Consider the following 57,054-nt stretch of genomic DNA (forward strand, 5'->3'; position numbering starts at 1 on the left):
AAATCGACCACTCATTTTTGAGTGGCCGTTTTTTTATTCATGCACATACACCGTTTCACTGGGGGTCAGCGTCACGGTAAAATCCATATCGCTGTAATTGGAGAGCGTGACCTCGGTGTCCTCGGTCAGGGTGATGTGGCGGAGCGTATCGACATAGTCGGGGTCGCCGTAGAGCCATGCGCTGCAGTACATCGTGCGGGTGTTCTCCATCGGCAGGACAAAGGAAAAATATCCGGTGCCCGCCGTGCAGGTCACATCGTAGACACCCGGCTCAATGTCCTCCCCGACCAGAAGATACAGGCTCTCATCGCTGCCGCTGAGGGTGTATGCCGCATCGCCGACCACCGGATTGGGGGCGGTCTCAGCGGGCAGCGCATCGACCTGGGCGTTGCTGCTGTGGAAGTACAGTGTGCCATTGCCGCTCAGAAACAGCACAGTACCTGACGGCAGCGGCACATCGTCCCGCTCACTGTCGCTGGCGTCATAGCCGTTTGTGGACAGATCCTCGTAGATTTCAACACCGTGCTCATCGCTGACGATGTGCAGGTCAATGGATGTATTGCTCTCGGCACACTGGATGGTGTAGGTGCCCTCGGGCAGATCCTGCCCTACGGTGTACAGGCCCGCAGTCAGGTCGCCGTCCCAGTCCGCACCTGCGGCGGGTACAGTGCCGCGCAGATCGTCATAGGCGTTGCTGTAGGCCTCTATTGCCTGTTCCTCGGGCTCGGGGATAGGGGCGGATGTGCTGCGCTGCAGCAAGAGATAGAGGGCGGGCAGCAGCAGGAATAGCGCCGCCGTGATAAGACTCCATGCGGCAGTGGCTGTACGCTTGGCGGTGCGTATCCCGGCACGGCGGACGGTGCGCACAACGGCGCGCGGTGCCTCGTGCCGGTCGGAGCCGCTTTCATGGACGTGGGCGGTGCGCTCCTCCTCGGCGTAGCCCTCCACATCGGGGCGGCCGCCCTGGGGACGCACGCGGTGCAGGACATCCTCGCCGTTGACGCGGTGATAGTGGGCGCTCTCGCCGCGCAGGGTGTAGGTGTGCTCGGGAGGAATGGGCAAGCCACATTCCTCACACCGGCCATTGACAACCCGCCCGCCGCATAAGCTGCATTTTTGCATGATGGACACCTCCTTATTTACACCATTATACAGGATATTACAACAAAAGAACAGTGGTTGGTGAAAATAAAGTGTGCCTTCCTCTGCAGGGGAAGGCAACGGCCTTACGAATTTTCTGCCCGTCTTGCGGCGGTCTTTTTGTGGAGCTGCTCAGACAGAACTGCCATCAGCACCAGCATGAGAAGCAGGAAAAACGGGTAGAGCTGCATGGTGATATTCTGCGCCAGCACGCCGAACAGCGGCGAAAGCAGCGTGGTGCCGGTGTAGGCCGCAGCCATCTGCACCCCGGTCATGGCCATGCTCAGACTTTTGCCGAAGTTGGCGGGTGTCTCGTGGATGATGCTGGGGTAAATCGGCGCGCAGCCAAGCCCAATGGTGACAAGGCCCACCAGCAGCAGTGCATTGCCCGGAAGAAGCACCAGCGCAATGCCCACGGCAATGAGTGCCTGCCCCAGGCGGATCATCTGGTGGTCGTTGAACTTCATCGTCAGGAAACCGCTTAAAAATCGCCCGATGGTGATGCCTGCATAGAACAGGCTGGCCCAGCTGGCGGCGGTTACGGCGTCCAGACCGCGTACCAGCGTGCAGTAGCTGGCAGCCCACATGCCGGTGACCGTCTCAACGCCGGAATAACAGGCAAAGCAGCAGAGCACCTCCGGCACGCCGGGAACCTTCAGCAGCTGCGGCAGGGTACGGTGTTCGGGGGTGAAATCCTCGCCCGCGGCCTCCGCAGGGGTTTTCCACAGCGGCAGACTGAACACGATGACGGCCGTCAGCACGATTTGCAGAATCGAGATGATGCGGTAGCCACTCTGCCAGCTGCCGCCTGCCAGTGCCCAACCCATAATGACCGGGCCGCCCGCGGCGCCCAGACCCCACATACAATGCAGCCAGCTCATGTGGCGGCTTTCGTAGTGCAAGGCTACGTAGTTGTTCAGCGCGGCGTCCACACTGCCGGCGCCCAGACCATAGGGAATGGCCCAGACGCAGAGCTGCCAGAACTGGGAACAGGTGGAGAAGCCGAACAGCGCCACCGCGGTTGTGGCAACACTGAGCGCGGTGACCTTGCCGGTGCCAAGGCGGCCGTTGAGCCAGTCACTGGCCAGGCTGGACACGATGGTCCCGGCAGAGATAATCATGGACACGCCCCCGGCCCAGGACACCCCTGCGCCAAGCGGGGCATACATGGACGGCCAGGCCGCACCCAGCAGTGCATCCGGCAGGCCCAGACTGATGAACGCCAGATAGATAACTGGCAAAAGCATAGATACCATAAGAAATCCCTCTTGACTTTCTGTAGCGATGATACTATGATTATATCATCAAATGTGGCGAAATTGTGCGATAAAATCCCCAAAATGCCGGTACAATTTCGCCAAAAACAGGAGGGAAAGCAGGACATGGCACTTTCGACGTGCAGAACGGTTACGGACGATTCCGCAAGAGAACTGCTGAAGCACGGAACCCCGGCCTTCCCCATCGCCTGCTACCACGATGATTTGCAGGCAGAGCCTGTGCCGTGGCACTGGCATGAGGAACTGGAGGTCCTGCTGGTCAGCGAGGGCACGATACTGGCCACCGCAGCCGGGGAAAAGTACCGGCTGACCGTGGGCGAGGGATTGTTTATCAACGCGGGGGTGCTGCATGGGGACTGGCCGCTGAACGCCGGGCCCTGCCGCCTGCACAGCATGGTGTTTCACCCGCGGCTGGTGGGCGGCAGCCCGGACAGCGTTTTCTGGCAGAAATATCTGCAGCCGCTGCTGACAGACCCCAGCCGCCCCTGTGCCGTGTTGCGCCCACAGGTGGATTGGCAGCGTGAAACGATGGAAAATATGGAGCGTGCGTTCCGCGCCGTCGTGAACGAGGTGCCGGGGTATGAGTTCAAAACCCGCGCAGCACTGTCGGAAATGATGTACCAGCTGGTAACCCGCGCCCCGGCGGTGCAGGCTATGCCCAAAAAGGCACTGCGCAGCGCCGACCGCATCAAGACGATGCTGCAATTCATTCAGGAGCACTATGCCGAGGATGTCTCGGTCGATCAAATTGCCGCCAGCGCCGCTATCAGCCCCAGCGAATGTCTGCGGTGCTTCCACGATATGATCGGTACAACGCCGAACCAGTACCTGCGGGAGCAGCGTGCCCAGCGGGCAGCGGAGCTGCTGTGTAGTACCGGCCTGCAAGTGGCGGAAATTGCGCTGCAGTGCGGTTTTCAGGATGCCAGCTACTTTGCCCGAGCCTTCCGGCAGGTGTACGGCTGCGGCCCTACAGAGTACCGCCGCAAAGCCCGGCGCGGGGTGTGAAGGCAAACGGCATTTTAAGATGAGGCTGGCCCTCATCAGTCACCTTCGGTGACAGCTTCCCCCGCAGGGGAAGCCAAAATGCCTTCTCCTGCGGGAGAAGGTGGCGCAAAGCGCCGGATGAGGGGCCCGACCTTCCGCAAGCACCCGCCTGCCGCGGTGCTCGCCCAGCAAAATCTGCACATAAACATAAAATTGCCACCGCAGCTTGGCTACCGCGGTGGCAATTCTGTTTACAGCTTACTGGCTGTTATTCTTGCGAGTTTTGATCTCGTCAACGACCTGAGCAATGAAGGCGTCCAGCTCCATCGTGGTGGTGTCGCCCTTGCGGTCACGCACGCTGATGTTGTTGGCCTCGACCTCCTTAGCACCCAAAACCAGCATATAGGGCACGCGGTCGACCTGCTGTGCCTGACGAATCTTGTAGCCAATCTTCTCGTTGGACTCGTCCAGCACTACGCGGACACCGGCGGCCTGCAGCTTGGCGGCGACCTCCTTGGCGTAGTCCAGCGTCTTTTCACTGACCGGCAGCACCTTGACCTGCGTGGGGGCCAGCCAGGTCGGGAAGCGGCCCTTGGTCTCCTCAATCAGGTAGGCCATGAAACGGTCCAGAGAGCCGAGGATGGCGCGGTGCAGCACGACGGGGGTCTTTTCGCTGCCGTCCTTGTCCACATAGGTCAGGTGGAACTTGGCGGGCAGGCAGAAGTCCAGCTGGCAGGTGGACAGCGTGTACTCAGCACCGACAGCAGGCTTGACGTTGACGTCCAGCTTCGGGCCATAGAAGGCAGCCTCGCCGATTTCCTCGGTGAAGTGGATGCCCAGCTCGGTCAGAACCTCGCGCAGGGCGTTCTCGGCATGGTTCCACATGGCGTCATCGTCATGGTACTTCTTCTTGTCGGCGGGGTCACGCAGGGACAGCACACAGCGGTAATCGGTGATGTTGAAGTCCTTGTAAACGTCAAAAATCAGCGCGCAGACATCGGCAACCTCGCTCTTGATCTGCTCGGGCGTGCAGAACAGGTGGGCGTCGTTCTGGCAGAAGTGACGGCCGCGCTCAATGCCCTTCAGCGTGCCGGAGGACTCATAGCGAAAGTCATGGGCAATCTCGCCGATGCGGATGGGCAGCTGACGGTAGCTGTGCGGCTGGTTGGCGTAGATCATCATGTGATGGGGGCAGTTCATCGGGCGCAGAACATAGCTCTCGCCCTCCATCTCCATCGCAGGGAACATATTCTCACGGTAGTGATCCCAGTGGCCGGAGGTCTTGTACAGGTTCACAGTGCCGATGCAGGGGGTCATAACGTGCAGATAGCCGCGCTCGCGCTCCTTGCCCTTAATATAATCCTCCAGCTGCTGCCAGACGGTGTAGCCGTTGGGCAGGAACATCGGCAGGCCGCGACCGACCAGATCATCGGTCATGAACAGGCGCATTTCCTTGCCAATCTTGCGGTGGTCGCGCTCGCGGGCCTCCTGCTGCTGCTTCTCCCAGGCGTCCAGCTCCTCCTGATTGTGGAAGGCAACGCCGTTGATGCGGGTCAGCATCTTGTTCTCTTTATCGTTCTTCCAGTAAGCGCCGGACTGCTGGGTGATCTTGAACGCCTTCAGCGCCTTGGTGTAGGTCAGGTGGGGTCCGATGCACATATCGACGTACTCGCCCTGCTGGAAGAAGCTGAACTCGGTCTCGTCAGCCAGATCGGCCATATGCTCGATCTTGTAATGCTCCTGGCGCTCCTCCATCAGCTTGACGGCCTCATCGCGGGGCAGGATGAACGGCTTGATGGGAAGATTTTCCTTACAAATCTTCTTCATCTCTTTCTCGATGGCGGCCAGATCCTCGTCGGTCAGCTTGGTATCGCCGAGGTCAACGTCATAGTAGAAGCCGTTTTCAGTGGCGGGGCCGAAGGCGAAATCAGCCTGCGGATACAGGCGCTTGATGGCCTGTGCCATGATATGGGCAGCCGTGTGGCGCAGAACGTGCAGTTCCTCTTCCTGCGGGCACTCGGCAACAGTGCCGTCTTTGTAGATGATCTTCATTGTGATACGCTCCTTTTGCTGTTGGATAAATAAAAAATGCTTCACCCCTCGCGTTCAAAAGGGATGAAGCATATAAAAGCTCCACGGTTCCACCCAGATTGCGCCTGCCTATATATCCTAATATATAAGGTAAGCACCACTCACGTAGGCTGTAACGGGCCGCGCCCGGCGGAGGTTCGCCCCCGCGCTCGGCAGTGGTAAGGAAGCAGGCACCAACAAAACCGCTTGCAGCACGTGAGGATTCACGGCGGTTCTCTCTGTTGTGGTGTACTGCACCCCGTTTGTCTGCCTCATGGCTTTGTACAGGATGAAGTTAAGTTATTTATAGCACAAGCCGGGTGGGAAGTCAAGCAGAAAATTTTTCCCCGCCAGTTTGCACAAAAAAGTGGGTTCTCCCCTGCGCGGGGCACACAAAACGCCGAAGTTGCAAAATATTCATTGACTTTACATATTTATGCAACTATACTGTATACATCAGCCAAGTGAGGGCTTGGCTGGCACGGTATTTTACATTTTATAAAGATAAGATAAGAGGGAAATCACATGAAAAAGCTCACTGCTCTGATGCTCAGCTCCGCTATGATGCTGAGCCTGGCCGCCTGCGGCGGCTCCGCTTCCACCGACACTGCCTCCAGCGAGGCCGCTTCCTCCGAGGCTGCTTCCAGCGAAGAGACCGCCACCGGCGAGGCTGCCGAGCTGACCACCGTCAACGCCGGCAAGCTGACCATGTCCACCAACGCCGCCTTCCCCCCGTATGAGATGACCACCGACAGCGGCGACTTTGAGGGCATTGACATTGATGTCGCCGCCGCTGTCGCCGAAAAGCTCGGTCTGGAGCTGCAGATTGACGATATGGACTTTGACGCTGCCCTGCTGGCCGCCCAGAACGGCAAGAGCGATATGGTTATGGCCGGTGTCACCGTCACCGACGAGCGCCTGAAGGTTATGGACTTCTCTGACACCTATGCCGAGGGCATCCAGTCCATCATCGTGCCCGAGGACTCTGACATTGCCACCGTGGATGACCTTTCCGGCAAGGCCATCGGCACCCAGCGCGGCACCACCGGCTACATCTACTGCACCGATGATTTCGGCGAGGATAACGTTATCGCCTACGACGACGGCCTGACCGCTGTGCAGGCTCTGAACAATGGTCAGGTTGACGCCGTTGTCATCGACAACGCCCCGGCCAAGGCCTTTGCGGAGGCTAACCCCGGCCTGAAGATTCTGGACACTGCCTATGCGCAGGAGGATTATGCCATCGGCGTTGCCAAGGGCAACACCGAGCTGCTGAATGCTATCAACGGCGCACTGGAGGAGCTGCAGCAGGACGGCACCCTGCAGGCCATCGTGGACAAGTACATCACCGCTGAATAACGCGTTTTGCATCAAGCAGAAGGGCACGCCGGTAACGCGGCGCGCTTTTCTTTTGTACATTGTGGTTTTCCCTGTAACTATGCTATAATAAAAAACAGGATGTAAGGCGGGGTGGCCCCACCCTGCCGCGGCGGCCTGAGGTCAGGCCGCCCTATATACATCCCGGCAGATTCAATCTATACACTATACTAAGAAAGGTTGTGTTGCGGATGGAGGCACAGTTTGAAGCGCTTTCAGAGCTGGTTAAAAGCGGCCAGAAGCTGAGCTTTGGGCAGGACTTCTTCGTCAAATTCTACCAGGCATTTCTTTATTCGGACCGCTGGCAGCAGTATATCAAGGGCGTGGGCACTACCCTGCTGGTCACGGCCATTGCGCTGGTGCTGGGCGTTGTGCTGGGCGCCATTGTGGCTATGATTCGCGTGGGCCATGCACAGCAGAAGCCCCACCACCATAACCTGGTGCTGGGTGTGTTCAACGCCATTGCCAAGGTCTATGTCACGGTTATCCGCGGCACGCCCATGATGGTGCAGCTGCTGATTATGAGCATGGTGGTCTTTGCCAGCAGCCGCAACTTCACGATGGTCGGTGCGCTGGCGCTGGGCATCAACTCCGGCGCGTATGTGTCGGAAATCATCCGCGGCGGCCTGATGGCGGTAGACCCCGGCCAGATGGAGGCCGGGCGCAGCCTGGGTCTTAACTATATGACCACGATGTTTGAAATCATCATCCCGCAGGCTATCCGCTCCATCCTGCCTGCGCTGGGCAATGAGTTCATCATGCTGCTGAAGGACTCTTCGCTGATTACGGTCATCGGCGGCAAGGAGCTGCTGTATGCGGCGCAGGGCATTATGAACCGCACCTACGAGCCTATGTTCCCCTTGCTGGGCGTTGCGGCCGTCTATCTGGTGCTGGTTATGCTGTTCAGCGCGCTGCTGGCAAAATTTGAGAGGAGGCTGGCACAAAGTGATAGACGTTAAAGGACTGAAAAAGAGCTACGGCGGTCTGCAGGTGCTCAAGGGCGTGGACCTGACCATCAACAAGGGCGACTGCGTTGTGCTGGTCGGCCCTTCCGGTTGCGGCAAGTCCACCTTTCTGCGCTGCCTGAACCATCTGGAGGAGCCGGACGGCGGGCATATCATCTTCAATGGCAAGGAAGTCACCGACCATGACATTGACCACGTGCGCCAGAAGATGGGCATGGTGTTCCAGCATTTCAACCTCTTCCCCCACCTGACAGTGAAGAAGAACATCACGCTGGCGCCGGTGCGCCTGGGCCTGATGAAGCAGGACGAGGCCGACAAGAGAGCGATGGAGCTGCTGGGACGCATCGGTCTGGCCGACAAGGCGGACACCTACCCCAATATGCTGTCCGGCGGCCAGAAACAGCGCATTGCCATTGTGCGTGCGCTGGCCATGAACCCTGATGTACTGCTGTTTGACGAGCCGACCTCCGCACTTGACCCGGAGATGGTCGGCGAGGTGCTGGAGCTGATGAAGGAGCTGGCCCGCGGCGGTATGACGATGGTCTGCGTTACCCATGAGATGGGCTTTGCCCGCGAGGTTGCCAACCGCATCATCTTTATTGATGAGGGCGTTGTCAAGGTGGACAAGCCCCCCAAGGAATTTTTTGCCAACCCCGAAAACGAGCGCCTGAAGGCATTTTTGTCCAAGGTGCTGTAATAATGCACGCCACCGGCCCACCAACAATGGGCCGGTTTTTCGTTTGCCCTCCCCTGCTTTTCCGGTCTCTTGTGCGTGAAACGTTGATTCTTTGCGCAATATGTGGTAAAATAGCACTATTATTATGGATAACTATGCAACCTTACATTTACACATAAGGAACAGGTATTGATATGGCTGAAAATTTGCAAACCACCCGCCCGGCCGATGAAGGCTGGACCACCATTATACGCCCCCACACCGGCTGGTTCGACATTGACCTGCAGGAGCTCTGGCGCTATCGTGACCTTGTCACGATGTTCGTCAAGCGCAATTTTACCGTGCTGTACAAGCAGACGATTCTGGGCCCGGCGTGGATTATCCTGAACCCGCTTATCACCACCGTTATCTTTAACGTTGTGTTCGGCGGTATGGCCAATATGCCGACCGACGGCGTGCCCGGCTTCCTGTTTTATATGGCGGGCAACACAGTGTGGACCTTCTTTGCCAACTGCGTCAACAACACGGCCAACACTTTTGTGACCAACTCGCAGGTGTTCGGCAAGGTGTACTTCCCCCGTTTGACCATGCCCATCAGTCAGGTGCTGACAAGCCTTATTAACTTCGGGATTCAGGCGGCGATGTACCTGATTTTCTGGGTGTACTTCTTTGCCACCGGCAGCGGCGTGACCTTCACGCTGTGGGTGTTGGCGGTACCCTTCGTTATGCTGGAGGTTATGCTGCTGGGCCTTGGCGTGGGCATCATCGTCTCCTCGCTGACCACGAAGTACCGCGATTTGGCCATCGCCGTGGGCTTTGGCGTGCAGCTGTGGATGTATGCCTCCCCGGTAGTCTACCCGCTGTCGATGCTGGATAACTCCCCCCGGCTGAAAATCCTTATCCAGCTCAACCCGATGACCTCCCCGATTGAGATTTTCCGTATGGCTACGCTGGGCACCGGCACGGTCACGGGCTTTGGCATCGTGTACAGTCTGGTGTTCACCCTTGCGGCGCTGGTGCTGGGCGTGGTGCTGTTCAGCCGCATTGAAAAGACCTTTATGGATACCGTGTAAGAAAGGGGCGCACACTATGTCTACAACTGAAAAACGCCCTGTCATCGAGGTTTCGGGGCTGAAAAAGCAATACAAGCTCGGCCAGATTGGCGGCGGCACGCTGACGCATGATTTGCAGAGCTGGTGGGCCCGCGTGCGCGGCAAGGAGGACCCGAACACGGTCATTGGCACCGACCAGCGGCTGTTTGGCCAGACCTTTATGGCGCTGAACGGCGTGGATCTGACCGTCTATCAGGGCGAGGCACTGGGCATCATCGGCCGCAACGGCGCGGGCAAGTCCACGCTGCTCAAGCTGCTGTCCCGCATCACTGCCCCCACCGAGGGGGAAATCCGGATTCGCGGCCGTGTGGCCTCGATGCTCGAGGTCGGCACCGGCTTTAACAACGAAATGACCGGCCGCGAGAACATCTATATGAACGGCGCAATTCTGGGTATGACCCGCGCCGAGATTGACGCAAAGTTGCCCCAGATTATCGAATTTTCCGAGTGCGGCGATTTTATCGACACCCCGGTCAAGCGCTATTCCAGCGGTATGTTTGTCAAGCTGGCCTTCGCCGTGGCGGCGCATCTTGACAGCGAAATTATGGTTATGGACGAGGTTCTGGCCGTTGGCGATATGAAATTCCAGCAGAAATGTCTGGGCAAGATGAGCGATGTGGCCAATCAGGACGGCCGCACCGTCCTCTACGTGAGCCACAATATGTCCACCATCCGCCAGCTCTGCACCCGCTGCGTGGTGCTGGACAAGGGCAAGGTCATTTTTGACGGCGACGTCGAGAAGGCCGTTGCGGTCTATATGGACACTACCGATGTGAACGTGGTGCATTACGAGCTGGCCGACGTGGCCCGTATGACCGGCAGCGCAGGCAAGCGCCTCCGGCTGGAAACGCTGGATTTTGTCGGTAAGGAGTCGAGTGTCTTTGCCGACACCGAGAAGATGCGCGTCAAAATCACGTGGCGTGTGTCGGAACCGTTTTCGGGCATCCATATGAAGATGGAACTTCGCGCACGCGATTCGACATCGGTGGGCATTACCCACCCGGTTGACCTTGGCCCCGCCGAGCCAGGCCGGCTCTATACCACGGTGTTTGAATTTGACCCAAGCCTTCTGGGTGAGGGACAATATTTCTTCTATCTGGATATTTTTGACGTTGCGATGAACCACGCGGTTTGTCTGGACAAGCCTGTGACTGAGTTTGCCTTTGAGGTGACCAACAGTGACCTGACGATGCAAGAATGGGAGACGTACTGGGGCCACACCTACTTCCCACCCGTCAGGCTTGTGCAGGAGTAAGCTATGAAACCGAATTTGTCCATCTGCCTGATGCGGTGGAGAAAATCCTGCGCGGTGACGGCCGCTGGCGCACCGCGGTACAGCAGACGTTTCAGGTTGAGCTGTAGGGCCTGACGTAAGGAGTGTTCATGAAGCAGAAAAAGTGTAAGCCACTGCTGGCCGCGCTGCTCACGCTGGTCATGCTGCTTGTGGCGGTGGTGCTGATTTGGCTGGCCGAGGTCCGCCCCAATGCGGGCAAGGGCCGCAGCGAAATCATCACCGATTTCCTGCGGGCAGAGCTTGTCTATGACGGTGAGACTGCCACGCAGGAATTTACCTACGATAAGGATATTCTGACGATAGGCCTTGAATTTTACCTGCCGGGCGAGCAGCCCAGCGGCACGCTGGATGTGGTGCTGCGGGATGCCGACACCGGCGAGGAGCTGTCCCGGTCGGAGGGCGTGATGGACTACATTGTGCCCGACCAGTACACAACGCTGGGTATGGATCCCGCTGTGACCGGGCAGGTGGGCCGCCGCTACCGGCTGGAGGTCACGCCGCATTACGCCACCGATGCCATTCTGGCCATTGGCCACAGTAACGGTGTGGCGCTCTGGCGGGAGCAGATGACGGTTGGCGACCATGTCATTGATGGCACAATGGCCATGCAGATTACCTACCAGCGCATCGGCGGCTACCTGACAAGGTTCTTCCTGATCGTCGGCGGACTGGCGGCGGTGCTGGCGGCGTTTGCCGTCTGGGCGGTGCTCTCCGGAAAAATTGCGCTGCACCGCCTTGTGTTTACGCTGGTGCTGGGCTTTGGGCTGCTGTACTGCTTCATTCTGCCGCCCTACGCGGCCCCGGATGAAAAATACCACATCAACCAGAGCTTTACAATGGCCTGCCACTGGGCCAACAGCCTCTCCCGCGATGAATGGCGGATGGGCAAGACGCCCATCACCATCAGCTTCCGCCGCGTGGGCGATGAAAACGCCGATTTACAGAACGAGAACACCACGGTCTTTACGTGGGAGACCTTTACCTCGCAGCTGTTCACCACCACCGATGAGCCCTTTGACAGCCATCAGAAGCATAACGAGCTGCAGACCGACCAGAACCCACTGCTCTACTTAGCAAGCACGGCGGGGGTATTTCTGACGTACCTTTTGCATCTTGGCTTTGCCCCGGCGTTGCTGCTGGGGCGGCTGGCCAATCTCTTGCTGTTTGCCGCACTGGCGGCACTGGCGGTTCGGGTGGCTCCTTTCGGCAAGCGCGCCTTTGCCGTGGCAGCGCTGCTGCCGATGACGCTGCACCTTGCGGCCAGCTTCAGCCGGGATGCCCCGCTGCTGGGGCTCTGCTTCGCCTTCACGGCGCTGTTGATGGATGCGGCCTTCGACCCGGAAAAGCGCAAGGCCCTCTCCCCCGCCCGGCTGGCGGCGCTGCTGCTCTGCGGTGTGCTGCTGGCCCCCGGTAAGCTGGTTTATCTGCCGTTGGCGGCGCTGCTGCTGGTGGTGCCCGGCGCACGGCTGGGGCACCACGCCAAGGCAAAGAAGTGTGCCTATCTGGCCGCCTGCCTGCTGCTGGCGCTGTCCCTGAACACCAGCCTGGTGACGGATATCCTGCACAAAGGCCAAATTGCCGAAGGTGTGACCAGCGAGGAAACGGAGACAGACGACGAAAACGCCTTGGAAAACTACGTAAAACGGTTATATTATTACGTGGAGAACAATCCGAACCCGTCGTCGGCCGAGGTGGCCTTCTGGGTGCAGGCCCTGCAGGAGGGGGATGTCAGCCCGGCCACGTTGGGCCAGAGCTTTATTTTCTCGCCTGAAAAGGCGGGCTCCTACACCGACGCACAAGCGTTCTTCACGATGGCATCTTACGCACTGCTCGGCACGGATGTGACCGCAGGCAATGCCGATGCCTATCTGCCCTATTTTGCGGAGGGCGGCGCCGAACAGGCCTACAAGCAGCTTTACAACCTGGACAGCTGTGTGGAACGCTTTGCGGCGCTGGGACTAGAGGTCGGCTCCATGGATGACCGCGGTACACTGGATCGCGCGGTGCTTGCACAGGAGGTGGAAGCCGCCCGTGCGGTGCGCAGCAGCCAGAGCACGGTGGCGGAGGCCGACAAGCTGACCTATACACCGGGCTACATCCTGCGCCACCCGGTGAATACGGCGCTACTTTTTGTGCGCAGTTCTGTTGAAAACGGTGACCACTACATCCGTTCGCTGGTCGGCGGCAGCCTGAGCTACTACACGGTGGATCTGGCGTGGGGCTGGGTTGCGGTGCTCTATCTGCTGCTGGCCTATGCCGCACTACCTGTGCAGGGTGCGGCGCTGGAGCCCTCCGGCAAGGCGCGTGTATTCTGCTGCGCGGCGGCGGTGTTCTGCTGTCTGCTGACGGTGGCAGGCTGCCTGCTGTGGACGCCCATCCGCTATGAGACACTGTATGGTCTGCAGGGGCGGTATTTCCTGCCCATCCTGCCGCTACTGCTTTTGACCTGTCTGCCCCGCCGTCTGGCTGCTGTCCAGGATGAGGACGCTGCGCAGGCCCGCCTGCTGGCCACCCTTGGCATTGTGCAGGCCGGCGTGGTGGTGAACATAATGCTGGCAATTATTGCGAAATAAAAAGGCGTATCTATGACGTTTTGCTTCTTTTCAACCCAATATCTGCCCACGCCGGGCGGGGTCGAGCGCTACACGTGGAATCTGGCGCGGCGCTGCATTGCAGCGGGGCACCGGGCCCTTGTGGTCACGGCATCCCTGCCGGGGCTGCCTGCGAGGGAAACCGACGCGGACGGCATCGAAATATTCCGTCTGCCCTCCTACCCTGTTATGGGCGGGCGCTTCCCGGTGCTCAAGCCCTTCCCGGACGATGCCGCGCTGTGGGCGCAGGACATCGACTTTGCGGTCATTCAGACCCGGATGTACGTCCAGAGCGTCTGGGCGGCCCGGCAGTGCAGGCACCGCGGCATACCGGCACTGGTCATCGACCACTCCACCGGCTATATGCTGCACGGCGGTGTGGCCGGGGCGCTGGGCAGGCTCTATGAGCACGCGGCCTGCGGCAGCATCCGCCGCTGCGGGTTCCCCTTCTACGGCGTCTCCGGCGATGTCTGCCGGTGGCTGCAAGCGTTCGGCATCCGTGCAGCGGGCCGACTTCCCAACGCGGTTGACCCCGGCGAGCTTGAACGATTGGCCCGGGCCGAGAACGCCATCGACTGGCGTGCACGGCTGAACGTGCCGCAGGGCGGCAGGCTGGTTGCCTTTGTGGGGCGGCTTATCCCGGAAAAGGGTGCGCTGCGGCTGGCACAGGCCGTGCAGACCATTCCCGGCTGTGTGCTGGCGGTGGCGGGCACCGGCCCCGAGGAGGCCGTGCTGGGCGCGCTGGGCGGGCCCATCCATGCGCTGGGCGCACTGCCCCATGACCAGATTGTCCAGCTGCTGGCGCAGGCGGATGTCTACTGTCTGCCCACCGAGTACGCCGAGGGCTTTCCCACCACCCTGCTGGAGGCCGCGGCCTGCCGCTGCCCCATTGTGACAACCCACACCGCAGGCACCGGCGAGCTGCTGCCCGACGAGGACTGCGCCGTCTTTCTGGAAAAGGCTGACGCGGACACCATCCGTGCCGGGCTGAACACGATGCTGGCCGACCCCGCGGCGGCCAGCGCCCGCGCCGCAAAGGCCCATGATACCCTTTGCGCCCAATTCACATGGGACGCCGTCTTTGCTGCCCTGATGGAGGCCGTAAAATCAGCCAAAAGGAGCTAAAATGTCAAAATTACTCATTGTAATCCCCGCCCATAACGAGGAAGCAAACATTGTTCAGGTTGTTAAGGAACTGACAACAAACTACCCGCAGTATGATTATGTGGTTGTCAATGACGGCAGCCGCGACAAAACGGCGGCTATCTGCCGCGCCCACGGCTACCGGCTGATTGACTTGCCGGTCAATCTGGGGCTGGCTGGCGCGTTCCAGACCGGGCTGCGCTTTGCGGCGGAGAACGGTTATGACTGCGCCATGCAGATGGACGCCGACGGCCAGCACAGGCCGGAATACATTGAGCCTATGCTGGAGGCGCTGGAGGAGGGCAACGATATTGTCATCGGAAGCCGCTTCCTGACCGTGAAAAAGCCCAAGACGCTGCGAATGGTGGGCAGCTACATCATCAGCTGGTCCATCCGGCTGACAACCGGCCACGCAATCTGCGACCCCACCAGCGGTATGCGGATGTTCAACCGCGCCATGGTGGAGGAATTTGCCCAGAACCTAAACTACGGCCCGGAGCCGGACACCATCAGCTACCTGATTAAAAATGGCGCTTCCGTCAAGGAGGTGCAGGTGGAAATGGGCGAGCGTATGGCGGGCCAGAGCTACCTGACCTTCTGGCGCAGCGTGCAGTATATGGTCAAGATGTCCGTCTCGATTCTGCTGATTCAGTGGTTCCGCAAGCGCGACACCGAGACCCCCTACCCCGAAAGGAGCCTGTGAAATGTTTGATCAAACGCTCATTCGCATCTGCCTGATTCTGGGCAGCTTTATCACGGCGGGGTATATCCTGCGGCGTGTCCGGCTGGCCAAGGTCCAGATCGAGGATACCATTTTCTGGCTGCTATTCAGCGCGGCGCTGCTGATTCTGGCCATCTTCCCCGGCATTGCCTACTGGGCCGCAAATCTGCTGGGTTTTATGAGCCCCATCAACTTTGTGTATGTAGTTATCATCTTTTTGCTGCTGGCCAAGCAGTTCTTTATGTCCATCAAGCTCAGCCAGCTGGACAGCAAGGTGCGCATCCTGACCGAGCAGGTAGCCCTGAACGAAGAAAAGGTGGAACGCGATAAATTGGATTTGTAATTCCTGCAAATCTATGCTATAATAGATTATTGACTAAACGGAAAGAAGGTTTCAGATATGGCATATACCCCGAAACTGACCTATAAGGGCCGCCCGCTGGTGCGCTGCGGCAACGATATCTACTATGGTTCCATGAAGGACCCGTTCGTTGTCTATCTGCAGGTGCTCTCCACCAAGAAGGAGAACGGTGTGGATGTGGCCGATAAGGTTCATATTGTGCTGCTCTCCACCGATGAGAGCAAGCCCCTGCCTGAGCGCATCGCCCGTCAGGCCAACAAGGTGGGCCTGTACAACGCGCTCTCCTTCGGTGACATTATGCTGCAGGGCGCATTGCAGAAGAAGTAAACATGGACTTTTGCCCCGGTGTACTGCGCCGGGGTATTTTTTTGTGGGGGAACTATGAAAAAACGACAACACGCCGCCGCGCTGCTGGGTACGCTGGTCTGCCTTGTGCTTGCGCTGGTATTGTATCACAGTCTGGCAGGCGGTACGCTGATGCAGGCTGGGCCGTACAACAGCTATGCCTTACAGGCGGAAAACTGGCTGGCAGGGCGCAACTACATTGCCAACGGCGAGGATTACCCGTGGCTGGAGCTGGCGATTTACAACGGGCGGTATTACCAGTCATTTCCGCCGGTGCCCGCTGTGCTGATGCTGCCGTTTGTGGCGGCCTTCGGCAGCTGGCAGGCACTGCCGGGCGGACTGATTATGCTGGAACTGGCGTTGCTGTGCGCGGCGGGGGTCTACCTGTGCTGTATGCGCAGCGGCATGTCGGCGGACGTCTGCGCCTACTTTGCAGTGTTTGTCAGCATGGGATCGAATCTTTTTTGGATGTCCACCAGCGACGGCGTGTGGTTTATGGCGCAGCTGTGCGGGCTGCTGTTCGCTGTGTGGGGGCTGTATTGGGCGCAGGGGCGCGGTGCGGTGCAGGCGGCGCTGGCCTCGCTGTGTATGGCGTTAGCTGTGGGCTGCCGCCCATTTTACGCGCTGCTGCTGGCTTGTTGGATGGCGTGGCGGGCGTATAAAACCCGCAGCGTGCGTGCCCTCCTCCCCGCCCTGCTGCCCGCTGTGGCTGTGGCTGTGTGCATGATGGTCTACAACTGGGTGCGGTTCGGCAGCGTGGTGGAGTTCGGTCACAACTATCTGCCGGAGTTCACCCGCGCCGAGCACGGTCAGTTCAGCCTGCACTACTTGCTGCCGAATCTGCGGCAGCTGCTGCGCCCTGTCACGCTGGACGCACAGGGACAGCTGCATTTTGAACAGTTTAATGGCTTTTTGTTCTTTGCGGCGAACCCGTTGTTTCTGCTGGCCATGTCGCGTGGTGTGGCCGTCAGTTTGTCCGGACATGCCGAGCCGCGCCGGGAAAATCTGCCGCTGCCTGCGGCGGGGTGGTGTATCGCAGCGGCCGGTGCCCTGCTGACGGCGCTAACCTGTATGCACCGCACCTTGGGTGGCTGGCAGTTCGGCGCGCGGTACATGGTGGATCTGTTCCCGTGGTTGCTTATCTGGTTTATGGCCCGCCCTGCATGGCGGCCCGGCGCAGGTGCAAAGACGCTGTGTGGCATGGCCGTGCTGTTTAATCTGTATGGAGCAGTATTTATGCTGGGGGCATGAGGGGCACAGGCGGGCGGCAGGTGCGAGTGCCTATGGAATGCGCCCTTATGTAATGAAAACAGCACCCGCCCCGTGGCCAAACTTTGGCCACGGGGCGGGTGCTGTTTCTGTGTGAGGGGAAATTACTGGTCCTGCTTGTCGGTTTCCTCGGCGGAATCCTCCTCGGTGCCCTCCAGCTCCACATCAAAGGTGGCGCCGCAGTGGGGGCAGACCAGATCGCCCTCAGGATCCATCAGGGTTTCCTCGTCCAGCGTGGAAATCTCACCGCAGTTGGGGCAGGTCACCTCATACAGGGTGCCGTGATCCTCCTCATCCTCGTCATCATCATCTTCGTCATCGCCGTAGATGTCGCTGACGACATCGTCCAGATCCTGATCGAGCGTTTCCAGCTCGTCATACACCTGATCAAGGGCATCGTCATGCTCGGTGACGGTGGCGGCCATCTCCTCCAGCAGATCCATCATGGCGGCAATGACCTTGCCGTTTTTGGAGTCTGCGTCAAATTCCATACCGGTCATCAGGCCGCGAATGTAGGCGGCCTTTGCGTTCAGATCCATAGCCATAGTCAAAATCCTCCCTATTATCAAAAATGCCGGGCGCGGCGGTACGGCCATGCCCGGCAAAGAGAACCAAAATCAGTTCACGCGCTCCATATACTCGCCGGTGCGGGTATCGATGCGGATCTTGTCGCCCTCGTTGATGAACAGGGGGACGCGGATCTCGGCACCGGTCTCGACGGTGGCGGGCTTCAGGGTGTTGGTGGCGGTGTTGCCCTTGACACCCGGCTCGGTAGCGGTGACTTCCAGCTCAACAAAGTTGGGGATCTCGACGCTGAAAACCTTGCCCTTGTAGCTCAGCAGCTTGCAAGTATCGTTCTCCTTGCAGAACTTGAAGTTATCGGGCACATCGTTGGCGCCGACAGGGATGTCGTCATAGGTCTCAACATCCATGAAGTGGTACAGGTCGCCATCTTCGTAGGAGTAGGTAACCTCCTTGCGCTCGATGAAAGCCTGCGGGAACTTGGCGGTGGGGTTGTAGCTGGTCTCAACGACAGAACCGGTGATGACGTTCTTGGTCTTGGTGCGCACGAAAGCAGCGCCCTTGCCGGGCTTGACGTGCTGGAACTCAACGACCTGAAGGACCTGGCCGTCCTGCTCGAAGGTGACGCCGTTACGGAATTCGCCTGCAGAAATCATATAGAAATTCCTCCATAAATAAATTATACATACCTGTTTATATTTTACAGGATGAGAAGCAATTTTTCAAGCCCTGTTCGGATTTTTTTGCGGGAAATTTGACAAATTTTGCACTTTTACAGCGCAGCATACCCTTGTGCCAGGGCAGAAGCGTCCTCCGCCTGGGTTCCGGCGGACTCACAGATGATGGTGGGGGCCAGCTTGCGTGCCTTCAGCAGCTGCAAAAGGGGCTGATGGGGCGGGCCAAATTCGGTGTCAGCAAAGGTCAGGTGGCATTTCTCGCCGCCCTTGGTGTAGGCGATGCGGGAAAAATGCGCGTGGAAGTGTACGGCCCGGTCATCGCCGAGGCGCTCGGCAAGGGTGTCCAGCAGGGCGGCGTAGTCCGCGGCGGCGGTGGCCCCGGCAAACTGCACGCCCTGACTGCGGGCGTACAGGTGCCCGAAATCAATGCAGGGGGTAATGCGCTTGTCTACCGCGCAGAGGGCCAGTACCTCGTCCAGCGTGCCGAGCTGGTTGACCTTGCCCATCGTCTCCGGGCAGAGGATGCAGTCGCCGTAACCAGCCTCGTCACAGGCCTTGACGGCGCGCTCCATCGTATCCAGAGCCTTTTCCAACGCCTCCTCCCTGCTCTGCTTGCCGCAGGAGCCGGAGTGGAAGATGACGCGCCGCCCGCCAAGCGCCTTGACGAGGGCGCAGCTCTGCAGCAGATAGTCGATGCTGTGCAGCCGCTTGTCCTCCTCCAGACTGGACATACTGATGTAGTAGGGCGCGTGAACTGAGAGTGCTATCCCCTGCGCCGCACAGGCAACGCCCAAAGCGGCAGCCTTGTCATGCGCCAGCCGCACGCCGCGCCCGCATTGGTACTCAAACGCTGTCAGGCCGAAGCCCGCCGTGTAGGCGGCGATGGCAGTGGGGTCGAACTTTTTGACTGTGTAGCTGTCGGCCAGCCCGGCTGTGCCGAAACGCGGTGCATCACTCATACAGCTTACCGCCCTTCTGATAGTATTTGTCAATCCAGTACGGCTCATACCGGCGCTTCAGCAGCACAAATTTGTTGCGGTCATGGCTGGTGCGGGGCATTACATACAGGCAGGGGCAGCCGTACAGCCCGGCAGCCATACGGTCGGCGAAAATCTGGTCACCGACCATCGCCATCTCGCTCTTTTTGCAGCCCAGACGGCGGCGGGCCACCCGCAGGCCGACTGTGAACGGTTTGCAGGCCAGCGGCACCCACGCAAGGCCAATGCGCTCGGCAAAGGGACGCACGCGCTTGGCGGTGTTGTTGGACACGATGGTCAGGCTGATGCCCGCCGCACGCATTTCGTCCAACCAGCGTTGCACAGAGGGCTCCAGCACCTGACTGTTATCGGCGGTCAGGGTGTTGTCCACGTCCAGTATCAGTGCCTTAATGCCGTGTGCGGCGAGGAAATCCGGGTGGATGCACTCGATGCTTTTAAAGATGTATTCTGGGGTTAAAATCATAGGTGTGACCCTTTTTGCGGGGCAGTGCCCGGTTAAAATAAAAGTGCAGGCCCGCGCATAACGCGAACCTGCACAGTCGTTCGTTGTAAGATACCTTACTTAAACTTGCGCTTGCGGGCAGCCTCGGACTTCTTCTTGCGCTTCACGGAAGGCTTCTCATAAGCCTCGCGCTTGCGGACCTCAGCTAACACGCCGCTGCGAGCAGTGCTGCGCTTAAAACGGCGCAGAGCGCTCTCGAGGGACTCGCCCTCTTTGACACGGATCTCCGACATCTTCTTCCCTCCCTTGACCTGAGACAGGAGTTTGCCGGTCAAATACTATTAACCAGTAAACAAGATTATACTATATAAGCCCCCAATCTGTCAACAACAATTTTCGCTAAAATGAAAATTTTTAAAATGTTCATTTTTGGCAGACTGCGCAGGAGGGGCAGTACGGCGCGGGGTGTCCATCAGCCCAGCAGGGCGTGCCCGGCCCACAGTGCGCCGTAAATCACAGGCTGGTGCAGCATATACACAAGCAGCGTGTTGCGCCCGACCGCGCACAGAGGCCGCAGCGCTGCGGGGGCTTCTCCCCGGCCGGGGTGCCAGATTCTTGCCAGAAACACCCCGCACCAGAACAGGAACAACCACGGCAGCACCGGGAAGTAATCCGCCGAGGTAAACCGCGTTAAATCCGGGAAGCCGAGCCAGAACCAGTTGGCCCGGTACAGCCCCGCAGGCAGGGCACAGAGACGCCAATTCTCAAAACCCAGATATCCATAGGGCAGCTGATTCGTCAGCGCAAACAGCGCCGCAGACGCCGCCAGGCCTACGCCTGCGGGCACGCGCTGCAGCAGCGGATAAACAAGGCAGGTCAGCAGCACGGCGGCGGCGTTCAAGTGCAGCACGCCGAACCAGATGCTCTCCGACGGCATAAACACGGCGGTTACAAAGGTCAGCAGCGCCGCGCACCCGGCCACCAGCAGACCGTTTTCGACCGGTTTGCGGGCCAGCGGAAAGCTGAACCCCGACAGCAGGATGAAGCTCCAACAGATGTACTGCTGCCACACGTGGCAGCCCGGAGCCCAGATGTTGTACCAGCTGCTCTCGTGGCCGAACACATACACCCAGTCATACATCGTGTGGTAGGCCAGCATATTCAGCAGCGCCAGCCCGCGCAGGGCATCCGGCAGCCACATACGGCCGGTTTTTGTATGCAGTACAGGCATTGTACCGTCCCCTTTGTTCAAAGTTTTGCTGCAATTATTCTAACACACCCGGGCGCGTCTTGCAATCAGAACTGTTTTGCGGTACAATAAACCAGATAGGAGCGTGACGATATGCAGAATATCCGGCTTGTGGCGCTGGATCTGGACGGTACAGTGTTCAATGACAAAAAAGAAATCACCCCCCGCACGCTGGCGGCCCTGCGCGCAGCCTGTGCACAGGGGGTGGTGGTGCTGCCCGCTACGGGGCGCACTGCCAGCGGTGTTCCGGCGGCGTTCACCTCCATCCCCGGCGTACAGTACGCGCTGACCTCCAACGGAGCCAGCGTGGTGAATCTGCATACCGGGGAGCAGCTGGTGAACCAGCCCTTTGCGACGGAGGATGCGCTGAAAATCTACGATATTCTGGAGCGCGGCGGCGGTATGATGAGCATTTTCATCGGCGGCAAAAGCTATACCACCCGCGCCAACGCCGAAAACCATATGGACGTTGTGCCGGAGAATCTGAAAGAGTATTTCCGCACTACCCGCATTGAGGTGGAGGATATGCACGCCACCCTGCGCGCCCACGCCCACGAAATTGAAAAGTACAGCATGATTTACCACACGGAGGCCGAGCGAGACGCGGCATGGCGGGAGGTGGAGCGCACCTACCCCGGTATGGAGCTGACCTCCAGCCTGCCCCGCAATATGGAAATCAACGCCCCCGGCGTGACGAAGGGCAGCGGCCTGCTGGCGCTGGCGGACTATCTGGGACTTGCGCGTGACCAGACGATGGCGGTGGGCGATTCCGGCAATGACCGCGCCATGCTGGAGGCTGCGGGGCTGGGTGTTGCCATGGGCAACGCCACCAACGAAATCCGGGAAATTGCCGATGTAATCACCGATGACAACAATCATGATGGTGTGGCTGCGGCTATCGAAAAATATGTTTTGTAAAAGCAGAGACTAAAATTATACGAGAGGTATACTTATGAAGAACGTTCTGGTAGGTCAGTCGGGCGGGCCGACTGCGGTTATCAACTCCAGTCTGGCGGGCGTCTATGAGACGGCCAAGGCCTGCGGCGCACCCCATGTCTACGGTATGCAGTACGGCATTGAGGGCGTGCTGGAGGGCAAGCTCGTCGACCTTGACACGGTGCTGGGCGATAAGATGGACATTGAGCTCCTCAAGCGCACGCCGTCCAGCTTTCTGGGCAGCTGCCGCCACAAGCTGCCCGACCCGACGGTGGACGAAAAGCCTTTTGTGAAGCTGTTTGAGCTGTTTGCCAAGTATGACATCGGCGCGGTGTTCTACATCGGCGGCAATGACTCGATGGACACCATCTCCAAGCTGAGCGCCTACGGCAACGCGCAGGGCAGCGCAATCCGCTTTATCGGCGTGCCCAAGACCATTGACAATGACCTGATGCTGACCGACCACACCCCCGGCTACGGCAGTGCGGCCAAGTATATTGCCACGATTCTGAAGGAGGTCATCTGCGATTCCAGCGTGTATGACCTGCGCAGCGTGACGGTGGCCGAGATTATGGGCCGCCACACCGGCTGGCTGGCCGCCGCGGCCAGTCTGGCCGCAGGGCCTGACTGCAACGGCCCCGACCTGATTCTGCTGCCCGAGTGCCCCTTTGACGAGGAGGCGTTCCTCAAGCGGGTGGCGCAGCTGGAGAAGGAGCGCCACAATGTCATTATCTCGGTCAGCGAAGGCGTAAAGAACAAGGACGGCGTGTTCCTGTGCGACCTGGTCTCCACGGCCGGGCAGCTGGACGCCTTCGGCCACAAGGCCATTCTGAGTGGCACAAGCCGCTATCTGGCGGACCTCATCCGGGTGCGTCTGGGCTGCAAGACCCGCGCCATTGAGTTCTCGACCCTGCAGCGCTGCGCAAGCCACCTTGCCAGCCGCACCGATGTGACCGAGGCCTATCAGGTGGGCGGCGCTGCGGTGGAAGCCGCTGTGCGCGGCGAGACCGCCAAGATGGCAGCCATCAAGCGCTTGAGCGACCAGCCCTACCGCATCGAGACCGAGATGGTGGACGTGGCCAAGGTGGCGAACTTTGAGAAGAAGGTCCCCGCCGACTGGATTACCGAGGACGGTATGCACGTGAACGAGAAGTTTGAGCGCTACGCCCGCCCGCTGATTCAGGCCGAGCTGACGCCCATCTACATCAATGGCGTGCCGCGGCATATTCATCTGTAAGGCTGCAAAACCGGAGCACCGCATCTACGCGGGGCTCCGGTTTTTGTCTCTCTCCCCTTCCCTGCCGGTGGGACAAAACAAAAAGAACCCGCGCAACACGCGGGTTCTGCAAAGCGAGCTATACTGACGAAATCAGCCGGAGACCTTGTCCTTCAGGCGGCCGCTGGCCTTGAAGCCGGGGATAGCGGTCGGCTCCAGCTTGCTGGTAACCTTGGTCTTGGGGTTGGTGAAGTTCTTGGTCTGGCGCTCACGCATCTCGAAACGGCCAAAGCCTGCAATCGTGACCTTGTCGCCACTCTTGAGCACATCGCCGATGGTGCCGAAAATGCCGTCCATAACCTTCTCAACCTCGGCAGCGGTCATATTGGTGTCATTGGCAACCTTGGTAATCAACTGAGATCTCGTCATGATATTTTTTACTCCTATCCTTATAGGCACACAAATTGCCCTTTATCGTTACGCTGTTTATTATAGAGAAAATTGTGCGCAGAATCAAGAGTTTTTTCTCAATTAGATGCTTTTTCAGCAAAAACTATAAAATTTTGACTTATATGGCTGCAAAAAATGGCATATGGCAAAAAATGCGCGCTCTATGTGGAAATATTCCGACATCGCTTTTCCGGGTGCCGGGCCTGCAAAACAAAAACCGCACCCGGAAATGGGTGCGGTAAAATGCGGAGAACAAGCCTCACTTGTCAAAGGAAGGCGCGAAACGCCGGAGGAATTACTTCCCCTGTGCGGCCTCGCGGTGGAGGTTGGCAATGTCCACCAGCTCCATCTGGCTGATATCATGGTCGCCGCGCAGCGCGTCCACCAGCACGCGGGCGGTGTCCATCGCCGTGATGGTCGGGATGGACAGCTCGGTGGCCTTGCGGCGGAACTTGACGGAGTCGCGGTGCGGGTCGCGACCGTGGGGGCTGGTGGAGATGATGTAATCCACCAGGCCGCTTTCCAGCAGATCCAGCACGTTGGGGCGGGCGCCGCTCATCTGGCGCACCACGCTGCAGGGCACCATCTCACTGTTCAGGTACTTGGCCGTGCCGGGGGTGCCGTAAATCTTGTAGCCGTAGTCATGCAGCTTCCACGCCAGCTCGGCGGCCTCCGCCTTGTCGCTGTCCTTGACAGAGATAATCACGCAGGAGCCGGGGCCGGGCGTCTTGAACTGGTAGCCGGCGGCCACAAGGCCCTTCATCATGGCCTCATGGAAGGTGGGGGCAATGCCCAGCACCTCGCCGGTGGACTTCATCTCGGGGCCCAGCATGGTGTCCACGCCGTGCAGCTTCAGGAAGCTGTAGACGGGCACCTTGACCGCGTAGTAGGGGCTCTTGCCGCCGCGCCACAGGCCGGTGCCGTAGCCCATATCCTTGAGCTTCTCGCCCAGCGTGCAGCGCACGGCCAAATCGACCATCGGCACGCCGGTGACCTTGGAGATGTACGGCACGGTACGGGAGGAACGCGGGTTGACCTCGATGACATAGACGCGGTCATTCTGCACCGCGTACTGCACATTGACCAGACCCACGACCTTCAGCTCGCGGGCAAAGCGGCCGGTGTAATCCACCAGCGTGTCAATGACCTTCTGGCTGAAGGAATACGGCGGGTAGACGCAGATGGAGTCGCCGGAGTGTACGCCGGTGCGCTCGACCTGCTGCATAATGCCGGGCACCAGATAATCGGTGCCGTCGCAGATGGCGTCAACCTCGCACTCGGTGCCCAGAATGTACTTGTCCATCAGCACCGGGTGGCTCATATCGACGTGTTTCGTGATGACGCCCATATACTCAATGACGTCGGCGGAGTTGTAGGCAACAATCATATTCTGACCGCCCAGCACGTAGGAGGGGCGCATCAGAACCGGGTAGCCGACCTCCTGCGCAGCCTGCAGGGCCTCGTCCAGCGTAAAGACGGTGCGGCCCTCCGGGCGGGGGATGCCGCAGCGCTCCAGCAGCTCGTCAAAGCGCTCGCGGTCCTCGGCCTCGTCAATGGCGTCCGCCGGGGTGCCGAGAATCGGCAGGCCGATTTCGTCCATATGCTTGGCCAGCTTGATGGCGGTCTGGCCGCCGAACTGCACAAGGCAGCCGTCCGGCTTCTCGGTCTCGATGATGTGGTCAACACTCTCGGGGTTCAGCGGGTCGAAATACAGGCGGTCGCCGGTGTCGAAGTCGGTGGAGACCGTCTCGGGGTTGTTGTTGACCAGAATGGCCTCGCAGCCGTGCTGCTTCAGCGTCCAGACAGCGTGGACGGAGCAGTAGTCAAACTCAATGCCCTGACCGATGCGGATGGGGCCGGAGCCAAAGACCAGCACCTTCTTCTTGTCGGGGCTGCTGTGCTCGGCAATAAACTGCCTGGCCTCGTTGTCCTCATCGTAGGTGGAGTAGAAATACGGCGTTTTGGCGGCAAATTCCGCAGCGCAAGTATCCACCATCTTGAAGGCGGCCTTCGGGGCAGCGGGCAGGGTGTCGGTGTTGGCCAGACGCTTGATGGTCTTGTCCAGGAAGCCGAACTTCTTGGCGTTTAGGTATTTCTCGGTGGTCAGCTCGCCGGTTTTCAGGCCCATTTCAATGTCGGCCAGGTGCTGCAGCTTGTCAAGAAACCACCAGTCAATCTTGGTGATGTCATAGATGGTCTGGTGCGGCACACCGCGCTTGAGTGCCTCATAAACGCAGAAGGCGCGCTCGGAGTCCTGCACGTGCAGATGCTCGATAATTTCCTCGGTGGAGAGCTTCTCAAAGTCGGGCAGGGTCATCGTGTCAAGGCCCAACTCGGTGGAGGAGACGGCCTTCATCATGGCGTGCTCAAAGTTGTTGCCGATGGCCATAACCTCGCCGGTGGCCATCATCTGGGTGCCCAGGGACTTGTCCGCGTAGACGAACTTGTCAAACGGCCACTTCGGGTATTTGACAACGACATAGTCCAGCGCAGGCTCAAAGCAGGCGCAGGTCTCGCCGGTGACATCGTTGGTGATTTCGTCCAGCGTGTAGCCCAGCGCAATCTTGGTGGCCACCTTGGCAATCGGGTAGCCGGTCGCCTTGGAGGCCAGCGCGGAGGAGCGCGACACGCGGGGGTTGACCTCGATGACGGCGTACTCAAAGCTGTCGGGCTTTAGGGCAAACTGGCAGTTGCAGCCGCCCTCAATGCCCAGCTCGGTGATGATATCCAGCGCGGCGGTGCGCAGCATCTGGTATTCCTTGTCGGACAGGGTCTGGCTGGGGGCCACAACGATGGAGTCACCGGTGTGGATGCCGACAGGGTCAAGGTTCTCCATATTGCAGACCGTGATAACGTTGCCCTTGGAGTCGCGCATAACCTCGTACTCAATTTCCTTCCAGCCGGAAATGCACTTCTCAACCAGAATCTGGTGAATCGGGGACAGGCGCAGGCCGTTGGTGGCAATCTCGTGCAGCTTTTCGCGGTCCTCGCAGATGCCGCCGCCGGTGCCGCCCATCGTGAAGGCGGGGCGCACGATGACGGGATAGCCGATGACCTCGGCAAAATCCAGCGCATCGTCCAGATCCTCGACCACCTTGGAGGGGATGATGGGCTGATGCAGCTTCTCCATCGTGTCCTTGAAGAGCTGGCGGTCCTCGGCACGGTCAATCGTGTCGGGCTTGCAGGCCAGCAGGCGGACGCCGCTGCGGTCCAGGAAACCGCTGCGGGCCAGCTCCATCGAGAGGTTCAGGCCCATCTGGCCGCCCAGGTTGGGCAGGATAGCGTCGGGCTTTTCCTTCTCGATGATGCGCTCCACAACCTCAGCGGTCAGCGGCTCAATATAGACGTGGTCGGCAATGTCGGGGTCGGTCATGATGGTGGCGGGGTTGGAGTTGACCAGTACGGTCTCCACGCCCTCCGACTTCAGCGCACGGCAGGCCTGCGTGCCGGAGTAGTCAAACTCCGCCGCCTGGCCGATGATGATGGGGCCGGAGCCGATGACCAGGACTTTTTTGATACGCGGGTCTTTAGGCATTGTCGATGACTCCTTTCGCTGCCAGCATACGGCTGACAAACTGATCAAACAGGAATTCGGTGTCCTTGGGGCCGCCGTTGGCCTCGGGGTGGAACTGCACAGTAAAGCAGTTCCACTGGAAGTAGTCCACACCCTCGCAGGTGCCGTCATTGGCGTTGAAGTAGCTCATCTGGCCCACCCCGGCGGGCAGGGTCTTGTCCTCCACCGCGTAGCCGTGGTTCTGGCTGGTGATGAAGGTGCGGCTCTTGCTGATGTGGCTGACCGGCTGGTTGGCACCGCGGTGGCCGTATTTCAGCTTGCAGGTCTTGGCACCCGCGGCCAGTGCGGTCAGCTGGTGGCCCAGGCAGATGCCGAAGGTGGGGATGCCGGTGTTCAGCATCTCGCGGATGTTTGCGATGATCTCAACGTTCTCGGCCGGGTCGCCGGGGCCGTTCGAGAGCATCAGGCCATCCGGGTTCAGCGCAGCAAGCTCCGCCGCGGTTGTGGTGCCGGGCAGAACCGTCACGCGGCAGCCGCGCTTCTGCAGGCAGCGCACGATGTTGTTCTTGCAGCCCAAATCCAGCAGGGCCACGTGCAGCGGGGTGTCACCCCACGCCCCTGCTGCGGTCGGCTCATAGGTTTTGGCCTCGCGGCAGGTGACGGTCTTGACGGCATCGGTCACGGCGTAGGCAGCAATCTGCGGCAGCAGGGCAGCCTTCTTCTCGGGTTCGGCGTTGGGGTCGAACTCGGTGGTGATGGCACCGTTCATAACGCCGCTTTCGCGCAGGGTACGGGTCAGGCTGCGGGTGTCGATGCCCTCAATGCCGATGATGCCGTGCTTTTTCAGGAAGGAATCCAGCGTTTCCTCGCTGCGGAAGTTGGAGGGACTCTTGCACGCCTCGCGCACAATGTAGCCCTTGGCCCAGATTTTGCCGCTTTCCACGTCCTCGCTGTTCATGCCGTAGTTGCCAATCAGCGGATAGGTCTGGGTGATAATCTGGCCGTAGTAGCTGGGGTCGGTCAGCGTTTCCTCAAAGCCGACCATACCGGTGGCGAAAACGACCTCACCGATGGTTGTGCCGGGGCAGCCCACGCTGACGCCGCGGAACACCCGGCCGTTTGCCAATATCAGATATGCCTGCATAGTTATCTCCTATTGTATAAATAAGAAATAAAAAATAATAAATAAGAAAAAACAAATTTTTTTGAGCAGCGCGCAGCGATGCGAACCACCATATTTATTATTTATTATTTATTCTCTATTATTTATCTTACAGCGTCTGCTTTGCAGCTTCTTTCATCTTGCGGCTGCCCAGATGTACCAGCGGCAGCTTGCCCTCCTTGCAGATGGGGCACTCCTCCGGAGCGTAGTTGGGCAGATCCAGCTTCAGGGCGCTGGCCACAATGGGAATCGGGGACGGAGCCTCGGCGCGGGTGCGGTCCACCACGCAGGCAATGCCCACGCAGACGCCGCCGGCCTCCTCGATGACGCGCTTGGTCTCGAGGCTGGAAACACCGGTGGTGACAACGTCCTCAGCAATGATGCAGCGCTCACCGGGGTTGATGCGGAAGCGTTTGAGGGTCATAACGTTGTCCACACGCTCGGTGAAGATGGCGCGCTTGCCCATCTGGCGGCCGAGCTCATAGGCGTAGACGATGCCGCCCATAGCGGGGCCGACCACAACATCAATGTTCAGCTCCTTCAGCTTCTCGGCAACCGGGGCCATGACCTCGGCAGCCTTGTCGGGGTACTGCTGCAGAAAGGCCATCTGGCAGTATGCGCCGGAGTGACGGCCGGAGGAAAGCAGGAAGTGCCCCTCTAAAAATGCTTCACATTCCTTTAAAACTTCAAGTGCTTCGCGTGCCATAGCTTGTTCCTCCTGTATATTATTCATCTAATCTTAGCATATGTTGCATAAAATTGCAAGTATAATGTATATGCTGGCGAAATTTTTACCGGGCGCAGCCGCGGATTTCATCCAGCGTCTTGACGCCGTGTGCGTCCATCCACTGTGCAATTTCGGCGGTGATGCGGGTGCAGGCCTTCGGGTCCAGGAAATTCGCGGTGCCGACCTGTACCGCCGTGGCACCGGCCATAATAAACTCCAGTGCATCGCGGCCGGTCAGGATGCCGCCCAGCCCCACCACGGGGATGCTGACAGCGCCCACGGCCTGCCAGACCATGCGCAGGGCGATGGGGCGCACCGCCGGGCCGGACAGCCCCGCAAAGGTGTTGTTGAACACCGGGCGGCGCTTTTCCAGATCAATGGCGCAGGCCTGAAAGGTGTTGCACAGGCTGATGGCGTCTGCACCAGCGGCCTCCACGGCCTTGCACATTTCGGGGATGCTCTCGGCCTGCGGGCTGAGCTTGACAATCAGGGGCACGGTGCAGACCTTGCGCACTGCGCTGACCACCTCGCTGGCGTCCGCGGCGCGGATGCCGAACGCAAGGCCGCCCTGCTTGACGTTGGGGCAGCTGATGTTCAGCTCGATGAAGTCTACGCCCGCGGCGCAGAGCATCTGCACACCCTCGACGTTTTCTTCTATCGTGTGGCCGCCCAGATTGGCCCAGACGGTGGTACCGCACTGCCGCATGGCGGGCAGCTCGTGGTCGATGAAGTGCTGCACACCGGGGTTCTGCAGACCGATGGAGTTCATCAGGCCGGAGGGCGTCTCATACAGGCGCTCGCCCTCGTTGCCGGGCTGGCCGTTCAGTGTCAGCCCCTTGCCGGAAATGCCGCCCAGCAGGCGCAAATCCTCAATGCCCGCATACTCGGGGCCGAAGCCGAAGGTGCCGCTGGCGGCCACAACCGGCCCGGCCAGCCGCTTGCCGAGAAAATCAACGTGCAGGTCTGCCATCAGTCAAACACCTCCTGTGCATTGAATACCGGGCCATCCTTGCAGACGGTCACCGGGCCGATTTTGGTGTGGCAGGTGCAGCCAAGGCAGGCGCCCAGACCGCAGGCCATCTTCTTTTCCAGACTGGCCAGACACGGTACGCCCGCATCGGCGCAGAGCCTGGCCACGCCGCGCATCATCACCATCGGGCCGCAGGTCAGCACCATATCATACTGCCGCACGTCCAACAGGTCGGTGACAAGACCGTGATGTCCCTCGCTGCCGGAGTCGGTGGCCAGATGGATGCTGTGGCACCACGGCACAAAGCTCTCCATACCGTAGGAGGTATCGCGGAAGCCGACATACAAATCGGGCCGCACACCGGCGCGGCAGAGCTCCTTGCAGAGCAACAGCAGCGGTGCGGTGCCGATGCCGCCGCCGACCACGGCAATGTGCTTGTGGGCGGCAGCCAGCGCAGCGGTGTCAAAGCCGTTGCCGCAGGGGCCGGTCACGGTCAGGGTGTCCCCTGCCTTCAGCGCGGCCAGCTTCTGCGTGCCCTCGCCTTTAATCTGATAGAGGAAGGTCAGAGCACCTGTCTGGTTGTCAAAATCGTCCACGCTGATGGGGCGGGACAGAATCGGCGTGGCGTCCGCCGCCCAGGCGCGCAGCATATAGAATTGCCCGGCGTGGGGCTCCCGGCTGGGATCCTGCCACTGAACCACCAGACGGCTGATATCGGGCGCGACAGCTTCCTGCCGCAGCACCGTCAGATTACAGCTTGTTGCATTCACCCTGAATATCCTCCCGCATACGCACGCACTCATTGTAGGCGGCCTCGTCAAAGGCAACGCCGGGCTGTTTCTTGTAGGCCAGCAGGATGCCGCGGCTGGAGTTGACCACACCGCCGTTGCCCTTGGTCAGGTACTGGGCAATGTCTGCCGCCTTGCCGCCCTGCGCGCCGTAGCCGGGAATCAGGAAGAAGGTGTCCTTGTAGGCGGCGCGGATGGCGGTGGCCTCCTCGGTGTGGGTGCCGCCGATGACCAGACCGATGCTGGAATAGCCGTGCTCACCCATATAGTCCTTGCCGATGGCGGTCAGGCTGTCGCCGACAAGGTCATAGACGTGGCGGCCATCGTCCAGCTTTTTGTACTCAAAGTCCTTGGCACCGGGGTTGGAGGTGCGGCAGAGCACGAAAACGCCCTTTCCCTGCTCCTGGCAGTACGGCAGATAGGGGCTGATGGAGTCAAGGCCCATATAGGGGGCCAGCGTGATGATGTCCGCCTCGAAATCACCGGTAAAGTGCGCCTTGGCGTACATTTCGGCGGTCTTGGCAATGTCGCCGCGTTTGATGTCGGCAATGACCGGCAGGCCGGTGGCGCGGGCCAGCTTCAGTGTCTCGGCGTAGGCGCGCATACCGTCCAGACCCAGAGACTCATAGTAGGCAATCTGCACCTTGTAGCAGCCTGCCACACCCTTGGTGGCGTCAATCAGGGCACGGTTAAAGGCAACCACGTTCTCCCCTGCCGTCTTGGCAGTGTCGGTGGTGGGCAGATAGCTGATTTCCGTATCCAGTCCCACGCAGACAGGGCCGTTGGCCGCGACGCTCTCATACAGTTTGTCCATGTTGGTAAGCATGCTGATTCCTCCGTTTGATGTATACAAATTGTGGCTCTACAATATAATGTATATAATGTTGGAAATCGTAGGGGCGGATTCTATATCCGCCCGCGGGGCTGTGCCAGCGGCAGTCTTGCACGGGCGCATATGGAATGCGCCCCTACGGGTGTTTTGTGCGTGAAGTGGCGTTACTCTTCAATCTGGAACGTGACCTTCCCGCCCTTGATGGTGGTCACAACCTTGCCATACAGCAGGGTGCCGTCATAGGGGCAGTTCTTGCTCTTGCTGTGCAGCTCGTCCGCCTTGACCTCATACATATGGTCAAGGTCCACCAGCACTACATCGGCGTCATAGCCGGGCTCCAGCAGGCCCTTACGGTCGGCCAGACCCAGCACGGCGGCGGGGCCTGCGCTCATCAGGAAGCTGAGCAGCTCCAGCGGGATGCGCTGCTCGCGGCAGAGCTTGGTGTAGCAGACGCCGAAGGCGGTTTCCAGCCCCACCATACCGGCGGCACCCTTCTCCTTCTCCTCGGCGGTGTGCGGCGCATGGTCGGTGCCGATGCAGGTCACGGTGCCGTCCTTGATGGCGTCAATCAGCGCGTTCACGTCCTCCGCCTTGCGGATGGGTGGGTTCACGCGGTACTGCAGGCGGCTGTCATCAAACCACAGGTGGTGGGGCGTGACCTCACAGCTGACCCGCGCGCCCTTCAGGCGGCTCATCCGCACGGCGTCCACCGACTCCTTGGTGGAGACGTGGCACATATGCAGGCGGGTGCCGTAGTATTCGGCCAGGTAGCAGTTGCGCACAGTCTCGATGTTCTCGGCCAGGCGGTAGTCCCATGGGCTGATTTCACGGTCCTCGGCGTGGGACATAATGGTCAGGCCGCGCTCGGTGGCAATGGCGAACGCGCGCGCCATAACGGCGTTGTTCATCACGCCGTTGCCGTCCTCGGTGATGAATCTGACATCCTCGGGCAGGGTCAGCAGATGGTCGAGTGTTTTGCCGTCGAAATCCTTCGTGATGGAAACCGTCTGGTTGGCATCGCACAGCCCCACGCGGGCGGCCTCGGCCTCCACGGTGTGGGCAATCTCGGCGGAGGAGCAGACCGGCTTGGTGTTGGGCATCAGGTTCACGAAGGTGTACCCGCCTGCGGCAGCGGCAGCGGAGCCGGTGGCGATATCCTCCTTGTACTCAAAGCCGGGGGTGCGCCAGTGGCAGTGGGTGTCGATGAAGGCGGGCAGAACCGTGCGGCCCTTGGCATCGAGCACCTCCTCCCCTTCCGGGACGAGCAGACCCAGGCCGACTGCGGCAATCTTACCCTCGCGCAGCCAGACCTCAACGGACTTGCCTGCGCTGTTCTTAGCATTGCGGATGAGCATGGTGTGGACCTCCTGTAGCTCTGTGACACGGCATTTTTTGCAAAAAAAAACTTTTCCCAAAAAGGGAAAAGTCAAAAAGGCATACTTAAATGCGCGGCAGGGAAAAACACTGCACCGTGAATTTTGAAGCAAGAAACAAACTGCATCATCATTACGGCACACTCCTTCCCGGCACTTTACGTAGGTTTTACTTATTGTACCATGTGCGGGCGGCAGTGTCAATGCAAACACCCAAAACGCGAAAGTAAGGATTTTATGGATTTTTGCGCCGACTTTTGTATAAAATGATAAAACCGCACGCCGTTGCGCTTTGCAGAGATTTGTGCTATAGTATAAACAAGTATGGTAAAGTAAAGAGGAACGGACTATGGGCCTTTGGGAAGATGCAAAAAATATCCGCGATAAGGACCCCGCCGCACGCAATGTGGCGGAGGTTATTATCCTGTACCCCGGCTTTCATGTGCTGGTAACGCATAAGATTGCACATTTTCTGTATAATCATAAGTGCTTTTTTCTGGCGCGGCTGGTCAGCCAGCTGGCGCGGCACCTGACCGGCATTGAGATTCACCCCGGCGCGAAGATTGGCCGCAAGCTGTTCATCGACCACGGTATGGGCATCGTCTTTGGCGAGACCACCGAAATTGGTGATAACTGCACGATCTATCACGGTGTGACACTGGGCGGCACCGGCAAGGACACCGGCAAGCGCCACCCCACGCTGGGCAACAATGTGCTGATCGGTGCCGGGGCCAAGGTGCTGGGGCCGGTGTACATCGGCGATAACGTCCGTGTCGGTGCGGGCAGTGTGGTGTTGAAAAACCTGCCCGCCAACGCTACCGCGGTCGGCGTGCCCGCCGAGGTTGTGCGCGTGGGCAATGTCAAGTGCTGCCCGGCGGACGATCTGGACCAGCAGGATCTGCCGGATATCGTCAACCAGCGCATTTCCGAGCTGGAAGCCCGCCTGAGCCGCTTGGAAGCCGAAAAGCAGGGCGAGTATCCGCCTGACAAGAAAGAAAGATAAAAAAACAGCGCCCGAACGTGAAAACGTTCGGGCGCTGTTTTGTTTGCCGTAAGCCCCAAGCCTTCCCCTATGGGGAAGGTGGCCCCGCAGGGCCGGAAGGGGGGCGCGGCTGCAGTTTACTTCAGATTCCGCAAATCGCCGCTTTCGCGGAAGTCCTCATAATCGAGGGAGAGCGAGGGGCTGTAGTAGGGGTCATGCAGGATATTCTCCCGCCCATGCACGGCGTAAAGGCGGTCATGCTCGGCGTCAAAGCGGGCTTTTTTGGCGGGGTCATTCTCGTCAGAGCCGCGGGACTTGCTCTCGTAATGGTAGAGCTCCGCGTGGGGCGTCCAGACGATGCGATACCCGGCATCGCGCACGCGCAGGCAGAAATCCACATCGTTGTAGGCAACGGTAAATTCCTCATCCAGACCGTGCATTTCATCGTAGACGGCGGTGCGCACCAGCAGGCAGGCAGCGGTCACGGCGGAGAAATCCTGCACCGTGGCCAGCCGGAACATATACCCGCTGCCGCCGCGCTTGTGGTACTTGTGGCTGTGCCCGGCATAGCCGCCCAGCCCGGTGATGATACCGGCGTGCTGGATGGTGTCATCCGGGTAATAGAGCATCGCCCCGCAGATACCCACGCCGGGCTGGCTGCACTCGCCCACCATCTGGGTGAGCCAATCGCCGTTGATGACCTCCACATCGTTGTTCAGCAGCAGCAGATACTTTCCGGCGGCGTATTTGCGGCCAAAGTTGTTGATGCGGCTGAAGTTGAACCCGCCCTTATAGGTCACAACCCGGGCATGGTCATAGCGGTCGGGCAGCTTTTTGTAGTAGGCTGCCGTGGCGGGGTCGGTGGAGTTGTTCTCAATGACGATGACCTCGAAATTCTCATAGGTCGTTTTGGCGTAGATGCTGTGCAGACATTTCTCTAAATCATCGGTGTGGTCCTTGTTGGGAATCAGGATGGAAACCAGCGGTTCCGGCTTGGGGATGTCCCACACAATGTGGCAGGTGCCGGGAAAGCGCCCGGCCTCCACCCTGCCCTGCCGCCCGGTTGCGGCCAGATGGTCGGCAACGGCGCGTTGGGCGGCCTGCTCCACATAGGGCTTGGCGGCTGTGCCGCCGCTGGTGGAAGCTGCGTGCACGCGCCAGTAATAGAGCACCTGCGGGATATGCAACGGCTTGGCGGCGGGGTCACGGCGCTGCATTTCGTCGATGAGGCGCAGGAACAAATCGTGGTCCTGCGCGCCGTCACATTCGGGGCGCTCGCCGCCGACCGCGTCAAACAGCGCCTTTTTAAAGACCGCCAGATGGCAGATATAGTTGACCGCCATCAGGTACTCAGGTGCATAGTCGGGCTTGAAATGGCCGACCCGCGGGTGCTCGGGCGTTTTCTCAAACAGGGCCTCGTCACTGTAGGCAAAGTCTGCGCCGCTGTCGGCCAGTGCCTTGCTCATGCAGTAGATTGCGTGGGGGGCCAGCATATCATCGTGGTCAGCCAGCGCCAGATACTCGCCGGTGGCCAGCTTGGCGGCGGCGTTGGTGTTGGCGGCAATGCCCTGGTTTTCGATTTTGGCGTAGACAATGCGGGCATCCTGCGCGGCGCGGGCCTGCACAGTCTGGCCCACATCGGCGTGGGCGGCATCGCTGGCGTCCACCAGCACAAGCTGCCAGTTGGGGGCGGTCTGTGCCTGCACGCTGTCGAGAAATTGCTGCAAAAACTGCGGCGGCGTGTTGTACAGCGGCGTCAGGATGCTGATGGTCGGCCAGCCGTGGGCGTTCTGCGCGGCGTCGGCCCGCTGGGCCTCCAGCGTATGCCTTGACGGCAGATACCGCGCACGCTTGCCGAAGAACCGCCGCTTGAAAAAGCCGACGGCGCGCCCGGCCATAACGCCGACGCCCTGTTCCTTTGTCAGGGTCCGCGCATAGCCGAATAGCTCTTTGATGCGTTTTGTTTCAAGGCTCATGGGATGGCTCCTCGTAAAAGCAATCTTTGTGCCAGAGTTGGGGGTTTGTGTCGATGTACTGCCAAATCTGCGCGTACCCGTGCTCGGTGCGCACAACGTGGTCGTGAAAGGATTTTTGCCAGATGGGGCAGCCAATCGCTTTCGTGACAGCCTCTTTCATCTGTTTGATGACCAGTGAAATTGTAGGGGCGCACAGTGTGCGCCCGCCCTGTTCCCGCTGAATCAACAACAATAAATGAACATGATTTGGCATTACGGCATATTTTATTAACTTTACTGCGGGATGCCGAATGGAAATCTGCAAAATGGCATCTTCAACGGCTTTCCCGTAAGGCGATAACTCCGGGGCAAGGCGCGGGCGCACACTGTGCGCCCCTACATCCTCAACCGCCGTAAGGACATCGCTTTTCCACAAAATTTTCTGCCGCCCATGCGTGCAAATCGTGATGAAATACGCACCGTTTTGGGCGTAATCATACGCCGTCAGGCGGTTAACCTTGCGCCTTGCCAATTTACCCGTGCAACCCTTTTGCTTGGCGCTCCATGTTTTCTACGATGATGGTGTTCAATTCGCCGAGGGCGGCGGCGTACTCCAAAACCTTCCACGGGGTGTCAGTGTGGTAATGTACCTTGACGACATCCTCGTCGCCGACGACCAACAGGCAATCGCCCTTGGCACTGTTCAAAATGCCGTCGTGGATGGCGTCCTCGTCGAGGTCGTGGCCTTCGATTAAAAACTGGGTATCAAACTTATTTTCCATGCAAAACACCTCCTCACTTCAACCCAAAATTTTCAAACAAATTGTTGAAATGGGGGTTGTAGTAGGGGTCATAATTGTCGATATACTGCTTATATTTGGCGTAGAAATTGGCCTTCTCGCGTTCATAGCGGCGGGCGTTCTCGCTCAGGGTGTCAAGGCCGCGGCTCTTGCTCTCGTAATGGTAGGCCTCGGCACGCGGGGTGTAGACGTTAAGCAGGCCCTTCTGCCACAGCTTCAGGCAGTAGTCCACATCATTGTAGGCCACGGCGAACTTCTCCTCGTCCAGACCGCCGAGCTCCTTCCAGAGCGTGGCCTTCGTCATCAGGCAGGCGCCGGTCACGGCCATATAATCCTGCGTGGTGACCAGACGGTACATATCGCCCACGGCGGTGCGGGGGTAGCTCTTGTGGCTGTGCCCGGCCGAGCCGTTGATGCCCATGAGCACGCCCGCGTGCTGGATGGTATCATCGGGGTAGTAGAGCTTTGCGCCCACGGCACCCACATCGGGCCGCTGGCTGTAGCTCAGCAGCTCCCGCAGGAAGTCGTGTGAGAGAATCTCAATGTCATTGTTGAGAAGCAACAGATGCTCGCCCTCGGCAAAGGAAGCGCCAAAATTGTTGATGGCCGAGAAATTGAACGGCCCATGCCCCTCAAACGTAACCACCCAACAGGTCGGGAATTTGTCATGCAGCGTCTTGTAATAGGCAAAGGTGGCGGGGTCGGTGGAGTTGTTCTCAATGACAATAACCTCAAAGTTATCGTACCCAGCGTTTTTGTACAGACTGGTCAGGCAGCGGTCCAAATCCTCCACGTGGTCCTTGTTGGGAATCAGCACGCTGATTTTTGGGTGGCCTGTCAGCTCATACCGCACCTGGAACGCACCGGGGGCATCTGGCACGGCCATGGCGTGGCCCGGCAGCCCTAAGCGCTGCAGCTGGGCATCAATGGCGCGCTCCCCTGCTGCGACGGCGTAGGGCTTGGCCTCCATACCGGCGGCCGTTGAGCCCGCGTGGCCGCGCCAGATGTACAGCACCTTCTTGATATGCTCGATATGCTGTGCTTTTTCGGTCAGGCGTAGAATCAAATCGTGATCCTGCGCACCGTCAAACTCCTTGGACTCATACGCCCCGGCGGCGTCCAGCAGCGGGCGGCTGAACACCGCAAGATGGGTGATGAAGTTGACCCCGCGCAGATAGTCGGGTGCAAAATCCGGTTTGAAGTGATACCCGCCCAGCTCCTTCAAATCTGCCGAAAGCACGATTTCGTCGCTGTAGACAAAATCGGCCCCGGTACTTTGGAGGGTCTGCACAACCTCAAACAGTGCATTGGGGTACAGTACATCGTCATGGTCAAGCAGGGCGATGAAATCGCCGTGGGCCAGCTTGAAGCCGCGGGTCGTGTTGGCGGCAATGCCGCCGTTTTCGACAGCCTCGTATACAATCGTACCCGGCACGGCTTTGGGCAGACGGCTTTCCAGCCGCTTGCCAGCGTCCGAGGCATCCACCAGCACCAGCTCCCAATGGGTGTAGGTCTGCTGGATAACGCTTTTCAGCATTTCATCGAAAAATTTCGCCGGGGTGTTGTACAGCGGCACAATGATGCTGATGGTCGGCCCCTGCAGCTTGGCGACGCGCTGGGCCTTCAGCTCCCGGCGCAGCGGAATGTCTGCCCGGTGGCGCCAGTCATCGTGGTGCAGGGCCAGCCCGACGCGGAATTTCACATCGCGCCACAGCTGCTCGGCCCCCTGCTCCTGCAGGGTGTGCACGCTGCGGGTGGCAAGGTCGCGCAGATGTGCGGGGTTCAGCAGGCGTTTTGCCATGCCGCCCACGCTGTCCTGCACGGCCAAATCAGCCGGGCGCTCGTTGTTAGGATTTTCAGGCATAGTTTATTCCTCAGTGATTTTTGCTGGCATAGCGTCTTTTTTCTCGAACTTACGGTACTCGGCCGTAATCTCCTTGGTCGCGCCCAGCCGGCGCAGATGACCGTGGTCCAGCCATGCTACCTTGTTGCACATACGCTCGATCTGGTCAATCGAGTGGCTGACCAGAATGACCGTTGTGCCGCCGGAAAGCAACTCGGCCATCCGCTTTTCGCACTTTTCCTGGAACAGGAAGTCACCGACCGAGAGAATCTCGTCCGCAATCAGGATGTCGGGCTTGGTCATGGTTGCCACGGCAAAGGCCAGACGCGCCACCATGCCGGAGGAGTAGTTTTTCAGCGGTACATCGAGAAAATCCTGCAATTCGCTGAATTCCACAATGTCATCAAACTTGGAGTCAATGTATTTCGGCGTGTAGCCCAGAACGGTGCCATTCAAGTAGATGTTCTCCCGGGCGGTCAGGTCCATATCAAAGCCTGCGCCCAGCTCAATCAGCGGCGCAATCGTGCCGTTGACCGTGACCTTGCCTGCGCTGGGCTTGTACACGCCGGAAATAACCTTGAGCAGCGTGGATTTGCCGCTTCCGTTTAAGCCAATCAGGCCGTAGAAATCGCCCGGCATAATATCAAACGAGACATCGTCCAGCGCAAAGAACTCGTCAAACCGCACGCCGCCGTGCAGCAGGGCCACAAAGTATTCCTTGAGGCTCTCGTGCTTTTCCTTGGCAAGGTTGAAGCGCATCGAGACATGGTCGATGGAGATAATGGGTTTCTGCTCTGCCATTCCGATGCCTCCTTACATATACAGGACGAACTTGTCCTGATTCTTTTTAAAGACGTAGACGCCCAGCCCCAGACTGATGGCGGCGCAGAGGAACGGAATCAGCACCATATTGGGGGTCAGACCCTCGCCCCACATAACGCAGGAGCGCACCGCCGTGATGTACCAGTAGATGGGGTTGAGGTTGATGACAAACTGCATCCAGCTTTCCATCTGGCGCGGGTCATAGAAGATAGCGCTGCCGTAGACCAGCAGGGTGCAGAAAACCTCCCAGATGTGCATAATATCGCGCACAAAGACGTAGAGCGTGGACAGAATCAGCCCGATGCCCAGACTGAAAATGAACAGCATAACGATGGGATAGACAGCCAGCAGCACGGTTTTGAACGAGATGTGTGACCATGTCAGCAGTGCCACGATAAAGAGCGCTACCAGACTGAAGAAAAAGTTTACCAGCGCAAAGCAGCACTTTTCCAGCGGGAAGATGTACTTGGGGATGTAGACCTTGCGCAGCAGCGGGCCGTTTTTCAGCACGCTTTCCATCGCCATCGTGGTGCTCTCGCGGAAGAAGTTGAACATCAGCTGGCCGATAATCAAAAACAGCGGGAAATCCTCGATCCCCTGCCCGCGCTGGTTGAACAGCGCCCCGAACACGGCCCACATGACAAGGCAGGTCAGCAGCGGGTTCAGCACGCTCCAGGCCACGCCCAGCACGCTGCGGCGGTATTTCAGCTTGAAATCGCGGGTAATCAGGTTCTGCAGCAGATAGCGGTATTTCCAGAAGCCCGCGAAGGTATTTTTCAGTTTCTGCACGGTGACTCCTTAGTATTTCTCAAAATACTCGAATTTCTGGGCGGCAAAGGGGGTGTGCTCCTTGTCCTTGGCGCTGGTCTTGTGCTCGCAGCCGCAGTCGGGCCACTGGACGTTGACAGTCGGGTCATCGTAGGGAATGCCGCCCTCGGCGGTGGGGTCATAGACATCGGTGCACTTGTAGCAGAACTCGGCCACATCGGACAGCACCACAAAGCCGTGGGCAAAGCCCTCGGGAATCCAGAGCATCTTTTTGTTCTCGGCAGAGAGGGTCACGCCCACCCACTTGCCGAAGGTCTTGCTGTTGGGGCGGCAGTCCACGGCAACGTCAAACACCTCGCCCAGCGTCACGCGCACCAGCTTGCCCTGCGTGTGCTTGGTCTGGAAGTGCAGGCCGCGCAGCACGCCCTTGCTGGAACGGCTCTGGTTGTCCTGCACAAAGGGCTTGTCAATGCCGGCAGCGGCGAACTCGTCAATCTGGTAGGTCTCCATAAAATAGCCGCGGTCATCGCCAAAGACGGTCGGCTCGATAACCTGCACCTCAGGAATTTCGGTTTTGATAAAATTGAACTTGCTCATAGTAAATTTCTCCTTTTTATATTCATACGTCATCTGATACATAGCGATACAGGATATATTATACTCTATTATGCCGTATTGGGCAAGATGGCGGGCAAATTTTGTCGATGCCGGTTCCTATTACGGAAATAGCAAAACGTCTGTTTACAAATGTACGGCTATAGAGTACAATAAAACTGTTGCGCCTTTGCGGGTCTTATTCGGGCGCAGCGGAACGATACAACCCAAAGGCAGCACCGCACAATTCCCGCCTGACGGCTTAAGCGGCACTTAGAATGATGCGGTGTTGCCCAAAAAATCGGAGGTACATCATGGAAAAGCTCTTTCACCTGAAGGAGAACCGCACCGATGTCAAGACCGAAGTCATGGCCGGTATCACGACCTTTATGACGATGGCTTACATCCTTGCGGTCAACCCCAACATTCTGTCCGCGGCCGGTATGGACGCCAAGGCCGTGCTGATTGCCACCTCGCTGGCGGCGTTCTTCGGCACGATGCTTATGGCGCTGCTGGCCAACTATCCGTTTGCACTGGCCCCCGGCATGGGCCTGAACGCCTACTTTGCCTACACCGTCGTGCTGACGATGGGCTACAGCTGGCAGATGGCGCTGCTTGCCGTCTTTGTGGAGGGCATTGTTTTCATCGTGCTGTCCCTCACCAATGTGCGCGAGGCTATCTTCAACGCCATCCCGATGACGCTCAAGTCAGCGGTCAGTGTGGGCATCGGCCTGTTTGTCGCGTTTGTCGGCCTGCAGAATGCCAAGCTCATCGTCAACAGCGACTCCACGCTGCTGACCTACCAGCACTTCAAGGGCGAGACCTTCCACAGCATCGGCATCGGCGCCCTGCTGGCGCTCATCGGCGTGCTGCTGATTGCCGTCATGCTCATCAAGAACGTCAAGGGCGCTATCCTGTACGGCATTCTGCTGACCTGGGTGCTGGGCATTGTCTGCGAGCTGGCAGGCATCTACGTGCCTGACCCCGAGGCCGGTATGTACTCCGTCATCCCCACGGCCTTTGTCAGCTTCGACTTCTCCTCTCTGGGCCAGACCTTCGGCCAGGTGTTCCATCAGGATTTCTCCAACTTCAACCTCGGCAACTTTATCGTTGTTATGTTTGCCTTCCTGTTCGTTGACCTGTTCGACACGTTGGGCACCCTGATTGGCGTGGCCTCCAAGGCCGATATGCTGGACGAGAACGGCAAGCTGCCCCGCATCAAGGGCGCACTGATGGCGGACGCCGTTGCCACCAGCGTAGGCGCTGTGCTGGGCACCTCCACTACCACCACCTATGTCGAGAGCGCTTCCGGCGTGACTGAGGGCGGCCGCACCGGTCTGACCGCTGCCACTACCGCAGTGCTGTTCCTGCTGGCCAGCATCTTCAGCCCGCTGTTCCTGACGATTCCCTCCTTTGCCACCGCCCCGGCGCTGATTGTGGTCGGCTTCTATATGATGGGCGCTGTTGTCAAGATTGACTTTGACGATATGACCGACGCCATCCCGGCCTTCCTGACCATCCTCATTATGCCGTTGGCCTACAGCATCTCCGAGGGTATCGCCATCGGCGTTATCTCCTGGACGCTCATCAACGTCCTGACCGGCAAGGCCAAGGAGAAGAAAATCAGCCCGCTGATGTATGTGCTGACCGGGCTGTTTATCGTCAAGTACATCTTCCTGTAATACGTCCCCTACCCCGGGCATAAAAAAGCATCCGCAGCGAAAATGCTGCGGATGTTTTTTTGCACAATCCGGTGGCGTATATGGCTGCGGAAGGTCGGCCCTCATCCGGCGCTGCGCGCCACCTTCCCCCGCAGGGGAAGCTGTCACCGCAGGTGACTGATGAGGGGCGAGCTTGCGGCGGGCGGCTGCTTATGGGAAACCCACGGCCCCTACAGGGCAGGCAGCCCGGTCAGGTGCGTATCCTCAAAAATCAGTCTGCCACGGCGGGGGCGTCAATCAGCAGCTCCGGCGGCAGATCGCCCTCGGTGGCATCGATGGAATCATCCATATCGAAGGTGACGCCAAACGCCTGCGCGGCGGCGTCCACAAGCGCGTCCACATCGGCCAGCTCACTGTCGGCCATAACGAACAGCACCTTGTCGCCAAAAGTCACCACGCGGGCGCGGTCGGCGGCCACGCAGACCCACTTGCGCAGATCGATGTTGTCCTCCATCGACGTTGCAATTTCCTTGGCATCGGCGGGGTCCTTGACCCGCGCCAGCACAAGGCTGTAGGCCTGGCTGCCGGTCATCGACTCGCTGATAACGGCGGCGTCCACCTTGCCCACATTGTCGGCGGTCAGGCCCGCCAGATAGCTGTACCAGCTTTCATCGGTCAGGTCGATGGCCGTGGTCTCCATGCCCATCAGGTCGACCGGCTGGAGCTTATAAATTTCGTCCACCATATCGTTCAGCTCGGCATCCGGGGCGGGCTGGGCGTTCTCGGCGGTGTCCTCCGGGTCAACGCTGAATTCTGGGTCGATTTCCATACCAGCCTCCGGCGTGGATGCGGGCTGGTTCATCAGGTCATCGTCCGTTTTTTTGCCGCAGGCGCTCAGAAGCAGCGCGGCCAGCAGGGCTGTTGCAAAAAGCAGCTTTTTCATAGTTGGATTCCTTTCTCGGTCAGAATTTCTTCGGGTGCAAAGCGGGCGTCCCATGCATCGCAGGACAGGCCATTCAGCACAGTGGCGGTGGGACAGAGCAGAAGCCTTGCTCCCTTATACTGTGCCAAAAACCGGTCATAATACCCGCCGCCCCGGCCCAGCCGCACACCATCCGGGCTTGCGGCCAGACAGGGAATCAGTGCCAGCGGTGCAGCGCACCCGGCAGGGTCAAGGGCGGGCAGATTGGCAGGCGGCTCCGGGATGCCGTAGCTGCCGGGGCGCAGCAGGGCTAAATCCGGGATTTCCACCCAGTCCATCTCGGCGCGGCTCAGCACCCGGGGCAGCAGCAGACGCTTGCCGTCCGCCAGAGCGCGGCGCAGGATAAGCCCTGTGTCCGGCTCGTCCGGCAGGGCGGCAAACGCCAGCACCGTACCGGCCTGCTGCCAGCACGGCAGCGCAAACAGCGCCTGCGCCATACCGCTGCCCACGGCCTGCATATCCAGCGCCCTGCGCCGGGCTTTTGCCAGCGCGCGGGCCTCCTGCTTTGTCATGGACGGCACCTCCCTTGCGTATTGCACTATCATAGCACATCCGCCTTCACCCTACAAGACGGAAAAAGGGCGTCTTGTGTTACAGCGCCGACAAAATTTTTGCCAAAACAAAAAAGGAGCCGCGCTCCTTGCGAAGCACGGCTCCCCTATCGCGGGTCAAATCAGGCCTTGGCAGCCTTGATTTCCTTAATCAGCTCGGGAACGACCTTGTACAGATCGCCGACAATGCCGTAGGTGGCAACGTCGAAGATGGGGGCGTTCTCGTTCTTGTTGATGGCGATGATGTTCTCGGAATCCTGCATACCGGCAACGTGCTGGATGGCACCGGAGATGCCCAGCGCAACGTAGATGCGGGGATGCACGGTCTTGCCGGTCTGACCGACCTGATGGTCAGCGGAGAGCCAGCCCTCATCGGTGACGGCGCGGGAAGCACCCACGACGCCGCCCAGAACACCGGCCAGCTCCTCGGCCAGCTTGATGCCCTTTTCGGGGTCGGCAGAGATGCCGCGGCCCACGGAAACGACAACGTCGGCACCGATCAGGTCAACCAGCTTCTCAGCGCTCTTCTTGATGTCCAGAACCTGAACGTGGATATCGTCCGCAGTCAGGGCGGGGGTAACGTTCTCGATGACAACCTTGTCGGCACCGGCCTGGTCGAACGCCTGCATCTGCATAACGCCGGGGCGGACGGTGGACATCTGCGGGCGGAAGCGCGGGCAGATGATGGTAGCCATCAGGTGGCCGCCGAAGGCAGGGCGGGTCATTTTCAGGTTGGTGTTCTCCTCAAACTTGGTGTTGTCCACATCAATGTTGGAGGTGGTGCGCAGGAAGCTCTTGTACTTCTCAACGTCAACATCCAGATGGGTGCAGTCGGCAGTCAGGCCGGTGTGCAGACGGGCTGCGCAGCGGGGGCCGAGGTCACGGCCCAGGTTGGTGGCGCCGATCAGCATGATCTCGGGCTTCTTGTCCATGATGAGGTCGCACAGCGCCTTGGCATAGCCATCGGTGGTGTAGTCCTTCAGCAGGGGGCTGTCGATATTGTAAACGCGGTCAGCACCGTAGCCGCCCAGCGTCTTGAGGTCAGCCTCGGCCAGGCCGCTGCCCATGACAACGCCGCACAGCTCAACGCCCAAATCGTTGGCCAGCTTGCGGCCCTCGCTCAGCAGCTGATAGCTGATGGACTGGATCTCGCCCTCGCGCTGCTCGCAGAATACCCACACGCCCTTGAAGGCGGCGGTGTCCATTGCATTGAATTCAGCCATTGTTCGTTTCTCCTTCCTCAAATCAGGTGCTTGTCGTTCAGGATGCCGACCAGCTGGGCAGCATCCTCGACCTTCATGCCAGCGCCCTTGACCGGGGGAGCGAAGGACTTGTAAACGTTCGTCGGGGAGCCCTTCAGACCGATGGTGTCGGTCTCGATGAGGGGATCATCCTTCAGAGCATTGTAGTCAAAGACCTCCAGCGGCTTGTCGTAGCACTCGAAGATGCCGGAAACGCTCATATAGCGCGGGGTGTTCAGCTCCTTGATGCAGGTCAGCAGGCAGGGGGTCTGAACCTTCAGCTCCATGTAGCCGTCCTCCAGCTGACGCTTGACGGTCAGGGAGTTGCCATCCTTCTGGATGTCGGTGACATAGGTGACCTGGGGCAGATGCAGCTTCTCAGCAATCTGGGGGCCGACCTGTGCGGTGTCACCGTCGATAGCCTGACGGCCGCAGAAAACGATATCCTCAGGGCCGACGCCAATCTTGTTGACGGCAGCAGCCAGAATCTGGGAGGTGGCGAAGGTATCAGAGCCGCCGAACTCACGGCCGGAAACCAGCACGCCGCGGTCAGCGCCGCGGGCCATCAGCTCACGCAGCATACCTTCTGCCGGCGGCGGGCCCATCGTGACGACAACGACCTCGCAGCCGGTCTCGTCCTTCAGCTGCAGTGCAGCCTCAACAGCGTTAAGGTCATCAGGGTTGGTGATGGTAGCCATTGCGGAACGGTCCATCGTGCCGTCAGCCTTGACAGCGACCTTGCCCTGCGTATCGGGAACCTGTTTGACACAAACGATTGCTTTCATTACGTCTGTCCTCCTTACTTCAGCAGCGCACCGCTGATGACCATCATCTGAACCTCGCTGGTGCCCTCGTAGATTTCAGTAATCTTGGCATCACGCATCATACGCTCGATGGGGTAATCGCGGGTGTAGCCGTAACCGCCGAACAGCTGCAGGCAGCGGCGGGTCACGTCGCTGGCGGTGCGGGCGGCAATCAGCTTGGCCTCGGCAGCCTCAACGCTGTAGCGCACCTTGGCACCGTCCATGGCAGCCTGCTTCTTCTGGGCAGCTGCATAGACAAGGTACTTGGCGGCGTCAACGCGGGCCTTCATCTCGGCCAGCTCAAACTGGGTGTTCTGGAACTGTGCAATGCTGCGACCGAACTGCTTGCGCTCCTTGACGTAGGCAACGGTCTCGTCAATGGCGCCCTCAGCGATGCCCAGAGCCTGGGAGGCAATGCCGATACGGCCGCCGTCCAGCGTGGCCATGGCCAGCTGGAAGCCCTTGCCCTTGACGCCCAGCAGGCGGTCCTTCGGGATAATGCAGTCCTCCATAATCAGCTCGCAGGTGGAGGAGCCGCGGATGCCCATCTTGTCCTCGGGCTTGCCGACCTTGAAGCCGGGGTCAGTGCGCTCCACGATGAAGGCGCTGATTTCCTTCTGCTTGCGGCCGCGCTTGTCGGTCACAAAGCCGGTGACAGCGATGATGATGAACACATCAGCAAAGCCAGCGTTGGTAATGAAAATCTTGGAGCCGTTCAGCTTCCAGTGGTCGCCCTCGTCCACGGCGAAGGTCTGCTGACCCTGGGCATCGGTGCCGGCACCGGGCTCGGTCAGGCCGAACGCGCCAATCCACTCACCGCTGCACAGCTTGGGCAGATACTTGGCCTTCTGCTCGGGGGTGCCGTTCTCATAGATGGGAGCTGCGCACAGAGAGGTGTGGGCAGACAGGATAACACCGGTGGTGCCGCAGACCTTGGACAGCTCCTCGACAGCCATAACGTAGGACAGGACGTCGCCGCCTGCACCGCCGACAGACTTCGGGAAGTAAATGCCCATCATGCCCAGCTTGGCCATCTTCTCAACGGTCTCCTTGGGGAAATACTCCTCCGCGTCGACCTTCTTGGCCAGGGGCTTGACTTCGTTCTCAGCAAACTCCTTGTACATCTTCTGGACCATTTGCTGCTGTTTAGACAGAGTAAAATCCATTGATAAAACCTCCATATACTGGGGCCGGGGCGTATTGCCCGGCCAAACAAACGCGGCCCGGCACGGTTTTGCCCGCGCCAGGCGCGTAAGTTATCAAATTACAGGGCGTCGACCGGGGTCTTGGTGCGGTCTGCGTTGTAAACGTAGAAGCCCTTGCCGGTCTTGCAGCCCAGGTTGCCGCCGCGAACCATCTTGCGGATCAGCGGGCAGGCACGGTACTTGCTGTCGCCGGTCTCCTTGTACAGGACGTCCATGATGGCCAGGCAGATATCCAGACCAACGAAGTCACCCAGCTCCAGGGGGCCCATCGGGTGGTTGGCGCCCAGCTTCATGGCGGTGTCGATACCGGCGATGTCAGAAACGCCCTCCATCTTGATGAAGGCAGCCTCGTTGATCATCGGGATCAGGATGCGGTTGACAACGAAACCGGCAGCCTCATTGACCTGAACGGGGCTCTTGCCAATCTCGGTGCTGATCTTCTTGATGGTGTCCACGGTCTCGGCGGGGGTGTTGACACCGGCGATGACCTCGATGAGCTTCATGCGGTCAGCGGGGTTGAAGAAGTGCATACCGACCAGAGGACGGCTCAGGCCCTTGCCAATCTCGGTGATGGACAGAGAGGAGGTGTTGGAAGCGAAAACGCACTCGGGCTTGCAAATCTTGTCCAGCTCGCCGAAGGTGGTCTGCTTGACCTTCATATCCTCAAATGCGGCCTCAACGATCAGGTCGCAGTCAGCGCACAGGTCCTCTTTCAGACCGGCGGTGATGGCAGCCATACGGCGGTCAACCTCGGCCTGCTCCAGCTTGCCCTTGGCAACCAGCTTGGCATAACCGGCGGCAATCTTTGCCTTGCCGTTGTCAGCCCACTCCTGCTTGATGTCGCACAGTGCAACGGTGAAGCCCTCAACCTGAGCAAATGCCTTTGCGATGCCCTGGCCCATAGTGCCGGCACCGATAACGCCTACCTTCATAGTAAGTACCTCCAATATAAGATAAAAGATAAGAGATAAGAGATAAGAGATAATAAAATCGGTGTGCGCGCTGCGCACGATTTTAAGATTAGTTGTTCGTGAAAACCGGCTTCGGCTTCGGCTTCTCGCGGCTCAGGAAGCAGCCCATGCCCTCGACCTGATCGTGGGTCTCGAAGCAATCGCCGAAGAGCTTCTCCTCGACCTCAACGGCCTGCGCAATCGGCAGGCTGATGCCGTCATTGATGGCCTTCTTGCAGTTGCGAACCGCGATAGGAGCGTTCTTGGCAATCTTACCGGCCAGCTTCAGCGCGGCGGGCATAAGCTCCTCCTGCGTGTAAACGGCGTTGACCAGACCAATGCGCAGAGCCTCGTCTGCCTTGATGTTCAGAGCAGAGTAGACCAGCTGCTTTGCCATGCCCATGCCGACCAGACGTGCCAGACGCTGGGTGCCGCCGAAGCCCGGGGTGATGCCCAGGCCAACCTCGGGCTGACCAAAGACAGCGTTGTCAGAGCAGAGGCGGATGTCGCAGCTCATGGCCAGCTCATTGCCGCCGCCCAGCGCAAAGCCGTTGACAGCAGCGATGACCGGCAGCGGGAAATGCTCAATCATCAGGAAGATGTCATTGCCCAGCTTGCCGAAGGCCTCGCCCTCTGCCTTGGTCATCGTGGACATGGAGCCGATATCGGCACCGGCCACGAAGCTCTTGTCACCGGCGCCGGTCAGCACAACACAGCGGACGGTGTTCTGGTCAATGGCCTCAAAGGCGGCCTTCAGGTCGGCCAGAACCTCGGGGTTCAGGGCGTTGAGCGCCTTCGGGCGGTCGATGGTCAGGACAGCAACAGCGTCCTGAATTTCGGTAGTAACAAAGGACATTTTGAATTCCTCCGGTAAAAATTACATCTCAACGATGGTGGCGCAGCCCATGCCGCCGCCGATGCAGAGGGTAGCCAGGCCCTTGTGTGCGCCGCGATGCTTCATGGCATACAGCAGGGTGACAAGGATACGAGCGCCGGAAGCGCCGACGGGGTGGCCCAGAGCAATGGCGCCGCCGTTGACGTTCAACTTCTCCTGGTCGAAGTGCAGAGCCTCGCCGACTGCAACAGACTGAGCAGCGAAAGCTTCGTTGGCCTCAATCAGGTCCATATCGTCGACGGTCAGGCCGGTCTTGGCCATAACCTTCTTGGTGGCGGCGATGGGGCCAAGGCCCATGACCTCGGGCTCAACACCGGCCAGAGCACCGGCAACCCAGGTAGCCAGAGGCTCAACGCCCAGCTCCTTGGCCTTCTCCTCGCTCATGATGACCAGCGCAGCAGCGCCGTCGTTGATGGCGGAGGAGTTTGCAGCGGTAACGATGCCGTCCTTCTTGAAGCAGGGCTTCAGCTTGCCCAGAACTTCCATGGAGCTCAGGCGGGGGCCTTCATCGGTATCAAACACGGTGTCGCCCTTCTTGCCCTTGATGACAACAGGAACGATCTCGTCCTTGAAAGCGCCGTCGGTGATAGCCTTGGCAGCCTTCTCCTGAGAATGATAAGCAAAGGCATCCAGCTGCTCACGGGTGATGGGGCTGTAGCCGTACTTCTTCTGGTAGGTCTCGTTGGTGCAGACGTTCTCGGCGGTCATGCCCATGTGCATATTGTAGCCGGTTGCATCCCACAGAGCATCGTTGACCATCGTGTCAACCAGCTCGCTCTTGCCCATGGGGTAGCCCATGCGGTAGCCGTAGCGGCCCTTCGTCATGGCGAACGGAGCCATATCCATGTTCTCCATACCACCGGCAACAACGATGTCGGCATCGCCGGCCTCAATCATCTGGGCGGCCATGTTGACGCAGTTCAGACCGGAGCCGCAGACAACGTTGACGGTGACGGCGGGGGTCTCGATGGGCAGGCCAGCCTTCAGAGAAGCCTGACGAGCAACGTTCTGGCCCAGACCGGCCTGGATAACGCAGCCCATGTAAACGTGGTCGACCTGCTCCGGCTTGACGTTCGCACGGTTCAGGGCCTCCTTGATGACAATGGAGCCCAGCTCAGCGGCGGGGACATTGGCGAGGGTGCCGCCGAACTTGCCAATGGCAGTACGGCAGGCGCTGGCGATGACGATTTTTTTCATAAGTAGCCTCCTAAAAAACTCTCTTTGGATGGACTATTGAGTAACAATCTATCTTCAGGCCGTCATAAACGCGGCATGAATGTGAATTAAAGCTCCCCTGCCTCGCGCTTGGCAATCAGCGCACGCTCGACATTGCGGGGTACAAAGCGGGAAACATCCTGCCCGTAGTGGGCAGCCTCCCGCACGATGGTGGAGGAAAGATAGCTCCATTTGATGGCGGTTGCCAGAAACACCGTTTCAATCTCCGGCAGCATGGCAAAGTTGGTGTGGGCCAGCTGGATTTCGTTTTCAAAATCCGTGACCGCCCGCAGACCGCGCACCATAACGGTGGCTCCCTTCTGCTTGGCGAAGCTGACCGTCAGGCCGTTGAAGGAGTCGACCTCCACATTCGGGATGTTCTTGCAGGCATCCCGCAACATGGCAACGCGCTCCTCGACCGTGAACAGCGGGGTCTTGGCACTGTTGACCAGCACCGCGACAATCACCTTGTCAAACATACGGCTGGAGCGCTTGATGATATCGAGATGCCCGTTGGTGACGGGGTCGAAGCTGCCGGGATACATGGCAATGGTAGGCATGATGTGTGACCTTTCCGGGGTGAAATTCGCTCTACCTGTTAAAAATTAAACAACTTTAGAGGTAAAGCAAGGCACCGGCGCCGCGCTGGCTCTTTGGGGCTTATCCATTGGGTCAGAAGTACGGCGGCATGGTGCCGCGGCGGTGGGGTGTTTCCCAAACCGCTACTATAGTTTTACCATCTTGTTAAGGTTTTGTCAATGACGAATTTGTTAAAATTCAGTCAAATTTGCACAAAATTGTTGTGCGCCCACCTATTTAAATAGCAGCGCACAGAATCCCGGAAAAATTATTTTTTGCACCCCCTCTCCCCTTCCCCCTCTTGACCCGCGGCAGATAACGTGTTATTATTTTAACATACGGGGCCTTCTACACAGCCCCGGCGTCTGAATGAAAAAAACGAGGTGCTGTAAAAATGAATTTTGAGGACCTGATTGCGAAAGTAAAGACCTGCGGCAAGCAGAAGCTGGCCGTTGCCGCTGCGGAGGATGACGCCGTTCTGGAGGCTGTTGACGCTGCCCACAAGCAGGGCATTGCCGATGCCATTCTGGTTGGCGATGAGGCAGCCATCCGCAAGATTGCCGCCGAGCTGAATATCGACCTTTCCGACTATGAGATCATCAACGAGCCGGACAAGGTGCAGGCTTCCTTGAAGGCTGTCAAGCTGGCCCATGACGGCGTTGCAAATATGTACATGAAGGGCCTGCTGGATACCAAGACCTTCCTCAAGAGCGTGCTGGACAAAGAAGTCGGCCTGCGCACCGGCAAGACGCTGTCCCACGTGGCTGTCTTTGAGGTCAAGGGCATTGAGCAGCTGCTCTTCCTGACTGACGTTGCCTTTATGACCTATCCGACTCTGGAGGATAAAGTACATATCATCGAGAATACGGTTGCTGTGGCCCATGCCTGCGGCGTGGAATGCCCCAAGGTTGCCCCACTGGCCGCTGTTGAGGTCGTCAACCCCAAGATGCCCTGCACCGTGGACGCGGACGAGCTGCGCAAGATGAACGTCGAGGGCAAAATCACCGGCTGTGTGGTCGATGGCCCGCTGTCGATGGACATTGCCATTGACCCTGAGGCTGCCCACCACAAGGGCGCACAGGACCGCCCGGCTGCAGGCCATGCGGACATCCTGCTCTTCCCCGACATTCAGGCGGGCAACCTTGTCTACAAGACGCTGGTTCACACGGCTGACTGCAAGAACGGCTGCATCCTGACCGGCACCAAGGTTCCGGCCATCCTGACCAGCCGCAGTGATTCCTTCCAGACCAAGGTCAACTCCATCGCGCTGGCCGCCGTTGTGGCCGCAGGTCTGAACCAGTAAAACGATTGAAAATAAAAGGAGACGTTTATAATGTCTATCAAAACTCTGGTCATCAACCCCGGCTCCACCTCCACCAAGGTCGGTGTGTTCGAGGATGAGACCCTGCTGTTTGAGGAAACGCTGCGCCACCCCACCGAGGAAATTGCCAAGTACGCCAGCGTCATCGACCAGAAGGACTTCCGCAAGGAAATCATTCTGGACTTCTTGAAGGAAAAGAACTGTGACCCCAAGACGCTGAACGTCATTGTGGGTCGCGGCGGCCTGCTCAAGCCCATTCCCGGCGGCACCTATGCCGTCAGCGATGCCCTTCTGGCTGACCTGAAGGCCGGTGTGCAGGGCCAGCACGCCTCCAATCTGGGCGGTATTCTGGCCCGCGAAATCGGCGATTTTCTGGGTGTGCCCAGCTACATCGTGGACCCGGTGGTTGTGGACGAACTGACCGATAAGGCCCGCATTTCCGGTATGCCGGAGCTGCCCCGCCGTTCCATCTTCCACGCGCTGAACCAGAAGGCCGTGGCCCGCCGCTTTGCCAAGGAGAACGGCAAGCGCTACGAGGACTTGAACCTTATCGTCATCCATATGGGCGGCGGCGTTTCTGTCGGCGCGCATGACCACGGCAAGGTGGTGGATGTCAACAACATTCTGGACGGCGAGGGCTGCTTCAGCCCCGAGCGCAGCGGTACCGTGCCGGTTGGCGACCTGGTCAAGATGTGCTTCAGCGGCAAGTACACCCAGCAGGAAATTTACAAGAAAATCTGCGGCAACGGCGGTTTCAATGGCTATCTGCACACCAACGATGCCCGTGAGGTCGGCAAGCTGGCCGAGACTGACGCGCTGGCCAAGCAGGTCTGGGATGCCTTCTTCTACCAGATTGCCAAGGACGCCGGTGCTATGGCTGCCGTGCTGCACGGCAAGGTTGACCAGATCATCCTGACCGGCGGCATTGCCTACAATCCGTTCACGGCACAGACTCTGACGGATTATCTGGGCTGGATTGCCCCTGTCACCACCTACCCCGGTGAGGATGAGCTTCTGGCGCTCTGCCAGGGCGCGCTCCGCGTTATGACCGGCGAGGAAGAAGCCAAGCAGTATTGATGCTTTGATGCAATAAGCAGAACCGCCCGCGGCACCAGTTGCCGCGGGCGGTTCTGCTTTTACTGATTACATTGCGGTGTAGGGGCGGGGCGCTGCTCCGCCCGCGGAAGCTACCCGGAAAATGTTGCTTGCTGGATACTTATTGCTTTTCTCGTTCCTCGTTCTTGCCAAGCTCCAGCTGGCGGAAACCCTCGCCGTGGACCTCGTTGGACTGCAGCATGATGATGAAGCAGCCGGGGTCAATGGCCTGAATGGCGTGCTCAATCTCGTACAGCTGCTTGTTGGAGCAGGCGCAGAGCACCACATCCTTCGGCTGGCCGCCGTAGCCGCCGCGGCCCTGCAGAATGGTCGAACCGCGGTCTGCCACGCGGTCGATCTCGGCACAGGCTTCGGGACCCTTGTCGGTGACAATCATGGCCAGCATCGAGGACGAGAAGCCGAACATCATCTTGTTGATAACGGCAGAAACGATAAAATTGAACATAATACCGTAGATAATGGAATCTACATCCTGAAACACCGCGCCGTTGAGCAGAATGACCGCCAGCGCCGCCGCAAAGGTGATGTTGCCGAACGGCAGATGCGGGTGGCGGGCTTTGATACCCATGGTGATGAAGTCCAGACCGCCGGTGCTGGAATTGTTCATATAAATCAGCGCGTCGCCAATGCCGCCCACAACGCCGCCGCAGATGGTGGCCAGCAGGCGGTCGCCCTGATAGACCGGCATCAGGGGCAGCAGATAGTCGGTAAAGACGGCAAACAGCACCATGCAGTAGACGCTGCGGACAAAGAACGACTTGCCGAGCAATTTGTAGGTGCACAGGATGATGGGAATGTTGATAAGTACGTTGCTCAAGCCCATCGGAATGCCGAACAGGCGGTACAGAATGGCGCAGATGCCCGCAATGCCGGTGACAGGGACCTCGGCGGCAACGGCAAAGCTGTAGATGCCCGCCGCTGAGATGAAGCAGCCCAGGGTCTGCAGCAGAAAGTTCATGGACTTATTTTTGGTCATAGGGTGGAACCTCCTCAACAAAAAGGCCGGGAGCAAACAATGCTGCTCCCGGCCAAACAATTACGTTCAGACGTTCTTTTTAATATTGGCGGCGCTGTAGGTGTTCAGCGCGGAGTTGTTCAGATTGTGCTCCAATGCAGCGCCTGCTGCGTACAGCTCGTCCTGAATGGCGGTGGACTTCATGCTGGTCAGCAGATCGTACATATTGTTCAGATCCTCAACGGTGTAGGTCTTGAACGGGTCAATCCTGCGGGCCACCAGAATCGTGGTGCCCAAGTCAATGACAGTCCAGTTGTTCATACCGGCCTCGTCCAGCGGGTCGGTCAGGTTGTTGTACTCACCACTGCCGTAGCTGCTCAGATTATCCGGTGTGTACAGCTGGGAGGCAGCGTAGTAGACAGCCTGAGAAGCATTCACCGTGCTGCCCATGGCGGCCATTGCCTGCGGCACATAGGTCATGGCGGCGGTGTACAGGGCGCTGTTGGAAGCAGTCTCAGCGGTGGCCGTCTGGTTCAGGGCGGTCAGGCAGCTTTCAGCCGTGGCCATGATGGCGGTCTTTTCGTCATCGGTGGCCATCGAGTGGCTGCTGTAGTTCACCAGCGGGAACTGCACGGCCTCGATGTAGTAGCAGTCATTGTTGACGTAGTCGGTGTACTCCTCGTCAGTCACAGGCGTGGTGCCGTCTGCGCCGTAGGACATCCGCAGCAGGGCCTTGGCCTTCTGCGCGTTGAGCAGATAGTTTTCCACGCTGGTCTTGGAGATGCCGTTGGCGGTGTACAGGTCACCGTTGGACGTCCACAGGCTGTCGGCTGTTTTGGCAGCCTCAGCAGTGGCGGCGTCATCCAGAACACCGTTCTGCTCGGCAAACTGCTTTTCGACAGCGGCGTAATACTCAATGGCGCGGGTGGTCAGCTGGGCAACATAGTCGCTGCCCACGGCGGTGACCTCCTCGCCGTTGATGGTGCCGGTGCAGGTGGCTTTCAGCACGGCCTTGACGTCGGAGGCTGTCTCGCCGGTGGCAAGGTCAGCCGCGTTGGCGGCGGTGTTGTAGGAATTGTACTGGGCCAGCAGATAGATGCCCGCGGGAATCTCAACGCCGCCGATGGTGCCGACGGTGGACGGCGTGGACATAGAGCAGCCTGCCAGTGCCAGCACCATGCAGGCAGCCAGTGCAAGGCTGAAGAGCTTGGTTTTGATGGAACGCATAAATGGTTCTCCCCTTTGATATACTTTAGGCAATACTGCACAATTCGCGCCTTACGGCTTAAGCGCCGCTGCCGCGGCTACAAAGCACAATCTGCGTTGCAAAAATGCTTGATAATACAATCCAGTATTATCTGCGCTTTTTGCTTAGCAGCTTGTACTTCTCGCTCGCTGCATCGGTACTTAGAATTATGCGGTGTTGCCTTTAGAAGCGACACAACGCCGCAGCATAAATGATATTATACCGCATTTTTGCCGCTATTGCAACCCCTGCGGGGGTGTGATATACTTGTGAAAAATGTATGCAGAACAACTCAGGAGAATAAACGATGCTTTTGACTACGGAATTGGATAAGCTGGCCGCCACGGACTGGCAGCCGTTTTTTGCGCAGGAGCGCGCAAAGCCGTACTTTGCCGAACTGGACGCCTTTGTGACGGCGGCTGCGGCGGAAAAGACCGTCTACCCTGCCGCGCAGAACATCTTTGCGGCGTTCCGCGCCTGCCCGGTATCGGCGGTGCGGTGCGTGATTCTGGGGCAGGACCCCTACCATGAGCCGGGGCAGGCGATGGGGCTGAGCTTCTCTGTGCCGGACGGCTGCAAGGCCCCGCCCAGCCTGCGCAACATCTTCAAGGAGCTGGAAAGCGCGGTCGGCCCCGGCTGTGCGGCCCATACGGACCTGACGCCGTGGGCGAAACAGGGTGTGCTGCTGCTGAACACGGTGCTGACCGTGGAGCAGGGCGCGGCCTTCGCCCATGCGGGCCATGGGTGGGAGACTTTCACCCGCGCCGCGCTGGAATACGCCGCCGCGCAGGGTACGGCCCCGCTGGCCGCTGTGCTGTGGGGCAAGCCTGCCCAGAAGTACGCGCCGATTTTTGAGAAGGCCGCCGCCCGCCGCCCGGTGCTGGTGCTGGAATCCGCCCACCCAAGCCCGCTTTCGGCCTACCGCGGCTTCTTCGGCTCGGCGCCGTTCGGCAAGGTAAACGAGTTCTTGAAAAACAACGATGCAGCGGAAATTGATTGGTGCCTGCCCGCAAACGCAACCCACAGTTGACAGATTGCCGGGGCCGATTTATGGTGTGCAACCGGGGATTCTGGTAGGATAAGGGCAAGGAAATTGAAGGAGGTACACCCAAATGATCTTTGCAGACAAACTTATCACCCTGCGCAAAAAGGCGGGCTGGTCCCAAGAGGAACTGGCCGAGAAACTGAACGTGACCCGGCAGTCGGTATCCAAGTGGGAGGGCGCACAGTCTGTACCTGACATTGACAAAATCTTGCAGTTGAGCTGCCTGTTCGGCGTGACGACCGACTACCTTTTAAAAGATGACGCGGCCGAGCCGGAGTACACCGAGGACGATACCTCTCCCCTGCCCCGGGTGACGCTGGCCCAGGCCAACGACTACCTTGCCA

The 57,054-nt window shown here is 59.1% G+C and carries 55 protein-coding genes (1 of these 55 running past the window's edge); 20 read left to right on the plus strand and 35 right to left on the minus strand.

Annotation, left to right across the window (positions count from 1 at the left end):
- Positions 1-33 precede the first annotated feature (33 nt).
- Both NE623_RS03610 and NE623_RS03615 read right to left on the minus strand, forming a co-directional pair.
- Positions 34-1,122: a zinc ribbon domain-containing protein gene (locus NE623_RS03610; protein ID WP_256271629.1), complete on the minus strand. Its 1,089-nt coding sequence runs from the start codon at positions 1,120-1,122 to the stop codon at positions 34-36.
- Positions 1,123-1,226: 104 nt separating this feature from the next.
- Positions 1,227-2,396: an MFS transporter gene (locus NE623_RS03615; protein WP_256271628.1), complete on the minus strand. Its 1,170-nt coding sequence runs from the start codon at positions 2,394-2,396 to the stop codon at positions 1,227-1,229.
- A 126-nt stretch (positions 2,397-2,522) separates the two neighbouring features.
- On the opposite strand from NE623_RS03615, the gene NE623_RS03620 reads away from it, so the two are divergent.
- Positions 2,523-3,422 carry an AraC family transcriptional regulator gene (locus NE623_RS03620; protein WP_256271627.1) on the plus strand — a complete coding sequence of 300 codons (900 nt, stop codon included), beginning with the start codon at positions 2,523-2,525 and terminating at the stop codon, positions 3,420-3,422.
- 237 nt (positions 3,423-3,659) lie between these two features.
- Here the strand turns inward: NE623_RS03620 and thrS are convergent, their stop codons facing one another.
- Positions 3,660-5,453 (minus strand): threonine--tRNA ligase, encoded by a 1,794-nt coding sequence (thrS, locus tag NE623_RS03625; protein ID WP_256271626.1) that lies wholly within the window; start codon positions 5,451-5,453, stop codon positions 3,660-3,662.
- A 543-nt stretch (positions 5,454-5,996) separates the two neighbouring features.
- Between thrS and NE623_RS03630 the strand changes: the two genes are divergently transcribed.
- From NE623_RS03630 to NE623_RS03680, 11 genes are all read left to right on the plus strand, one after another.
- Entirely contained in the window at positions 5,997-6,830 is an 834-nt protein-coding gene (locus NE623_RS03630; protein WP_256271625.1) for an ABC transporter substrate-binding protein, read from the plus strand.
- A gap of 209 nt (positions 6,831-7,039) precedes the next feature.
- Positions 7,040-7,807, plus strand: coding sequence for an amino acid ABC transporter permease (locus NE623_RS03635; RefSeq protein ID WP_256271624.1), 768 nt, complete (start codon positions 7,040-7,042; stop codon positions 7,805-7,807).
- Complete coding sequence (locus NE623_RS03640; protein ID WP_256271623.1) at positions 7,794-8,510, plus strand: amino acid ABC transporter ATP-binding protein; 717 nt, start codon at positions 7,794-7,796, stop codon at positions 8,508-8,510. The genes NE623_RS03635 and NE623_RS03640 overlap by 14 nt, the downstream gene beginning before the upstream one ends.
- Before the next feature lie 173 nt (positions 8,511-8,683).
- Complete coding sequence (locus NE623_RS03645; RefSeq protein WP_256271622.1) at positions 8,684-9,562, plus strand: ABC transporter permease; 879 nt, start codon at positions 8,684-8,686, stop codon at positions 9,560-9,562.
- Between the two features lie 16 nt (positions 9,563-9,578).
- On the plus strand, positions 9,579-10,856 hold the full coding sequence (locus NE623_RS03650; RefSeq protein WP_256271621.1) for an ABC transporter ATP-binding protein: 1,278 nt from the start codon (positions 9,579-9,581) through the stop codon (positions 10,854-10,856).
- Between the two features lie 128 nt (positions 10,857-10,984).
- A complete protein-coding gene (locus NE623_RS03655; RefSeq protein WP_256271620.1) occupies positions 10,985-13,468 on the plus strand; it encodes a DUF2142 domain-containing protein in 2,484 nt (827 codons plus the stop codon).
- A gap of 12 nt (positions 13,469-13,480) precedes the next feature.
- Positions 13,481-14,611, plus strand: coding sequence for a glycosyltransferase family 4 protein (locus NE623_RS03660; protein ID WP_256271619.1), 1,131 nt, complete (start codon positions 13,481-13,483; stop codon positions 14,609-14,611).
- A 1-nt stretch (position 14,612) separates the two neighbouring features.
- Positions 14,613-15,332: a glycosyltransferase family 2 protein gene (locus NE623_RS03665; protein ID WP_256271618.1), complete on the plus strand. Its 720-nt coding sequence runs from the start codon at positions 14,613-14,615 to the stop codon at positions 15,330-15,332.
- A 1-nt stretch (position 15,333) separates the two neighbouring features.
- Positions 15,334-15,693, plus strand: a complete 360-nt coding sequence (locus NE623_RS03670) for a DUF2304 domain-containing protein (RefSeq protein ID WP_256271617.1) — start codon at positions 15,334-15,336, stop codon at positions 15,691-15,693.
- 57 nt (positions 15,694-15,750) lie between these two features.
- The gene (locus NE623_RS03675) at positions 15,751-16,038 is read left to right on the plus strand and encodes a hypothetical protein (protein ID WP_256271616.1); all 288 of its coding nucleotides are present in this window, start codon (positions 15,751-15,753) and stop codon (positions 16,036-16,038) included.
- Between the two features lie 54 nt (positions 16,039-16,092).
- Complete coding sequence (locus NE623_RS03680) at positions 16,093-17,307, plus strand: hypothetical protein (RefSeq protein ID WP_256271615.1); 1,215 nt, start codon at positions 16,093-16,095, stop codon at positions 17,305-17,307.
- Between the two features lie 122 nt (positions 17,308-17,429).
- Here NE623_RS03680 and NE623_RS03685 read toward each other — a convergent pair whose 3' ends face one another.
- The 6 genes from NE623_RS03685 to NE623_RS03710 form a co-directional block, all read right to left on the minus strand.
- Positions 17,430-17,870, minus strand: coding sequence for a CD1247 N-terminal domain-containing protein (locus NE623_RS03685; protein ID WP_256271614.1), 441 nt, complete (start codon positions 17,868-17,870; stop codon positions 17,430-17,432).
- A gap of 72 nt (positions 17,871-17,942) precedes the next feature.
- Complete coding sequence (gene efp / locus NE623_RS03690; protein WP_256271613.1) at positions 17,943-18,503, minus strand: elongation factor P; 561 nt, start codon at positions 18,501-18,503, stop codon at positions 17,943-17,945.
- Positions 18,504-18,619: 116 nt separating this feature from the next.
- Positions 18,620-19,483, minus strand: a complete 864-nt coding sequence (locus tag NE623_RS03695) for a TIM barrel protein (protein ID WP_256271612.1) — start codon at positions 19,481-19,483, stop codon at positions 18,620-18,622.
- Positions 19,476-19,985, minus strand: a complete 510-nt coding sequence (locus NE623_RS03700) for a YqeG family HAD IIIA-type phosphatase (protein WP_256271611.1) — start codon at positions 19,983-19,985, stop codon at positions 19,476-19,478. The genes NE623_RS03695 and NE623_RS03700 overlap by 8 nt, the downstream gene beginning before the upstream one ends.
- A 95-nt stretch (positions 19,986-20,080) precedes the next feature.
- Complete coding sequence (rpsU, locus tag NE623_RS03705) at positions 20,081-20,257, minus strand: 30S ribosomal protein S21 (protein ID WP_005928271.1); 177 nt, start codon at positions 20,255-20,257, stop codon at positions 20,081-20,083.
- A gap of 179 nt (positions 20,258-20,436) precedes the next feature.
- Positions 20,437-21,195, minus strand: a complete 759-nt coding sequence (locus NE623_RS03710) for a heparan-alpha-glucosaminide N-acetyltransferase (protein ID WP_256271610.1) — start codon at positions 21,193-21,195, stop codon at positions 20,437-20,439.
- A gap of 111 nt (positions 21,196-21,306) precedes the next feature.
- Between NE623_RS03710 and NE623_RS03715 the strand changes: the two genes are divergently transcribed.
- Both NE623_RS03715 and NE623_RS03720 read left to right on the plus strand, forming a co-directional pair.
- On the plus strand, positions 21,307-22,131 hold the full coding sequence (locus tag NE623_RS03715; protein WP_256271609.1) for a Cof-type HAD-IIB family hydrolase: 825 nt from the start codon (positions 21,307-21,309) through the stop codon (positions 22,129-22,131).
- 34 nt (positions 22,132-22,165) lie between these two features.
- On the plus strand, positions 22,166-23,386 hold the full coding sequence (locus NE623_RS03720; protein ID WP_256271608.1) for a 6-phosphofructokinase: 1,221 nt from the start codon (positions 22,166-22,168) through the stop codon (positions 23,384-23,386).
- A 132-nt stretch (positions 23,387-23,518) separates the two neighbouring features.
- On the opposite strand, the gene NE623_RS03725 is transcribed toward NE623_RS03720, so the two are convergent.
- The 8 genes from NE623_RS03725 to NE623_RS03760 form a co-directional block, all read right to left on the minus strand.
- Entirely contained in the window at positions 23,519-23,824 is a 306-nt protein-coding gene (locus tag NE623_RS03725) for an HU family DNA-binding protein (RefSeq protein ID WP_308632213.1), read from the minus strand.
- A 286-nt stretch (positions 23,825-24,110) separates the two neighbouring features.
- Positions 24,111-27,350, minus strand: a complete 3,240-nt coding sequence (gene carB, locus NE623_RS03730) for a carbamoyl-phosphate synthase large subunit (protein WP_256271607.1) — start codon at positions 27,348-27,350, stop codon at positions 24,111-24,113.
- A complete protein-coding gene (gene carA, locus NE623_RS03735; protein ID WP_256271606.1) occupies positions 27,343-28,473 on the minus strand; it encodes a glutamine-hydrolyzing carbamoyl-phosphate synthase small subunit in 1,131 nt (376 codons plus the stop codon). Before carA ends, carB begins: the two co-directional genes overlap by 8 nt.
- Positions 28,474-28,600: 127 nt before the next feature.
- Positions 28,601-29,197, minus strand: a complete 597-nt coding sequence (gene pyrE / locus NE623_RS03740) for an orotate phosphoribosyltransferase (protein WP_256271605.1) — start codon at positions 29,195-29,197, stop codon at positions 28,601-28,603.
- 85 nt (positions 29,198-29,282) lie between these two features.
- Positions 29,283-30,188, minus strand: coding sequence for a dihydroorotate dehydrogenase (locus NE623_RS03745; protein ID WP_256271604.1), 906 nt, complete (start codon positions 30,186-30,188; stop codon positions 29,283-29,285).
- Positions 30,188-30,958 (minus strand): dihydroorotate dehydrogenase electron transfer subunit, encoded by a 771-nt coding sequence (locus tag NE623_RS03750; protein WP_256271603.1) that lies wholly within the window; start codon positions 30,956-30,958, stop codon positions 30,188-30,190. Before NE623_RS03750 ends, NE623_RS03745 begins: the two co-directional genes overlap by 1 nt.
- Positions 30,939-31,802 (minus strand): orotidine-5'-phosphate decarboxylase, encoded by an 864-nt coding sequence (pyrF, locus tag NE623_RS03755; RefSeq protein ID WP_256271602.1) that lies wholly within the window; start codon positions 31,800-31,802, stop codon positions 30,939-30,941. The genes NE623_RS03750 and pyrF overlap by 20 nt, the downstream gene beginning before the upstream one ends.
- 170 nt (positions 31,803-31,972) lie before the next feature.
- On the minus strand, positions 31,973-33,163 hold the full coding sequence (locus tag NE623_RS03760) for a dihydroorotase (RefSeq protein ID WP_256271601.1): 1,191 nt from the start codon (positions 33,161-33,163) through the stop codon (positions 31,973-31,975).
- Positions 33,164-33,530: 367 nt separating this feature from the next.
- Here NE623_RS03760 and epsC point away from each other — a divergent pair, with 367 nt between their 5' ends.
- Positions 33,531-34,184, plus strand: a complete 654-nt coding sequence (gene epsC, locus NE623_RS03765) for a serine O-acetyltransferase EpsC (protein ID WP_256271600.1) — start codon at positions 33,531-33,533, stop codon at positions 34,182-34,184.
- Positions 34,185-34,300: 116 nt separating this feature from the next.
- Here epsC and NE623_RS03770 read toward each other — a convergent pair whose 3' ends face one another.
- The 7 genes from NE623_RS03770 to rfbC are packed head-to-tail and all read right to left on the minus strand — an operon-like array spanning position 34,301 to position 40,948.
- Positions 34,301-36,139, minus strand: coding sequence for a glycosyltransferase family 2 protein (locus NE623_RS03770; RefSeq protein ID WP_256271599.1), 1,839 nt, complete (start codon positions 36,137-36,139; stop codon positions 34,301-34,303).
- Positions 36,129-36,650: a transposase gene (locus NE623_RS03775; protein WP_256271598.1), complete on the minus strand. Its 522-nt coding sequence runs from the start codon at positions 36,648-36,650 to the stop codon at positions 36,129-36,131. Before NE623_RS03775 ends, NE623_RS03770 begins: the two co-directional genes overlap by 11 nt.
- Position 36,651: 1 nt before the next feature.
- Positions 36,652-36,900, minus strand: a complete 249-nt coding sequence (locus NE623_RS03780) for a kinase to dihydroxyacetone kinase (protein ID WP_147609536.1) — start codon at positions 36,898-36,900, stop codon at positions 36,652-36,654.
- Between the two features lie 13 nt (positions 36,901-36,913).
- Positions 36,914-38,782, minus strand: coding sequence for a glycosyltransferase family 2 protein (locus NE623_RS03785; protein WP_256271597.1), 1,869 nt, complete (start codon positions 38,780-38,782; stop codon positions 36,914-36,916).
- Between the two features lie 3 nt (positions 38,783-38,785).
- Positions 38,786-39,562 carry an ABC transporter ATP-binding protein gene (locus NE623_RS03790; RefSeq protein ID WP_256271596.1) on the minus strand — a complete coding sequence of 259 codons (777 nt, stop codon included), beginning with the start codon at positions 39,560-39,562 and terminating at the stop codon, positions 38,786-38,788.
- A 12-nt stretch (positions 39,563-39,574) separates the two neighbouring features.
- Positions 39,575-40,372, minus strand: a complete 798-nt coding sequence (locus NE623_RS03795) for an ABC transporter permease (RefSeq protein WP_256271595.1) — start codon at positions 40,370-40,372, stop codon at positions 39,575-39,577.
- A gap of 9 nt (positions 40,373-40,381) precedes the next feature.
- A complete protein-coding gene (rfbC, locus tag NE623_RS03800; protein ID WP_256271594.1) occupies positions 40,382-40,948 on the minus strand; it encodes a dTDP-4-dehydrorhamnose 3,5-epimerase in 567 nt (188 codons plus the stop codon).
- Positions 40,949-41,256: 308 nt separating this feature from the next.
- Between rfbC and NE623_RS03805 the strand changes: the two genes are divergently transcribed.
- Positions 41,257-42,627: an NCS2 family permease gene (locus NE623_RS03805; RefSeq protein WP_370866680.1), complete on the plus strand. Its 1,371-nt coding sequence runs from the start codon at positions 41,257-41,259 to the stop codon at positions 42,625-42,627.
- Positions 42,628-42,877: 250 nt separating this feature from the next.
- On the opposite strand, the gene NE623_RS03810 is transcribed toward NE623_RS03805, so the two are convergent.
- The 9 genes from NE623_RS03810 to coaD form a co-directional block, all read right to left on the minus strand.
- Positions 42,878-43,549, minus strand: coding sequence for a hypothetical protein (locus NE623_RS03810; RefSeq protein WP_256271592.1), 672 nt, complete (start codon positions 43,547-43,549; stop codon positions 42,878-42,880).
- Positions 43,546-44,100, minus strand: coding sequence for a 5-formyltetrahydrofolate cyclo-ligase (locus NE623_RS03815; RefSeq protein WP_256271591.1), 555 nt, complete (start codon positions 44,098-44,100; stop codon positions 43,546-43,548). The genes NE623_RS03810 and NE623_RS03815 overlap by 4 nt, the downstream gene beginning before the upstream one ends.
- Positions 44,101-44,261: 161 nt before the next feature.
- Positions 44,262-45,362, minus strand: a complete 1,101-nt coding sequence (gene acrA / locus NE623_RS03820; RefSeq protein ID WP_256271590.1) for an acryloyl-CoA reductase electron transfer subunit beta — start codon at positions 45,360-45,362, stop codon at positions 44,262-44,264.
- A 17-nt stretch (positions 45,363-45,379) separates the two neighbouring features.
- Entirely contained in the window at positions 45,380-46,165 is a 786-nt protein-coding gene (gene acrB / locus NE623_RS03825) for an acryloyl-CoA reductase electron transfer subunit gamma (RefSeq protein ID WP_078783188.1), read from the minus strand.
- Positions 46,166-46,179: 14 nt separating this feature from the next.
- The gene (locus tag NE623_RS03830) at positions 46,180-47,349 is read right to left on the minus strand and encodes an acyl-CoA dehydrogenase family protein (RefSeq protein WP_256271589.1); all 1,170 of its coding nucleotides are present in this window, start codon (positions 47,347-47,349) and stop codon (positions 46,180-46,182) included.
- A gap of 98 nt (positions 47,350-47,447) precedes the next feature.
- A complete protein-coding gene (locus NE623_RS03835; RefSeq protein ID WP_256271588.1) occupies positions 47,448-48,320 on the minus strand; it encodes a 3-hydroxyacyl-CoA dehydrogenase family protein in 873 nt (290 codons plus the stop codon).
- Positions 48,321-48,408: 88 nt separating this feature from the next.
- The gene (locus tag NE623_RS03840) at positions 48,409-49,194 is read right to left on the minus strand and encodes an enoyl-CoA hydratase-related protein (protein ID WP_256271587.1); all 786 of its coding nucleotides are present in this window, start codon (positions 49,192-49,194) and stop codon (positions 48,409-48,411) included.
- 21 nt (positions 49,195-49,215) lie between these two features.
- A complete protein-coding gene (locus NE623_RS03845; protein WP_256271586.1) occupies positions 49,216-50,430 on the minus strand; it encodes a thiolase family protein in 1,215 nt (404 codons plus the stop codon).
- Positions 50,431-50,516: 86 nt separating this feature from the next.
- On the minus strand, positions 50,517-51,008 hold the full coding sequence (gene coaD / locus NE623_RS03850; RefSeq protein ID WP_256271585.1) for a pantetheine-phosphate adenylyltransferase: 492 nt from the start codon (positions 51,006-51,008) through the stop codon (positions 50,517-50,519).
- A 413-nt stretch (positions 51,009-51,421) separates the two neighbouring features.
- Here coaD and ptb point away from each other — a divergent pair, with 413 nt between their 5' ends.
- Positions 51,422-52,330 (plus strand): phosphate butyryltransferase, encoded by a 909-nt coding sequence (gene ptb / locus NE623_RS03855; RefSeq protein WP_256271584.1) that lies wholly within the window; start codon positions 51,422-51,424, stop codon positions 52,328-52,330.
- A 30-nt stretch (positions 52,331-52,360) separates the two neighbouring features.
- Positions 52,361-53,425, plus strand: coding sequence for a butyrate kinase (gene buk / locus NE623_RS03860; protein WP_256271583.1), 1,065 nt, complete (start codon positions 52,361-52,363; stop codon positions 53,423-53,425).
- Positions 53,426-53,564: 139 nt separating this feature from the next.
- On the opposite strand, the gene NE623_RS03865 is transcribed toward buk, so the two are convergent.
- Together NE623_RS03865 and NE623_RS03870 are read right to left on the minus strand one after the other, a co-directional pair.
- Positions 53,565-54,440 (minus strand): YitT family protein, encoded by an 876-nt coding sequence (locus NE623_RS03865; RefSeq protein ID WP_256271582.1) that lies wholly within the window; start codon positions 54,438-54,440, stop codon positions 53,565-53,567.
- Positions 54,441-54,506: 66 nt separating this feature from the next.
- Positions 54,507-55,646, minus strand: a complete 1,140-nt coding sequence (locus NE623_RS03870; protein ID WP_256271581.1) for a hypothetical protein — start codon at positions 55,644-55,646, stop codon at positions 54,507-54,509.
- A 326-nt stretch (positions 55,647-55,972) separates the two neighbouring features.
- Between NE623_RS03870 and NE623_RS03875 the strand changes: the two genes are divergently transcribed.
- Positions 55,973-56,695 (plus strand): uracil-DNA glycosylase, encoded by a 723-nt coding sequence (locus NE623_RS03875; RefSeq protein WP_256271580.1) that lies wholly within the window; start codon positions 55,973-55,975, stop codon positions 56,693-56,695.
- A gap of 82 nt (positions 56,696-56,777) precedes the next feature.
- Positions 56,778-57,054 carry the beginning of a helix-turn-helix domain-containing protein gene (locus NE623_RS03880; protein ID WP_256271579.1) on the plus strand. Its footprint extends 707 nt past the window's final position, so 277 of the gene's 984 nt are visible here — the first part of the coding sequence; it begins with the start codon at positions 56,778-56,780; its stop codon lies beyond the right edge, outside the window.

Origin of the sequence: Gemmiger formicilis (genome assembly GCF_024462815.1) — a bacterium.
GTDB lineage: Bacteria > Bacillota > Clostridia > Oscillospirales > Ruminococcaceae > Gemmiger.

Bases quoted from the DNA above. Each gene is read 5' to 3' on its own strand.
- NE623_RS03810 (WP_256271592.1), bottom strand. From the start codon at position 43,549: ATGAAAAAGCTGCTTTTTGCAACAGCCCTGCTGGCCGCGCTGCTTCTG.
- NE623_RS03835 (WP_256271588.1), bottom strand. From the start codon at position 48,320: ATGAAGGTAGGCGTTATCGGTGCCGGCACTATGGGCCAGGGCATCGCA.
- NE623_RS03670 (WP_256271617.1), top strand. From the start codon at position 15,334: ATGTTTGATCAAACGCTCATTCGCATCTGCCTGATTCTGGGCAGCTTT.
- NE623_RS03830 (WP_256271589.1), bottom strand. From the start codon at position 47,349: ATGGATTTTACTCTGTCTAAACAGCAGCAAATGGTCCAGAAGATGTAC.
- acrA (WP_256271590.1), bottom strand. From the start codon at position 45,362: ATGGCTGAATTCAATGCAATGGACACCGCCGCCTTCAAGGGCGTGTGG.
- rpsU (WP_005928271.1), bottom strand. From the start codon at position 20,257: ATGTCGGAGATCCGTGTCAAAGAGGGCGAGTCCCTCGAGAGCGCTCTG.
- NE623_RS03685 (WP_256271614.1), bottom strand. From the start codon at position 17,870: ATGGCTATGGATCTGAACGCAAAGGCCGCCTACATTCGCGGCCTGATG.
- rfbC (WP_256271594.1), bottom strand. From the start codon at position 40,948: ATGAGCAAGTTCAATTTTATCAAAACCGAAATTCCTGAGGTGCAGGTT.
- buk (WP_256271583.1), top strand. From the start codon at position 52,361: ATGTCTATCAAAACTCTGGTCATCAACCCCGGCTCCACCTCCACCAAG.
- NE623_RS03760 (WP_256271601.1), bottom strand. From the start codon at position 33,163: ATGCTCATCCGCAATGCTAAGAACAGCGCAGGCAAGTCCGTTGAGGTC.
- NE623_RS03840 (WP_256271587.1), bottom strand. From the start codon at position 49,194: ATGTCCTTTGTTACTACCGAAATTCAGGACGCTGTTGCTGTCCTGACC.
- NE623_RS03665 (WP_256271618.1), top strand. From the start codon at position 14,613: ATGTCAAAATTACTCATTGTAATCCCCGCCCATAACGAGGAAGCAAAC.
- NE623_RS03645 (WP_256271622.1), top strand. From the start codon at position 8,684: ATGGCTGAAAATTTGCAAACCACCCGCCCGGCCGATGAAGGCTGGACC.
- NE623_RS03675 (WP_256271616.1), top strand. From the start codon at position 15,751: ATGGCATATACCCCGAAACTGACCTATAAGGGCCGCCCGCTGGTGCGC.
- NE623_RS03660 (WP_256271619.1), top strand. From the start codon at position 13,481: ATGACGTTTTGCTTCTTTTCAACCCAATATCTGCCCACGCCGGGCGGG.
- NE623_RS03745 (WP_256271604.1), bottom strand. From the start codon at position 30,188: ATGGCAGACCTGCACGTTGATTTTCTCGGCAAGCGGCTGGCCGGGCCG.
- NE623_RS03710 (WP_256271610.1), bottom strand. From the start codon at position 21,195: ATGCCTGTACTGCATACAAAAACCGGCCGTATGTGGCTGCCGGATGCC.
- efp (WP_256271613.1), bottom strand. From the start codon at position 18,503: ATGATTTCTGCAGGCGAATTCCGTAACGGCGTCACCTTCGAGCAGGAC.
- thrS (WP_256271626.1), bottom strand. From the start codon at position 5,453: ATGAAGATCATCTACAAAGACGGCACTGTTGCCGAGTGCCCGCAGGAA.
- NE623_RS03695 (WP_256271612.1), bottom strand. From the start codon at position 19,483: ATGAGTGATGCACCGCGTTTCGGCACAGCCGGGCTGGCCGACAGCTAC.
- NE623_RS03785 (WP_256271597.1), bottom strand. From the start codon at position 38,782: ATGCCTGAAAATCCTAACAACGAGCGCCCGGCTGATTTGGCCGTGCAG.
- epsC (WP_256271600.1), top strand. From the start codon at position 33,531: ATGGGCCTTTGGGAAGATGCAAAAAATATCCGCGATAAGGACCCCGCC.
- NE623_RS03875 (WP_256271580.1), top strand. From the start codon at position 55,973: ATGCTTTTGACTACGGAATTGGATAAGCTGGCCGCCACGGACTGGCAG.
- NE623_RS03615 (WP_256271628.1), bottom strand. From the start codon at position 2,396: ATGGTATCTATGCTTTTGCCAGTTATCTATCTGGCGTTCATCAGTCTG.
- NE623_RS03870 (WP_256271581.1), bottom strand. From the start codon at position 55,646: ATGCGTTCCATCAAAACCAAGCTCTTCAGCCTTGCACTGGCTGCCTGC.
- NE623_RS03700 (WP_256271611.1), bottom strand. From the start codon at position 19,985: ATGATTTTAACCCCAGAATACATCTTTAAAAGCATCGAGTGCATCCAC.
- pyrE (WP_256271605.1), bottom strand. From the start codon at position 29,197: ATGGCACGCGAAGCACTTGAAGTTTTAAAGGAATGTGAAGCATTTTTA.
- ptb (WP_256271584.1), top strand. From the start codon at position 51,422: ATGAATTTTGAGGACCTGATTGCGAAAGTAAAGACCTGCGGCAAGCAG.
- pyrF (WP_256271602.1), bottom strand. From the start codon at position 31,802: ATGCTTACCAACATGGACAAACTGTATGAGAGCGTCGCGGCCAACGGC.
- coaD (WP_256271585.1), bottom strand. From the start codon at position 51,008: ATGCCTACCATTGCCATGTATCCCGGCAGCTTCGACCCCGTCACCAAC.
- acrB (WP_078783188.1), bottom strand. From the start codon at position 46,165: ATGAAAGCAATCGTTTGTGTCAAACAGGTTCCCGATACGCAGGGCAAG.
- NE623_RS03780 (WP_147609536.1), bottom strand. From the start codon at position 36,900: ATGGAAAATAAGTTTGATACCCAGTTTTTAATCGAAGGCCACGACCTC.
- carB (WP_256271607.1), bottom strand. From the start codon at position 27,350: ATGCCTAAAGACCCGCGTATCAAAAAAGTCCTGGTCATCGGCTCCGGC.
- NE623_RS03635 (WP_256271624.1), top strand. From the start codon at position 7,040: ATGGAGGCACAGTTTGAAGCGCTTTCAGAGCTGGTTAAAAGCGGCCAG.
- NE623_RS03790 (WP_256271596.1), bottom strand. From the start codon at position 39,562: ATGGCAGAGCAGAAACCCATTATCTCCATCGACCATGTCTCGATGCGC.
- NE623_RS03680 (WP_256271615.1), top strand. From the start codon at position 16,093: ATGAAAAAACGACAACACGCCGCCGCGCTGCTGGGTACGCTGGTCTGC.
- NE623_RS03650 (WP_256271621.1), top strand. From the start codon at position 9,579: ATGTCTACAACTGAAAAACGCCCTGTCATCGAGGTTTCGGGGCTGAAA.
- NE623_RS03630 (WP_256271625.1), top strand. From the start codon at position 5,997: ATGAAAAAGCTCACTGCTCTGATGCTCAGCTCCGCTATGATGCTGAGC.
- NE623_RS03720 (WP_256271608.1), top strand. From the start codon at position 22,166: ATGAAGAACGTTCTGGTAGGTCAGTCGGGCGGGCCGACTGCGGTTATC.
- NE623_RS03610 (WP_256271629.1), bottom strand. From the start codon at position 1,122: ATGCAAAAATGCAGCTTATGCGGCGGGCGGGTTGTCAATGGCCGGTGT.
- NE623_RS03620 (WP_256271627.1), top strand. From the start codon at position 2,523: ATGGCACTTTCGACGTGCAGAACGGTTACGGACGATTCCGCAAGAGAA.
- NE623_RS03770 (WP_256271599.1), bottom strand. From the start codon at position 36,139: ATGAGCCTTGAAACAAAACGCATCAAAGAGCTATTCGGCTATGCGCGG.
- NE623_RS03715 (WP_256271609.1), top strand. From the start codon at position 21,307: ATGCAGAATATCCGGCTTGTGGCGCTGGATCTGGACGGTACAGTGTTC.
- NE623_RS03655 (WP_256271620.1), top strand. From the start codon at position 10,985: ATGAAGCAGAAAAAGTGTAAGCCACTGCTGGCCGCGCTGCTCACGCTG.
- carA (WP_256271606.1), bottom strand. From the start codon at position 28,473: ATGCAGGCATATCTGATATTGGCAAACGGCCGGGTGTTCCGCGGCGTC.
- NE623_RS03845 (WP_256271586.1), bottom strand. From the start codon at position 50,430: ATGAAAAAAATCGTCATCGCCAGCGCCTGCCGTACTGCCATTGGCAAG.
- NE623_RS03815 (WP_256271591.1), bottom strand. From the start codon at position 44,100: ATGACAAAGCAGGAGGCCCGCGCGCTGGCAAAAGCCCGGCGCAGGGCG.
- NE623_RS03865 (WP_256271582.1), bottom strand. From the start codon at position 54,440: ATGACCAAAAATAAGTCCATGAACTTTCTGCTGCAGACCCTGGGCTGC.